Source organism: Kitasatospora sp. NPDC008115, from assembly GCF_042957205.1.
Taxonomy (GTDB): domain Bacteria; phylum Actinomycetota; class Actinomycetes; order Streptomycetales; family Streptomycetaceae; genus Kitasatospora.
In genome coordinates, this window is sequence record NZ_JBIBHU010000009.1 from 55,515 (window position 1) to 111,384 (window position 55,870).

Below are 55,870 nucleotides of genomic sequence, written 5' to 3' on the forward strand. Positions count from 1 at the left end.
GGTCCCGTTCGACCAGTGACATCCAGACCTCGCTGCGGTCGAGTTCAGAAGCGAGGCGGAGCTGGGTCCACTCCATCTCGGCGCGACGGAGCGCGATGAACTTGCCGAACGTGATGCCGCTGCTCCCCACGTTGCCCCCTGATGCCGTGTTGAAGCCACTACGGACCGCTACCGTACCGATGGCCGGGGCCAGGTGCAGCGCTTTCGGATCGGCGCACGTCGAGCGGGCTTGACATGAGGGCGCGGGTGATTCTGTGGGCTGGGGATGTGCACCATTCGGTGATCAGGAAACGCCGCTGCCGCGCGAACCCGGGGGTTCGCGCGGCAGCGGCGGCAGCCAAGACGTCAGACGTTGAAGCCGAGGGCGCGGAGCTGCTCGCGGCCGTCGTCGGTGATCTTGTCCGGGCCCCACGGCGGCATCCAGACCCAGTTGATGCGCAGGTCCTGGACGAGGCCGTCGGTGGCGGACTTGGCCTGGTCCTCGATGACGTCCGTCAGCGGGCAGGCCGCCGAGGTGAGGGTCATGTCGATGGTGGCCACGTCGGACTCGTCGATGTGGACGCCGTAGATCAGGCCGAGGTTGACGACGTCGATGCCCAGTTCGGGGTCGACGACGTCCATCAGGGCCTCGGTCAGGTCCTCGACGGAGACGGTGCCGGCGCTGGTGCCGACCGGGCCGGAGGCGGCCGTCTCCTCCGCGGGGGAGGTGGTTTCGTCGCTCATGTGGTGTCCTCAGTCGGTGACGGCGGGGTGCTCGGCGAGGGCCTTGGCGGTGGCGTCCTTCCAGGCCATCCAGCTGAGCAGGGCGCACTTGACCCGGGCCGGGTACTTGGAGACGCCGGCGAACGCGACGGCGTCCTCCAGCACCTCCTCGTCGCCCTCGGCCTGGCCCTTGCTCTGCATCAGCTCCAGGAAGGCCTCCTGGACCGCCTGCGCCTCGCCCACGGTCTTGCCGACGACCAGGTCGTTCAGCACCGAGGCGCTGGCCTGGCTGATCGAACAGCCCTGGGACTCGTAGGAGACGTCCGCGACGGTGGCTCCGTCGAGCTTCACCCGCAGGGTGATCTCGTCGCCGCACGTCGGGTTGACGTGGTGCACCTCGGCGTCACCGTCGCGCAGCCCCTTGCCGTGCGGGTTGCGGTAGTGGTCCAGGATGATGTCCTGGTACATCGAGTCGAGCTTCATGGTCGCGTTGCCCCGTCCCGTCAGCCGAAGAAGTTCCGGACGTGGTGCAGGCCGTCGATCAGCGCGTCCACCTCACCCGGCGTCGAGTACAGGTAGAACGACGCCCGCGTGGTCGCCGGAATTCCGTACCGCAGGCAGACCGGCCGCGCGCAGTGGTGGCCAACGCGCACCGCGATGCCCTGCTCGTCGAGCACCTGGCCCACGTCGTGCGGGTGGATGTCACCCAGCGTGAACGAGATCGCCGCGCCGCGGTCGACGGCCGTGCGCGGGCCGATGATCCGCAGGTCCGGGACCTCCAGCAGCCGCTCGACCGCGTACGCGGTGATGGCGTGCTCGTGGGCGGCGATCCGCTCCATGCCGATGCCGGACAGGTAGTCGACGGCCGCGCCGAGCCCGACCGCCTGGGCGATCGGCGGGGTGCCGGCCTCGAACTTGTGCGGCGCCGGGGCGTAGGTGGACGAGCCCATGGTGACGGTCTCGATCATCTCGCCGCCGCCGAGGAACGGCGGGAGGTCCTCCAGCAGCTCCTGGCGGCCCCAGAGCACGCCGATGCCGGTCGGGGCCAGCATCTTGTGGCCGGTGAAGGCGACGAAGTCGGCCTCCAGCGCCTGGACGTCCAGCACCATGTGCGGCGCGGCCTGCGAGGCGTCGATCACGACCAGCGCGCCGACGTCCTGCGCCTTGCGCACGATCGCCTCGACCGGGTTGACGGTGCCGAGCAGGTTGGAGACCAGGGTGAAGGAGACCACCTTGGTCTTCTCGGTGATCAGCTCGTCGATGTTGGAGAGGTCGAGCCGGCCCTCGTCGGTCAGCCCGAACCACTTCAGCTTCGCGCCGGTGCGCTGCGAGAGCAGCTGCCACGGGACGATGTTGGAGTGGTGCTCCATCTCCGTGATGACGATCTCGGACTCGGCGTCCACCCGGTACGGCTCGTCCGCCCAGGTCAGCATGTTGGCGACCAGGTTGAGCGACTCGGAGGCGTTCTTGGTGAAGACCACCTCGTCGCGGCTCGGCGCGTTGACGAACGCCGCGACCTTGTCCCGGGCGCCCTCGTACAGCGCCGTGGCCTCCTCGGCGAGCACGTGCACGCCGCGGTGGACGTTGGCGTTGTGCCGCTCGTAGTAGGCGTTCAGCGCGTCGAGCACCTGGCGGGGCTTCTGCGAGGTGGCCGCGTTGTCCAGGTAGACCAGCGGCTTGTCGTCGTGCAGCAGACGCTGGAGGACCGGGAAGTCCTTGCGGATCGCGTCGGTGTCGAGCAGGCCCGGCAGGACCGCCGACTCGTGCGTATGGGTCACTCGGACGCGCCACCCTTCACATAGGCCTCGTAGCCCTCCTCCTCCAGCTTGTCGGCCAGCTCGGCGCCGCCGGACTCGACGATGCGGCCGCCCGCGAAGACGTGGACCTGGTCGGGCTTGATGTACCGCAGGATGCGGGTGTAGTGGGTGACCAGGAGGGTGCCCACCTCACCGGTCGAACGAACGCGGTTGATGCCCTCGGAGACGACCCGCAGCGCGTCGACGTCCAGGCCGGAGTCGGTCTCGTCGAGGATCGCGATCTTCGGCTTGAGCAGCTCCAGCTGGAGGATCTCGTGGCGCTTCTTCTCGCCGCCGGAGAAGCCCTCGTTGACGTTGCGCTCGGCGAAGGCCGGGTCCATCTGGAGGGCGGCCATCGCCTCCTTGACCTCCTTCACCCACAGGCGCAGCTTGGGGGCCTCGCCGCGGACCGCGGTGGCGGCGGTGCGCAGGAAGTTGGAGACCGAGACACCGGGGACCTCGACCGGGTACTGCATGGCCAGGAAGACGCCGGCCCGGGCGCGCTCGTCGACGGACATCTCCAGGACGTCCTCGCCGTCCAGCAGGACGGTCCCGCCGGTGACGGTGTACTTGGGGTGGCCGGCGAGCGAGTAGGCCAGGGTGGACTTGCCGGAGCCGTTCGGACCCATGATGGCGTGGGTCTCGCCCTGCTTCACGGTCAGGTCGACGCCCTTCAGGATCTCCCGCGGGCCGTTCTCGGCCTCGACGGAGACGTGCAGGTCGCGGATTTCAAGGGTAGCCATGTGTACTCAGGACTCCTGGTTGACGGAGACGAGCACATCGTCCCCTTCGATCTTTACGGGGTAGACAGCGACCGGCTTGGTGGCGGGCAGGCCGGAGGGCTTGCCGGTGCGCAGGTCGAAGCTGGAGCCGTGCAGCCAGCACTCGATCATGCAGTCCTCGACCTCGCCCTCGGAGAGCGAGACGTTCGCGTGCGAGCAGATGTCGTTGATCGCGAACACCCCCTCGTCGGTGCGGACGACAGCGACCGGGACGCCGTTGAGGTCGACGCGCTTGGGCACGTCCTCAGCCAGTTCGCTCAGCGCGCAGGCGCGAAGGAAGCTCATGGGGGTCAGACCGCCGCTTCCAGCTCGGCCTCGATCTTCTCCATGAGCTGGTCCTGGATCTCGGCGACGCCGATCTGCTGGACCAGCTCGGCGAAGAAGCCGCGCACCACCAGGCGGCGGGCCTCGTCGGCCGGGATGCCGCGGGACTGCAGGTAGAAGAGCTGCTCGTCGTCGAAGCGGCCGGTGGCGGAGGCGTGGCCGGCGCCGACGATCTCGCCGGTCTCGATCTCCAGGTTCGGCACGGAGTCGACCCGGGCACCGTCGGTGAGCACCAGGTTGCGGTTGTGCTCGTAGGTGTCGGTGCCCTCGGCGGCGGCGCGGATCAGCACGTCGCCGATCCACACGGCGTGCGCGTCCTGGCCCTGCAGCGCGCCCTTGTAGACGACGTTGGAGCGGCAGTGCGGGGTGTCGTGGTCGATGACCAGCCGGTGCTCCAGGTGCTGGCCGGCGTCGGCGAAGTAGAGGCCGAACAGCTCGGCCTCGCCGCCGGGCGCGGCGTAGTTCACCCGCGGGTGGAGGCGGACCACATCGCCGCCGAAGGTGACGACGACGGACTTCAGCGAGGCGTCGCGGCCGATCAGCGCGGTCTGCTGGGCGGCGTGCACCGCGTCGCGGTCCCAGTCCTGGACGGAGACGAAGGTGAGCTTGGCACCGTCGCCGAGCAGCAGCTCGACGTTGGCGGCCCGGGTGCCGGTGCCGGTGTGGCCCAGCACCACGACGGCCTCGGCGAACGGCTTGACGTCGATGACGACGTGGGCGAAGCGGGTGCCGCCCTCGCCGTGCACGTCGATCCGCACCGGCTCGGTGAGCACCGTCTCCTTGGGGACGGTGACCACGAGCGCCTGCTCGAAGGCGCTGAACGCCTGCGCGGCGACCCGGTCGACCGGCTTGCCGGCCTTGCCGAGGCGGGCGTCGTCACGGCCGACGGTCTCGGCGGTGACGCCCTCGGGCAGGCTCAGCTCGACCTTGTCCTCGCCCTTCTCGGCCTCGACGGCGGTCCCGTCGTGCAGGCCGCCGAGGCGGTGCAGCGGCGTGAACCGCCAGTCCTCCTCGCGGCCGGTGGGCACCGGGAAGTCCGCGACGTCGAAGGACGGCTCGACCGCGACGCGGGCGTCGATCGGCTGCCGGACGCTGTCCCGGCCGGTTCCGGGGCCGGCCAGCTGGGCGCCGGCGCCGGCGGTGCCGACCTCGATCGAACCGGCGGTGGTGGAGCCGGTGGTGTTCCCGGTGACATTCAAAGGCGTGTCAGCCATGGCTGTTCGTTGTGCTCTCTTCCTCAAAAACGTTCGATGGACGGGCGGGGCGGTCGGCGGGTCAGCCGACGGACCCCTCCATCTGCAGCTCGATCAGCCGGTTCAGCTCCAGCGCGTACTCCATCGGCAGCTCGCGCGCGATGGGCTCGACGAAGCCGCGGACGATCATCGCCATGGCCTCGAACTCGGTCATGCCGCGGCTCATCAGGTAGAAGAGCTGGTCCTCGCTGACCTTGGAGACGGTGGCCTCGTGGCCCATGGACACGTCGTCCTCGCGGACGTCCACGTACGGGTAGGTGTCCGAGCGCGAGATCGTGTCGACCAGCAGCGCGTCGCAGAGCACGTTGGACTTGGCGCCCTTGGAGCCCTCGCCGATCTCGATCAGACCGCGGTACGAGGTGCGGCCGCCGCCCCGGGCCACCGACTTGGAGACGATGTTGGAGGAGGTGTTCGGCGCCATGTGGACCATCTTGGCGCCGGCGTCCTGGTGCTGACCCTCGCCGGCGAAGGCGATGGACAGGGTCTCGCCCTTGGCGTGCTCGCCCATCAGGTAGACGGCCGGGTACTTCATGGTGACCTTGGAGCCGATGTTGCCGTCGATCCACTCCATGGTCGCGCCCTCGTACGCCACGGCGCGCTTGGTGACCAGGTTGTAGACGTTGTTCGACCAGTTCTGGATGGTCGTGTAGCGGCAGCGGCCGCCCTTCTTGACGATGATCTCCACGACCGCCGAGTGCAGCGAGTCGGAGGAGTAGATCGGCGCGGTGCAGCCCTCGACGTAGTGGACGTAGGCGTCCTCGTCGACGATGATCAGCGTCCGCTCGAACTGGCCCATGTTCTCGGTGTTGATCCGGAAGTAGGCCTGGAGCGGGATGTCGACGTGCACGCCCTTCGGCACGTAGATGAAGGAGCCGCCGGACCAGACCGCCGTGTTCAGCGCGGCGAACTTGTTGTCACCGGCCGGGATGACGGTGCCGAAGTACTCCTTGAAGATCTCCGGGTGCTCGCGCAGCGCGGTGTCGGTGTCCAGGAAGATGACGCCCTGCTCCTCCAGGTCCTCGCGGATCTGGTGGTAGACGACCTCGGACTCGTACTGGGCGGCGACGCCGGCGACCAGGCGCTGCTTCTCCGCCTCCGGGATGCCGAGCTTGTCGTACGTCGCCTTGATGTCCGCCGGCAGGTCCTCCCAGGACTCGGCCTGCTTCTCGGTGGAGCGGACGAAGTACTTGATGTTGTCGAAGTCGATGCCGGACAGGTCGGAGCCCCAGGTCGGCATGGGCTTCTTCCCGAACAGCTTGAGGCCCTTGAGACGCAGGTTCAGCATCCACTCGGACTCGTTCTTCTTGGCCGAGATGTCGCGGACGACGTCCTCGTTCAGTCCGCGCTTGGCGGCGGCGCCGGCCACGTCCGAGTCGGCCCAGCCGTACTCGTAAGTGCCCAGGCCTTCGAGCTCGGGGTGCGAAACGGTGTCAGTCATGCGGGCTTCCTAACGCGCGGACGCTGAATCTTCGGTGGACGTACCGGCAGTCGGCGCGGCACCGGTGTCCCGGCCCGCGGCGGTGCGCAGGGCGGGCGACGATGCGGCACCGGGTGCCGGCACATAGGTGGTGCAGACCCCGTCGCCGTGGGCGATGGTGGCCAGCCGTTGCACATGGGTGCCCAGCAGCTGGGAGAAGACCTCGGTCTCCGCCTCGCAGAGCTGCGGGAACTGCTCGGCGATGTGCGCGACCGGGCAGTGGTGCTGGCAGAGCTGGGCGCCCGCCGGGGCCTTCGCCGCGGCCGACGGGACCCTCCGCACCGTGGCAGCGTACCCGTCGGCACTCAGCGCCTGGGCCAGTGCCTCGGTGCGCTCCGCCGCCCCGGTGGTGCGCAGGGCCTCCAGGTACTTCTCCGCCTGCCGGCCGAACCGGGCCCGGGCGAAGGCGGCGACCGCCTCCTCGCCGGCCTTGCCGCCGCCGACCGAGTCGGAGATCCAGCGCAGGGCGTCGGCGGCGAGCTGGTCGTACTCCTGGTAGAAGGCGTCCCGGCCGGCGTCGGTGAGGGCGAAGACCTTGGCCGGGCGGCCCCGGCCGCGGCTGCCGTAGACCTTCTGCTCCCGGGACTCGACCAGGCCGGCGGCGGTCAGGCCGTCCAGGTGACGGCGGACGGCGGCGGCGGTGAGGCCGAGCCGGCTCGCCAGGTCGGCGGCGGAGGAGGGGCCGTGGTCCAGGATGGAGCGGGCGACCCGGTCGCGGGTGGCGCGGTGGCCGTCCAGCAGCACCTCGGCCGCCGTCGCGGGCACGGCGCAGCCGGGGGCCGACTCGGCCTCCTGCTGCGTGGGGTGCTCGCGCATGTTTTTCACAACACCAGTGTTGCGTAATTACTTCCGCCGGGACAAGCCGTGATCCAGGCCTCACCCGTGTCATCTGTCACGCAGGTAAGCCTTACCTGACCTGCGGATGAAGTGATCAAGCCCAGTGTGCAAACGGCCTGTTGGGGCCTCTTAGACTCACCCGTATGCAATCCGAACCCGCGGTCCAGATCACCGGGCTGGTCAAGCGCTACGGGGACAAGCCCGCGGTGGACGGTCTCGACCTCAGCATCGCGCGCGGCACCGTCACGGCCGTCCTCGGCCCCAACGGCGCCGGGAAGACCACCACCATCGAGACCTGCGAGGGCTACCGCCGCCCCGACGCCGGCACGGTGCGCGTGCTCGGCCTGGACCCGGTCGCCCAGGGCGCCGGGCTGCGCCCCAGGATCGGTGTGATGCTGCAGTCCGGCGGCGTCTACGCGGGGGCCCGCGCCGTCGAGATGCTGCGGCACACCGCCAGACTGCACGCCCACCCGCTGGACGTAGACGCGCTGGTCGAGCGGCTCGGCCTCGGCTCCTGCGGCCGCACCACCTACCGCCGGCTCTCCGGCGGACAGCAGCAGCGGCTCGCCCTGGCGATGGCCGTGGTCGGCCGCCCCGAGCTGGTCTTCCTGGACGAGCCGACCGCGGGCCTGGACCCGCAGGCCCGCCGCGCCACCTGGGAGCTGGTCCGCGACCTGCGCCGGGACGGCGTCACCGTGGTGGTCACCACCCACCACATGGAGGAGGCCGAGCAGCTCGCCGACCGGGTCGCGATCGTCGACCGCGGCCGGGTGATCACCGAGGGCACCCCGGAGGAGCTCTGCCGCGGCGGCGCCGAGTCCACGGTGCGCTTCGACGGCCCGCCCGGCCTCGACCTCGCCACCCTGCTCAAGGAGCTGCCCGAGGGCGCCACCGCCGCCGAGACCACGCCGGGCGGCTACCGCATCGAGGCACCGGTCGACCCGCAGCTGCTGGCCACCGTCACCGCCTGGTGCGCGGCCGGCGGGGTGCTGCCCGAACGGCTCGCGGTGCAGCGCCGCAGCCTCGAAGACGTCTTCCTCGACCTGACCGGACGGGACCTGCGTTCATGACCACCACCGACTACGCCCCGAAGCCCGGTGCCGCGCCGGTCGGCCGGATGCTGCTCGCGCAGACCGCGTTCGAGACCCGGATGCTGCTGCGCAACGGCGAGCAGCTGCTGCTCACCGTGGTCATCCCGACGGTGCTGCTGGTGCTGTTCTCCGCCGTCGACATCGTCGCCGTCGAGGGGCCGGGCAAGCGGGTCGACTTCCTCGCCCCGGGGCTGCTCGCGCTCGCGGTGATGTCCACCGCGTTCACCGGCCAGGCCATCGCCACCGGCTTCGAGCGCCGCTACGGCGTGCTCAAGCGGCTGGGCGCCAGCCCGCTCCCCCGCTGGGCGCTGCTCACCGCGAAGACCGGCTGCGTCCTGGTCACCGAGGCGCTCCAGGTGGCGCTGCTGTCGGTGATCGCGCTGGCGCTCGGCTGGTCCCCGCAGGGCAACCCGCTCACCGTTGCCGCCCTCCTCGTCCTCGGCACCGCCGCCTTCTCCGGCCTCGGCCTGCTGATGGCCGGCACCCTGCGCGCCGAGGCCACCCTGGCCGCCGCCAACCTGGTCTTCATCCTGCTGCTGCTGGCCGGCGGGGTGATCGTCCCGCTCTCGAAGTTCCCCGGCGCCGTCCAGTCCGCCCTGGAGCTCCTCCCGATCGCCGCCCTCTCCGACGGTCTGCGCGCCGTCCTGCAGACCGGCGCCGGCACCCCCTGGGCCGACCTGGGCATCCTCGCCGTGTGGGCGGTCGCCGCCCTCGCCGCCGCCGCGCGCTTCTTCCGCTGGGAGTAGCCGCACCCGACGGCGACGGCCCCCGGCTCGGTGGATGAGCCGGGGGCCGTCGCCGTTGTGGCCGGGTGCTCCGGGTCAGCCCTCGGTGCCGTCGGTGCGACGGCGGCGGGCGAGCAGGAGGAGGGCGCCGCCGAGCACGACCACGCCGCCGCCGACGGCGGCGATGACCGGGGTGGCGTCGCTGCTACCGGTCTGGGCGAGCGCCGGGGCGACCGGGGTCTGGGTCGGCGTCGGGGTCGGCGTGGGCGTCGCCGTGCGGCTGGGGGTGGGGGTGGGCGTCGCCGTACGGGTCGGGGTGGGCGTCGGGGTCGGCGTCGCCGTACGGGTGGGCGTGGGGGTCGGGGTCGGCGTCGGGGTGAGCGTCGGCGTCGGCGTCGGCGTGGGAGTCGGCGTCGGCGTCGGGGTGGGCGTGGGGGTCGGCGTCGGCGTCGGGGTGGGAGTCGGCGTCGGCGTCGGGGTGGGCGTCGGGGTCGCGCAGACCGGGATCGTCCTGGTCTCGGTCTTGTTCCAGTCGTTGTTCTTGGGGTCCTCGGTGGTGGTCACCACGAGGGTGGCGCTGACCGGCTCGTTGTGCGCCTTCACCGGAAAGGTCTGGTGGAACTCCTTGCCGAACACCTGCTGGTCGAGCAGCTTCTCGCCGCCGACGGTCAGGCTGACGGCGTTCTTGATGTTCGCATCGGGGCTGTAGTTCGTCAGGTCGATCACGACCTTGTCGCAGGTCACCTGCCAGGTCGGCACGTGGGCCGAGGCGCTGGTCGCCAGCACCACCGGCAGCAGGGCCGCGGCCGCCGCCGTTCCCGCGATCGCCGCGCCGGTTCCGATCACTGTCTGCCGCCGCTGTCGCGCCATCTCGTTTGTCCCCTCCGAACGGTCTTGTGCAGCAGGCGCGTTGAGTGGAACAGCGGTGGCCCGCTACGACTGTCCGGGGGACTCTACCGGCACCCCCGTACCCCTCCACACCCCGCTGCGCGGCCGGAATTCCTCTATCCGTCCGCACCCGCATGTGCATCGGCAGCCCATCACACCCGCTGCCTCGGACGACACCGCTTCGGCCAACTTGAAATGAACTCTGTCACAGTGGCCGAAAAGCGCGACCCCCGGTGATCGTTCGCGATCACCGGGGGTGCCTGATCGGGCAGTTCGGACCGTTATCGGTCCGACGTCGCCCCGTGGCGGACTCAGACCTGGCCGGCCGCCTTGCGCCGACGCGCGACCAGGACCAGCGCGCCACCGGCGGCGATGACCACCGCGCCGCCGATCGCCAGCGGCACGACCGGGCCGGAACCGGTGTGGGCGAGGTCGCCGCCGGCGTTGGCCTGGGCCGACGGGCCGGCCGAGGCGCCCGCCACGACCGCCGCGCCGGACGCGGAGGCCGACGGGCTCGCCGAGGCGCCCGCGGACGGCTTGGCCGTACCCGACGCGGACGGGCTGCCCGAAACGCCCGGCGTCACGGACGGACCGGGGGTGCCCGGGGTGGCCGGCGGGGTGCTCGGCGTCCCGGTGGTGCCCGGGGTGGCCGGCGTCGACGGTGTGGTGGTGGCGGACGGCGTACCGGTCGGCACCACCACCGGCGGCGTGGTGGCCGGGGTGGTCGGCGGCGTGGTGGGCGGCACGGTGCCCGGCAGGCAGCCGGTGAAGGGGTAGTGGTGCGTCTCCGCACCGCCCTTGCCGGTCAGCGACTTGACGATGACCGAGCCGTTCACCGGGGCGGCCGAGCCGAGGTCGAACGCGGCGTTCGGCGCCAGCACGGTGCCGGACCAGGCGGCCTGGCTGCTCTTGACCACCTTGGTGGCGGTCGGGAAGTTCCAGAGCAGCTTGGAGCGGATGGCACCGCCGTGCGCGCTCTGCAGCTTGTCGTCCAGGACGTAGGCCTTCTTGCCCTCGTCCCACAGGTGGAAGCCGGTGGTCTTCGCGGCGGCCTGGTCGTACGACGAGCCGGTCACGGTGACCACGGTGACCGCGCCGGCCGGCACCTTCACGTAGATGTCGGTGGCGCCCTGAAGGGTGGCGGCGGGGACCGTGAAGCTGTTGAACTTCGCGTCGCCGCTGGTGAGGTAGAGCTCCTTGCCCTTGGCCTCGACCGTGGCGCCGGCGGTCTGCGGCAGCCCCGCCAGCGTGGTGGCGACGGAGCGGGCCTTGGCGAACTCGGCGGCGAAGTCGATCGGCGAGGCGCCCTGGGCGATGCTGCCCTGGTGGGCCTGGAGCACATCGGCCTCGGTCTTCGCGCCGTAGACGCCGTTGCCCTTCATCACCTGGGTGTTGTGCCCGGTCAGCTTGCCCGCCACGACCAGGGCGTTTCCGCCGGGCAGCGCCTTGACCTGGTCGGCGGTCAGTTCCTGGCCGACCGAGAAGCCGCCGGTGAAGTCGGCGTTGCCGCCGACCGCCACCGCACCCTCGGCGTCCGGCGTATGGGTGTCGTCGCCCTCGACGAACTCACCGTAGAGGTTGGCGACCCCGAGGCTCAGGCACTGGTTCGGGTCGGCTGCGTGGGCGGTGGCCGGGGCTACGAGCCCGGCCAGTACGAGTGATCCACCGAGCGCGAGCGCTGCGGCGGGGACGGATATGCGCATGTGCAGGATCTCCGCTTACGTGCGGGGGGTGGGAGGGGTCCACCTGAAAAAGGTATGGACCAACCCGCACTCTTTCGGCCAAATGGGTGAATGGTCAAGACCAATGACCGCGTTGCCCGAACAGTCCTTTTTGCGCCCTCTTTGCATCCAGTGGGTTTACCTCTAAGTCGACATGGGAAAGCTCCGTCGCTCAGTCGGAGCGACGGCGTCCGCCCCGCGCCAAGATCGCCTGTAAGGCCGCATACCATGGACGCCGTGCCTAACACCACCCCCTTCTCCCTGCTCGCCGAGCGCTGGCAGCCCTCCGCCGCCGTGGTCAAGCGCGCCGCGTTCGCCGCGCTGGTGATGAGCGTGGTGATCGTCGTCACCGGCGGTGCCGTCCGCCTCACCGCCTCCGGCCTCGGCTGCACCACCTGGCCGCGCTGCACCGACGAGAGCCTCACGCCGACCGCCGAGATGGGCTTCCACGGCGTCATCGAGTTCGCCAACCGGATGCTCACCTACGTACTGAGCGCCGCCGTCGGCTGGGCGATCCTCGCCGCCCGCTGCTCCCGGCCCTGGCGGCGCGGCCTGTCCAAGCTCGGCTGGGCCCAGTTCTGGCTCGTGATGAGCAACGCCGTGCTCGGCGGCATCACCGTGCTGACCGGCCTCAACCCCTACACGGTGGCGCTGCACCTGATCGCCGCGATGGCCCTGGTCTGGGTCGCGACCCTGATGTGGGAGCGCAGCAAGGAGGGCGACGGCCCGGCCCGCCCGCTGGTGGCCGAGCCGATCAGGAGGCTCAGCTACGTGCTGGTCGGCGCGATCGGCCTGCTGGTGGCCGCCGGCACCCTGGTCACCGGCGCCGGCCACCACCCCGGCACGCCCCGGGACAACAAGATGGTCCCGCGCATCCCGCTGGACTACGACCGCCTCGCCCAGGCCCACGCCGACCTGGCCTTCGTCTCGATCGGCCTCTCGATCGCGGTGATCTTCGTCTTCGCCGCCGTCAAGGCCCCGCCGGCCGCCAAGGCCCGGGCCCGCGAGCTGCTGGTCGGCCTGCTGCTCCAGGGCGTGATCGGCTTCGTCCAGTACTTCACCGACGTCCCCGAGCTCCTGGTCGGCCTCCACATGCTCGGCGCCACGCTGATCTGGATCGCCGCCCTGCGCATCCCCCTCGCCCTGCGCACCCGCGAGGACGCGGAGGCAAGCGCCGAGGCCCCCGCCCCCCGGGCGCCCCAGCCCGCCACGGCCTGACAAGAAGATCTCGGAAGCGACTCTGGCCCCACCTCCCAAGCGGTGGGGCCAGAGTCGCTACTGCTACTGCTGCGGCCGGCGGCGGCAGCCTGCTCAGTCCGCTCGCAGAATCCGCGACACGTAGATCCGCGGCGGCTCCTGCCCTTCGTCCACCGCGTACTCCATCAGTCCCAGATCCCGGCGCAGAGGCGCCGAGTGCATGCCCGGCCGTCCCGGGACCGGCATGCTCAGGTGGGGGAAGGGGTTCTCGCGCAGCTCGACGATCAACGCCACGACGGCCGAGAAGACGTCCGCCGGCGTGCCCGGGTCGCCGAGAAGCTCCTCGACGGCCGGGGAAAGGGTGATCGGGTCGTCGTCCGGGAACTCGGTGCAGTCGCTCACTGCGCCCCGAGACGGCGCAGGACTGCGGACGCGGGCGTACCAGGGGCGGCACCGGCCTGGACGGCGGCGTGAATGCGGTCGCCCTCCGGGTCTTGGTACAGCTCCGCGCGCAGCCACCAGCGCTTCAGCACGCCGCCGATCGTCTCGACGTCGGCTTCGCCCATTTCCCGGTAGAACTCCATCCGCTGCGCCGGGGGCAACGCGGCGGCGACGCCGTCCTGGGTTCGCGGGACGGGTTGCCGGCCGTCGTGGTGACCGTGCAGGGGCGCTGCGCTCATCGTTCCTCCGAAGGGTCTCGTGCGGGCGGGACTGATACCAGTCTCCCCTCCCGGAACCGGAGGGGTCAGCCGCCGAGTTGGATGCCGGCCATCCGCTTCCACTCGTACTCGCCGGTCTTCACGCGCAGGCCGAGCTCGCCCTCGAAGTCGTCGTGCAGGGTGATCCCGGCCAGCTCGGCGGCCCGGCGGCCCACCGCGAAGCTGGGCGCGACCTGGTCGCCCCAGGTGCCGTCGGCGCCGACCACCACGATCCGGGTGGCGACCGCGCCGACGTACTCCACGACGCCGTCGGCACTGCCGCCGTGCTGCTCGGCGAAGGCGGTGAGGTTCTTGGCGATGCGCTTGGCACGGCGCTCGGCGCGGGCGTCCGGCGCGGCGGGGGTGGCGGTCTCTGCGCTGCTCATGCCCGCATGCTACCCAGCGGTAGGGGTACTGGCGACGGGAGCGCCGTGTGCACCGGGCCACATACTGAGGGGGTGACCTTCGACGGCTGGCCGGCCGAGGCCCTCGACTTCTACGAGCACCTCGAAGCCGACAACTCCAAGACCTTCTGGCAGTCCCACAAGGACCGGTACGAGCACGCCGTACGGGAGCCCATGGAGCTGCTGCTCGCCGAGCTGGAACCCGAGTTCGGGCCGGGAAAGATCTTCCGCCCCAACCGCGACGTCCGGTTCAGCGCCGACAAGTCCCCGTACAAGACCCACATCGGCGCCCACCTGCGGGCCGGCGGCTACGTCCAGCTCTCCGCCGACGGCCTGGCCTGTGGCAACGGGCTGTACCAGCTCGCCGCCGACCAACTGGAGCGCTACCGCGCCGCGGTCGCCGAGGACGTCTCCGGCGCCGAACTGGAGCGGGTGGTCGCCCGGGTCCGCAAGGCCGGGCCCGAGGTGGTCGGCCGGGACTCCCTGAAGTCCGCCCCGCGCGGCTACCCCAAGGACCACCCGCGGATCGCCCTGCTCCGCCACAAGGGGCTGATCGCGTGGCAGGAGTGGGCCCCGGAGCCCTGGCTGGGCACCCGGGCCGCCTACGACCGGATCACCGGATTCCTGCGGGCCTCCCAGCCCCTCAAGGACTGGCTGGACGGCCACGTCGGCCCCTCCGAACTCCCGTCCCGCTGAGCGCCCGGAAAGGCCGGGCACCCGGAAGAGGAGGAAGGCCCCGGTCGGATCGACCGGGGCCTTCTCTTCAGCACATCTCTTCAGCGCGTCACTTCAGCGCGTCACTTCACGAACGGATCCACCGCGATCACCACGAACAGCAGCGTCAGGTAGGTGATCGACCAGTGGAACAGCCGCATCTCCTTGAGCTTGGCGCCCACCACCCCGGCCTTGGCCCGCCCGTACAGCGCGTGCGCCTCCTTGAGCCAGGCCGCGCCGAGCAGCACCGCCGACACCGGGTAGAGCCAGCTGGTCTCGGCCAGCGGCCACAGCAGCAGCGAGACCCCCACCATCACCCAGGAGTAGGCGACGATCTGCTTGGCGACCGCCAGGTTGCCCTTGATCACCGGCAGCATCGGCACCCCGGCCCGGGCGTAGTCCTCGCGGACCTTCATCGACAGCGGCCAGTAGTGCGGCGGCGTCCAGAAGAAGATCACCAGGAACAGCACCAGCGCCGACCAGGAGAGCGAGTTGGTGACGGCCGCCCAGCCGACGAAGACCGGCATGCAGCCGGCGATCCCGCCCCAGACGATGTTCTGCGCGGTGCGCCGCTTCAGCCCCAGCGTGTAGACGAACACGTAGAAGAGCAGGGCGCCGAGCGCCAGCGCCGAGGACAGCCAGTTGACCAGGACGCCCAGCCAGACCGTCGACAGCACGCCGAGCGCGATGCCGAACACCAGCGCCTCGCGCGGCGAGACCATGCCGGTGACGATCGGCCGGCGCTCGGTGCGGGACATCACCGCGTCGATGTCGCGGTCGATGTACATGTTGAGGGCGTTGGCGCCGCCCGCCGAGAGGTACCCGCCGAGGACCACCTTCAGCACCAGCAGCAGGTCCGGCACACCGCGTTCCGCGAGGAACATCACCGGCACCGTGGTGATCAGCAGCAGCTCGATGATCCGCGGTTTGGTCAGTGCGACGAAGGCGCCGACACGGGCCCCGAACGGCCGTTGCGCAGGCGTCGCCCCGGTGACCCCGGCGGGACGGGATTCGACGGCGGTCACTAACACCCCAACTGAAGATGAATCCTCACAGGCGGCCACCGGAACGTTGTCTCCCGAATCGTCCGCTCTGCGCGTACCACGCCACCTTAGACGCTCCATATCTCCCCACCGGCCCCGGGGTGCCCCGGCGAGGCGGAACGCACACCCCCGGGTGAACCCCCGCCGTCCCGACCTGGAACGTTGCCGTCGCGGCCCCCGCGGGGCCGCCGCTCCGCCCTGCCGCGGCCCGGAGAGGCGAACCGGACGGATCCGGGCGAGGGTGGACAAAGGGCCCGGCCGCCGCGGCGCACGGTCGTCCACGGACCGTCCGGGGAATGACGGCCAACATGCCTGAGTTGTCCCACCACGGAGGGTGAGCCCCGGCCCGGACGGTAGGCTCGCCCAAAGAAGCGGGATCTACCCTCCGTGACCGGCACCACCACAGCGTCCGGCCCCAGCGACGTGGCCGACCCGGTCCCTCACGGGGTCACTCTTCACCATGGAAGGAGCCCTGAGACAGGGTGAGCACGACGCCGAATGCATTCGAGTGGTCGGACCTCGACGAGCGGACCGTCGACACGGCCCGCGTCCTGGCGATGGACGCGGTACAGAAGGTCGGCAACGGGCACCCCGGGACCGCCATGTCCCTGGCCCCGGCCGCCTACCTGATCTTCCAGCGCTTCCTGCGCCACGACCCCACCGACCCCGCCTGGGTCGGCCGTGACCGGTTCGTCCTCTCCCCCGGTCACACCAGCCTGACGCTCTACACCCAGCTCTACTTCTCCGGCTACGGCCTGGAGCTCGACGACCTCAAGGCGTTCCGGGTGGCGGGCAGCCGCACCCCGGGCCACCCCGAGCACGGCCACACCGCCGGCGTCGAGACCACCACCGGCCCGCTCGGCCAGGGCATCGCCAACGCCGTGGGCATGGCGATGGCCGCCCGCTTCGAGCGCGGCCTGTTCGACCCGGACGCCCCGGCCGGCGAGTCGCCGTTCGACCACACCGTCTGGGCCGTCGTCTCCGACGGCGACCTGGAGGAGGGCATCTCCGCCGAGGCCTCCTCGCTGGCCGGCCACCAGAAGCTCGGCAACCTGGTCGCCCTGTACGACGACAACCACATCTCGATCGAGGGCGACACCGAGACCGCCTTCTCCGAGGACGTCCTCAAGCGCTACGAGGCGTACGGCTGGCACGTCCAGCGCGTCACGCCGAAGGCCAACGGCGACATCGACGTCGCCGCGCTCGCCGAGGCGCTGGCCGCCGCCAAGGCCGAGACCTCCCGCCCGTCGATGATCGCCATGCGCACGATCATCGCCTGGCCGGCCCCGGACGCCCAGAACACCGCCAAGGCCCACGGCTCCGCGCTCGGCGCCGCCGAGATCGCCGCCACCAAGAAGGTCCTGGGCTTCGACCCGGAGAAGACCTTCGAGGTCAGTGACCAGGTCATCGAACACGCCCGGCTGGTCGTCAAGCGCGGCAAGGCCGCCCGCGCCGAGTGGCAGCAGACCTTCGACGCCTGGCGCACCGCCAACCCGTCGCGGGCCGCCGAGTTCGACCGCATCGAGGCCGGCGAGCTGCCCGAGGGCTGGAAGAAGGCCGTCCCGGTCTTCGAGGCCGGCAAGGACGTCGCCACCCGCAAGGCCAGCGGCGAGACCCTCAAGGCCCTCGGCGCGGTGATCCCGGAGCTGTGGGGCGGCTCGGCCGACCTCGCCGAGTCCAACCTCACCACCATCGACGAGGACAGCTCCTTCCTCCCCGAGGGCAACCCGCTGAAGACGGCCGGCCCCTACGGCCGCACCATCCACTTCGGCATCCGCGAGCACGCCATGGGCTCCACCATGAACGGCATCGCGCTGCACGGGAGGACCCGCGTCTACGGCGGCACCTTCCTGGTCTTCGCCGACTACATGCGCCCGGCCGTCCGCCTGGCCGCCCTGATGAAGCTGCCGGTCACCTACGTGTGGACGCACGACTCCATCGGCCTCGGCGAGGACGGCCCGACCCACCAGCCGGTCGAGCACCTGGCCTCGCTGCGCGCCATCCCGGGCCTGTCCGTGGTCCGCCCGGCCGACGCCAACGAGACCGCCGTCGCCTGGCGCACGGTCGTCGAGCGGCAGACCACCCACCCCGGCCCGGTCGGCCTGGCGCTCACCCGCCAGAACGTCCCGACCTTCGACCGCGCGTCCTTCGGCAGCGCCGAGGGCACCGCGAAGGGCGGCTACGTCCTGGCCGAGGCCTCCACCGGCACCCCGCAGGTGATCCTGCTCGGCACCGGCTCCGAGGTCCAGCTGGCCGTCAAGGCCCGCGAGGTCCTGGAGGCCGAGGGCATCGCCACCCGGGTCGTCTCGCTGCCGTCCTTCGAGTGGTTCCAGGAGCAGGACCAGGCCTACCGCGACAGCGTGCTGCCGCCGTCGGTCAAGGCCCGCGTCTCGGTCGAGGCCGGCATCGCCCAGGGCTGGCGCGAGCTGGTCGGCGACCACGGCCGGATCGTCTCGCTGGAGCACTTCGGCGCCTCCGCCGACTACAAGGTGCTCTTCGAGGAGTTCGGCATCACCGCCGAGCGCGTGGTCGCCGAGGCCCACAACGCGCTGCGCTCGCTCGAGGCCGTCAACCGCTAGCGGCACCGGGCCGGGGCGCCGACCGCACACCGGCGCCCCGGCCCGCCCCCACACCACCCCACAGCACGAAGAAGTAAAGGGACGGAAGCACCATGACTGACGCACTGAAGCGCCTCAGCGACGAAGGCGTGGCGATCTGGCTGGACGACCTCAGCCGCAAGCGGCTGAACACCGGGAACCTCGCCGAGCTGGTGCAGCACAAGCACGTGGTGGGCGTGACCACCAACCCGACCATCTTCCAGAAGGCCATCGGCGGCGGCGACAGCTCCTACGACGGCCAGCTGCGCGACCTCGCCGTCCGCAAGGTCACCACCGACGAGGCCGTCCGCATGATCACCACCTCGGACGTGCGGGACGCCGCCGACGTGCTGCGCCCGGTCTACGACGCGTCCAACGGCCGCGACGGCCGGGTCTCCATCGAGGTCGACCCGCGGCTGGCCCACCAGACCGCCGCCACGGTGGCCGAGGCCAAGCAGCTGTGGTGGCTGGTCGACCGCCCGAACGTGTTCATCAAGATCCCCGCCACCAAGGCCGGCCTGCCCGCGATCGCCGAGGTCATCGGCAAGGGCATCAGCGTCAACGTCACGCTGATCTTCTCGCTGGAGCGCTACAAGGCGGTCATGGACGCCTACCTGACCGGCCTGGAGGCCGCCAAGGCCAAGGGCCTGGACCTCTCCCAGATCGAGTCGGTCGCCTCCTTCTTCGTCTCCCGCGTCGACACCGAGATCGACAAGCGCCTGGAGAAGATCGGCGGCGACGCCAAGGACCTCCGCTCCAAGGCCGCCCTGGCCAACGCCCGCCTCGCCTACCAGGCCTACGAGGAGGTCTTCGGCAGCGTCGACGGCAAGACCGCCGGCAGCGCCCGCTGGAAGGCCCTGGAGGCCGCCGGCGCCAAGCCGCAGCGCCCGCTCTGGGCGTCCACCGGCGTCAAGGACCCGGCCCTGCCGGACACCCTGTACGTCACCGAGCTGGTCGCGCCCGGCACCGTCAACACCATGCCCGAGGCCACCCTGGACGCCACCGACGACCACGGCGTGGTCACCGGCGCCACCATCGTCCCGAACTACGCCGACGCCAAGGCCGTGATGGACGCCATCGCCGCCGCCGGCGTGGACTACGACGACGTGGTCCAGGTGCTGGAGGACGAGGGCGTGGAGAAGTTCGAGCAGTCCTGGAAGGAGCTGCTCGACACCGTCACCGCCTCGCTCGCGTCGTTCGCCGGCGAGAAGTGACCCCCTGCTCACAGCGCACGAAAGCGGAGCCCATCAAGTGAGCACTGATTTCCCCGAGTTGGCACCGGATTCGGACGCGGACAACCTCCCGTCGGCCCCCGTCAACCCGCTTCGCGACCCCTCCGACCGGCGGCTCCCGCGCATCGCGGGGCCGTCCGGCCTGGTCATCTTCGGGGTCACCGGTGACCTGTCCCGCAAGAAGCTGATGCCGGCCATCTACGACCTGGCCAACCGCGGCCTGCTGCCGCCGGGGTTCTCGCTCGTCGGCTTCGCCCGCCGCGAGTGGAAGGACGAGGACTTCGCCCAGGAGGTCCACGACGCGGTCAAGGAGCACGCCCGCACCCCCTTCCGCGAGGAGGTGTGGCAGCAGCTCGCCAAGGGCATGCGCTTCGTCCACGGGACCTTCGACGACGACGACGCCTTCGACAAGCTCCGCGAGACCATCCAGGAGCTGGACAAGGCGCAGGGCACCGGCGGCAACTTCGCCTTCTACCTGTCCGTCCCGCCGAAGTTCTTCCCCACCGTCGTCCAGCAGCTCAAGAAGCACGGGCTGGCCGACCCCCCGAACGGCTCCTGGCGGCGCGCCGTCATCGAGAAGCCGTTCGGCCACGACCTGGAGTCCGCCCAGGAGCTGAACCGGATCGTCCACGAGGTCTTCCCCCGGGACGAGGTCTTCCGGATCGACCACTACCTGGGCAAGGAGACCGTCCAGAACATCCTGGCGCTCCGCTTCGCCAACCAGATGTTCGAGCCGATCTGGAACCGGTCGTACGTCGACCACGTGCAGATCACCATGGCCGAGGACATCGGGATCGGCGGCCGGGCCGGCTACTACGACGGCATCGGCTCGGCCCGTGACGTCATCCAGAACCACCTGCTCCAGCTGATGGCGCTCACCGCCATCGAGGAGCCGGCGTCCTTCCACCCGAAGGCGCTGGTGGCCGAGAAGCTCAAGGTGCTCAGCGCCGTCAAGCTCCCGGCCGACCTCGGCCGGCACACCGTGCGCGGCCAGTACACGGCCGGCTGGCAGGGCGGCGAGGAGGTCGGCGGCTACCTCGACGAGGACGGCATCAACCCGGACTCCAAGACCGACACCTACGCGGCCATCAAGCTGGAGATCAACAACCGCCGCTGGGCGGGTGTGCCGTTCTACCTGCGCACCGGCAAGCGGCTGGGCCGCCGGGTCACCGAGATCGCGGTGGTCTTCCAGCGCGCCCCGTACCTGCCGTTCGACTCCTACGCCACCGAGGAGCTGGGGCAGAACGCCCTGGTCATCCGGGTGCAGCCGGACGAGGGCGTCACCGTGCGGTTCGGCTCCAAGGTGCCGGGCACCTCCTTCGAGGTCCGGGACGTCACGATGGACTTCGCCTACGGCGAGTCCTTCACCGAGTCCTCCCCGGAGGCGTACGAGCGGCTCATCCTCGACGTGCTGCTCGGCGACGCCAACCTCTTCCCCCGTCACCAGGAGGTCGAGCTCTCCTGGCAGATCCTCGACCCGATCGAGAAGTACTGGGACACCCACGGCAAGCCCGCCGAGTACCCGGCCGGCACCTGGGGCCCGGCCGAGGCGGACGAGATGCTCGCACGAGACGGCAGGAGCTGGCGCCGGCCATGAAGATCGACCTCACGAACACCACGTCCAGCAAGATCAACGCGGCGCTCATGGAGGCCCGCAGGGGCAGCGGCGCCACCGCCGCCGGCATGGTGCTCACCCTGGTGATCGTGACCGACGAGGGCAGCGCCTACGACGCCCTCAAGGCGGCCAACGACGCCTCCCGCGAGCACCCCTCGCGCACTTTGGCGGTCATCAAGCGCGCCGGGCGCTCGCCCCGGGCCCGCGCCGAGACCCGCCTGGACGCCGAGGTCCTGGTCGGCTCCGACGCCGGCTCCGGCGAGACGGTCGTCCTGCGGATGCACGGCGAACTCGCCGCGCACGCCCAGTCGGTCGTCCTGCCGCTGCTGCTGCCGGACGCCCCGGTGGTGGTCTGGTGGCCGGACAACGCGCCGCTGCACCCGGCGCAGGACCCGCTGGGCGCGCTCGCCCAGCGCCGGATCACCGACGCGGTCACCGCCGAGTCCCCGGTCGGCCAGCTCGCCCAGCGGGCCCAGAGCTACACCCCGGGCGACACCGATCTGGCCTGGACCCGGGTCACCGGCTGGCGCTCGATGCTGGCCGCCGCGCTGGACCAGCGGCCGTCGACGATCACCTCCGCGGTGGTCGAGGGCGAGTCGTACAACCCCAGCGTCGAGCTGCTCGGCCTGTGGCTGCACACCCGGCTGCACGTGCCGGTCGAGCGGGTCGTCACCAACGGTCCGGGCATCACCGCGGTGCACCTGCGCACCAAGGAGGGGGACATCACCCTCGACCGCCCGGACGGCCTGATGGGCACGCTCTCCATGCCCGGCTCGCCGGACCGCCAGGTGGCGCTCAAGCGGCGCGAGACCTCGGAGCTGATCGCCGAGGAGCTGCGCCGGCTCGACCCGGACGACATCTACGCGGCCGCCGTGCGCACGCCGGTGGACCGGCTCAAGGAGCCGGACAACGCCGGGCAGGCGGCGAACGGGACGGCCGCCGAGGACGGCGAGCAGGCCACCGAGCCGGTCGCCGAGCAGGTAGCCGAGCCGGCTCCCGCCGCCAGGAAGGCCGCCGCCAAGCGCGGCGCCAGGAAGGCGGACGCATGACCGCGGCCACCCCCCAGCTGGTCGTCCACCGGGACAAGGAGCTGATGGCCCAGGCGGCCGCGGCCCGGCTGATCACCCGGATCGTGGACGCCCAGGCCGCCCGCGGCACCGCCTCGGTGGTGCTCACCGGCGGACGCAACGGCAACGCCCTGCTGGCCGCGATCGCCGCCTCGCCGGCGCGCGACGCGGTCGACTGGGCGCGGCTGGACCTCTGGTGGGGCGACGAGCGGTTCCTGCCCTCCGCCGACCCCGAGCGCAACGCCGTGCAGGCCCGCGCCGAGCTGCTGGACGCCGTCCCGCTCGACCCGGCGCGGGTGCACGAGATGCCCGCCTCGGACGGCGCCGACGGCTCGGACGTCGACGCCGCCGCGGCCCGCTACGCGCAGGAGCTGGCGGAGGCGGCCGGACCGGGCGACCGGACCGGCGTCCCGGCCTTCGACGTGCTGCTGCTCGGCGTCGGCCCGGACACCCATGTCGCCTCGCTCTTCCCGGAGCACCCCGGCGTGCGGGAGACCGAGCTGACGGTGATCGGCGTGCGCGGCGCGCCCAAGCCGCCGCCGACCCGGATCTCGCTCACCCTCCCGGCCATCCGCAGCGCCCGCGAGGTGTGGCTGCTGGCGGCCGGCGAGGACAAGGCGGGCGCGGTGGCGGTGGCCCTGTCCGGCCCGGGCGAGCTCCAGGCGCCCGCCTCCGGCGCGCACGGCACCGGCCGCACCCTGTGGCTGCTGGACCGCGCCGCGGCGTCCCGACTGCCGCCCCAGCTGTACCCCCCGGCCTCGGCCTGAGAAACGGTGAAGGGCGCCGTCCCCCGCGGGGGACGGCGCCCTTCACCGTTTCGCCTGTGCTCAGATCTCGCCGCGGAGCTTGGCCAGCGCCTCCGCGAGGATCGCCTCGCCGTCGGCGTCGGTGCGCCGCTCGCGGACGTACGCGAGGTGGGTCTTGTACGGCTCGTTGCGGGACGGCGCGGGCGGGTTGTGCTCGTCCTGGCCGGCCGGGAAGCCACAACGCGGACAGTCCCAGGTCTCCGGGATCACCGCTTCGGCCGCGAAGCTCGGCCGGGTCTCGTGCTTGTTCGCGCACCAGAAGGAGATCCGGTTGCGGGGGGCGGATTCGCCGCGCTCCGCCTCGCCCATCGGGCCGGCTCCGACCCTGCTGCCACGGATGGCGTTGCCACTTGCCACGGTCTGACTCCCTGCGTGCTGGTGCGCCGACGCGCGCGACGCGCGTCGGTGGCGAAAGTCGTCCTAGTGTAAGCAGGAGTTAAGCATGCGCCACCCACCGGCTCCGCCCCGGACCTTTCCAGGATAGGCCGCGGGGCGACGGGGCGTCAGAGGTATGTCATCCCTTGTACTTCATGACCAGACCGAGCACCACGAGGGACGCGAACCAGCCGAGGCCGACCACGACCGTGATGCGGTCCAGGTTGCGCTCGGCGACCGCCGAACCGCCACCGGTGGACATCGCGCCGCCACCGAACATGTCCGACAGGCCGCCGCCCTTCCCCTTGTGCAGCAGCACCAGGAGGATCATCAGCAGGCTGAAGACGATCAGGGCAATCGAGAACCCGAGAACCACGACGGGACCAACTCTCTCGTATCTTCGGCGAAGGGGCCGGACCACGTCGGGTGGTCCGGCCCCAAAGCCTACGTTGCTGCGGCGGCGTTAGCCTACTGCCTGCTCACGGTACCGCACGATCTTGACGAACTCGTCGGCGTCCAGCGAGGCTCCGCCGATCAGGCCGCCGTCGATGTCCGGCTTGGCCATCAGGCCGGCCGCGCTCGACGACTTCACCGAACCGCCGTAGAGCACCCGGACCTTGCCGGCCAGCTCGGCGCCGTACAGCTCGGCGATCCGCGCGCGGATCGCGGCGCAGACCTCCTGGGCGTCCTCGGGGGTCGCCACCTCGCCGGTGCCGATCGCCCAGACCGGCTCGTAGGCGACCACGATGGACTCGGCCTGCTCGGCCGGGACGTCCTGCAGCGCGCCGTCGAGCTGGGCCAGCGTGTGCTCGACGTGGGTGCCGGCCTTGCGGACCTCCAGCGGCTCGCCGATGCACAGGATCGGGGTGATCCCGCTGCGGTAGGCGGCCTTGACCTTGGCGTTGACGATCTCCTCGTTCTCGCCGTGGTACTGGCGGCGCTCCGAGTGGCCGATCACCGCGTAGGCGCACTTCAGCTTGGCCAGCATCGGGCCGGAGACCTCGCCGGTGTAGGCGCCGCCGTCGTGCTGCGAGATGTCCTGCGAGCCGTACTTGATCTTCAGCTTGTCGCCGTCGACCAGGGTCTGCACCGAGCGGAGGTCGGTGAAGGGCACCAGGACGGCCACCTCGACCGCCTGGTAGTCCTTGTCGGCCAGCGCGAAGGCCAGCTTCTGGGTGTGCTGGATGGCCTCAAGGTGGTTGAGGTTCATCTTCCAGTTGCCCGCCATCAGCGGGAGACGCTCAGTCATGCGTGATTCAGCCTTCCAGGGCGGTGAGACCGGGGAGCCGCTTGCCCTCCAGGTACTCCAGGCTCGCGCCACCGCCGGTCGAGATGTGCCCGAACTTCGTCTCGTCGAAGCCCAGGGTGCGGACGGCCGCGGCGGAGTCGCCGCCACCGACCACGGAGAACGCGTCACTGTCGAGCAGGCCCTGCGCCACGGCCGCGGTGCCGCCGGCGAAGTCCGGGTGCTCGAAGACGCCCATCGGGCCGTTCCAGAACACCGTCTTCGCGTCGGCCAGCTTCTCGGCGAACAGCTTGCGGCTCTCCGGGCCGATGTCCAGGCCCAGCTGGTCGGCCGGGATCGCGTCCACGGCGACGACCGAGTGGGCCGTGGGGGCCTTGGCCTTGAGGTCCGGGAAGCCCCCGGAGACCACGACGTCCGTCGGCAGGACGAACTCGACGCCCCGCTCCTTCGCCTCCGCCAGGTAGCCCTGGACGGTCGGGATCTGGTCCTCCTGCAGCAGCGAGGTGCCGACCTCGTGGCCCTGGGCCTTGAGGAAGGTGAAGACCATGCCGCCGCCGATCAGGATCCGGTCGGCCTTCTCCAGCAGGTTCTCGATCACGCCGACCTTGTCGGAGACCTTGGAGCCGCCGAGCACCACCACGTACGGGCGCTCGACGTCCTCCGTGAGGCGCTTGAGCACGCCCACCTCGGTGGCGATCAGGTCGCCGGCCGCGTGCGGCAGCAGCGCCGGCAGGTCGAACACCGAGGCGTGCTTGCGGTGCACCGCGCCGAAGCCGTCGCCCACGTAGAGGTCGGCCAGCGCGGCCAGCTCACCGGCGAAGGCCGCGCGCTCGGCGTCGTCCTTGCTGGTCTCACCCGCGTTGAAGCGCAGGTTCTCGAGCAGCGTGACCTCGCCGTCGGCCAGGGCGGCGACGGTGGCCTTCGCGCTCTCGCCCACGGTGTCGGTCGCGAAGGCGACCGGCCTGCCGAGGATCTCGCCGAGGCGGACGGCCACCGGCGCGAGGGAGAACTGCGGGTCCGGCGCGCCCTTGGGGCGGCCGAGGTGGGAGGCGACGACGACCTTCGCGCCGCGCTCGACGAGCTTGGCGATGGTCGGGGCGACGGCACGGATCCGGCCGTCGTCGGTGATCGTGCCGTCGGACAGCGGAACGTTGAGGTCCGCGCGGACGAACACGCGCCTACCGGCGACGTCCAGATCTTCGATGGTCTTCACGGTCTTCGGTCTCCTGGCGAGATGGTGGAGCAGGGGACGGCACAACGTTGTGCCGTCCATGGGGAGTTGAGGGTGCGCAGACGGAGGGCCCGGTCGGCTTCGCACATGCCTTCCGGGCCCTCCCCCCTACTTCACGTCAGCTCCCGCTGCGTCAGAGCCCGGCACCGACGAGGGTGGTCAGGTTGACGAGGCGGTTCGAGTAGCCCCACTCGTTGTCGTACCAGCCGAAGATCTTGACCTGGTTGCCCTGGGCCATGGTCATCAGCGAGTCGAAGATCGTGGAGAACGGCGAGTTCACGATGTCGGAGGAGACGATCGGGTCCTCGGTGTACTGCAGGATGCCCTTGAGGGTGGTCTCGGAGGCCTTCTTGAAGGCCTCGTTGACCTCGGCGACGGTGACGTCGCGCTCCAGGGTGACCACGAGGTCGGTGATCGAGCCGGTCGGGACCGGGACGCGCAGCGAGGTGCCGTCCAGCTTGCCCTTGAGCTCCGGCAGGACCAGCGCGGTGGCCTTGGCGGCACCGGTCGAGGTCGGGATGATGTTGAGGGCCGCGGCGCGGGCGCGACGCAGGTCCTTGTGCGGGAAGTCCAGGGTGACCTGGTCGTTGGTGTACGCGTGCACCGTGGTCATCAGACCCTTGACGATGCCGAAGTTCTCGTTCAGCACCTTGGCCAGCGGCGCCACACAGTTGGTGGTGCAGGAGGCGTTGGAGATGACGGTGTGCTTGTCACCGTCGTACTTCTCGTCGTTGACGCCCATGACGATGGTGATGTCCTCGTCGGTGGCGGGCGCGGAGATGATGACCTTCTTGGCGCCGGCCGCGACGTGCTTCTTCGCCGCCTCGGCCTTGGTGAAGATGCCGGTCGACTCGATGACGATGTCCACGCCCAGCTCGCCCCAGGGGAGGTTGGCCGGGTCGCGCTCGGCGATGACCTTGAAGGTCTTGCCGTTGACGGTGATGCTGTCGGCGGTGTGCGACACCTCGCCCGGGAAGGTGCCCAGGATCGAGTCGTACTTGAGCAGGTGCGCCAGGGTCTTGGTGTCGGTCAGGTCGTTGACACCGACGATCTCGATGTCCGCGCCCTGGGCCTGAACCGCACGGAAGAAGTTGCGGCCGATGCGGCCGAATCCGTTGATGCCTACCCGGATCGTCACGAACCGATCTCCTCGTTAGGTACGCCGGACGCTATGCCGACGGGGTGGAATTTTGGGATGTCCCCGACCGCCTATGACCCTACCCCTCCGAGGCCGGGTAGAGCACATCAGGCGCCCGCGCAACCCCTGGCGTGGCGCGTGTTCACAACAATTCCAGGTCGTCCGGCCTTGCCCTCCCGGGCAGTTGGTCCCGGCCCCGCGCGAGGGCCCCGGCGACACCCCGTCCCACCCTCCGGACACGGCTCCGCCGGTGCCCGCGGGAAGCGGACACCGGCGGAGGGAACGACACCGGGAGCGGCGTCGTCAGTTGAGCGCCATCTCGTCGGTCAGGTTGGCCTCGGTGCTCGGCAGGCCGAGCTCGGAGGCGCGCTTGTCGGCCATCGCCAGCAGCCGGCGGATCCGCCCGGCCACCGCGTCCTTGGTCAGCGGCGGGTCGGCGAGCGCGCCCAGTTCCTCCAGCGAGGCCTGCTTGTGCTGCATCCGCAGCTGGCCGGCGGCGGCCAGGTGCTCGGGCACCTCGTCGCCGAGGATCTCCAGCGCGCGCTGCACCCGGGCGCCGGCCGCCACCGCGGCCCGGGCCGAGCGGCGCAGGTTGGCGTCGTCGAAGTTGGCCAGCCGGTTGGCGGTGGCCCGCACCTCGCGGCGCATCCGGCGCTCCTCCCAGGCCAGCACCGACTCGTGCGCGCCGAGCCGGGTGAGCAGCGCGCCGATCGCGTCGCCGTCGCGGATCACCACCCGGTCGACCCCGCGCACCTCGCGGGCCTTGGCCGGGATGCCGAGCCGGCGGGCGGCGCCGACCAGGGCGAGGGCCGCCTCCGAGCCGGGGCAGGTGATCTCCAGCGAGGACGAGCGGCCGGGTTCGGTGAGCGAGCCGTGCGCCAGGAACGCCCCGCGCCAGGCCGCCTCGGCGTCGCAGGTGGCGCCGGAGACCACGGCCGGGGGCAGACCGCGGATCGGGCGGCCGCGGCCGTCCACGAGGCCGGTCTGGCGCGCGAGCAGCTCGCCGTCCTTGACCACCCGGACCACGTACCGGCTGCCGCGCCGCAGGCCGCCGGGGGCCATCACGACCAGGTCCGAGGAGTGTCCGAAGATCTCCAGCAGATCCTTGCGCAGACGCCGCGCGGCGGCTCCGGTGTCGAGCTCCGCCTCGATCACGATCCGGCCGCTCACGATGTGCAGCCCGCCCGCGAACCGCAGGATCGCCGACACCTCCGCCTTGCGGCAGCAGGCCCGGGTGACCGGGAGCCGGCTGATCTCGTCCTTCACCGCTGGAGTCATCGCCATGGCCCGATCCTTCCATGTGTCCGGAAAATCCGGTCGTACGCCGCCGCCAAGAGCTCAGGGTCGTGTCGCGGCGTGCCGTCGGTACGGGCGACCCGGCCGAGCACCAGGGCTGCTCCCATCCGCTCGGCGGCCTTTTCCAGTCCGGCCAGGTCCGCCTGGCCGAAGGCGCCGCCGGTGACGGCGCGCTCGTCCACCAGGATCGCATCCACCGCGAGGTCGGGTGCGTGGTCGGCGATGACCTCCAGGTGACGCTGCGGGGTGAAGCCCTCGGTCTCGCCGGGCTGCGGGGCCAGGTTCAGGGTGAGCAGCCGGCGGGCGCGGGTCTCCACCAGCGCCTTGGCCAGCTCGGGCACCAGCAGGTGCGGCAGCACGCTGGTGAACCAGGAGCCGGGGCCGAGCACCACCCAGTCCGCCTCCCGGACGGCGGTGACCGCCTCCGGCACGGCGGGCGGCTCGTCCGGCAGCAGCCGGACGGACTGCACGGTGCCGGAGGTGACCGCCACGTTGGCCTGGCCGCGGACGGCGGCCAGCTCGGCCGGGAAGGCCGGGTCGTGGCCGCGCACCACCGCCTCGATGTCCAGCGGCACCGCCGACATCGGCAGCACCCGGCCCTGCACGTTGAGCAGCCGGCCGACCCAGTCCAGGGCGGCGACCGGGTCGCCGAGCTTCTCCCAGAGCGCCACGATCAGCAGGTTGCCGACGGCGTGGCCGCCCAGCTCGCCGGTGCCGGTGAAGCGCTGCTGGATCACCTCGGACCAGGTGCGGCCCCAGTCGTCGTCGCCGCAGAGCGCGGCGAGCGCCTTGCGCAGGTCGCCGGGGGGCAGCACCCCGAGCTCCTCGCGGAGCCGCCCGCTGGAGCCGCCGTCGTCGGCGACGGTGACCACGGCGGTGAGGTCGGAGGTGAGCCGGCGCAGCGCGGACAGCGAGGCGGACAGGCCCTGGCCGCCGCCGAGCGCGGTGATCCGCGGGGCCTGGTTGCTCCGGGCCGCCTGGCTGGTCCGGGGGGCCGGGTGGGGACGGGAGGGGCCGGTGCGGGCCGCCCCGGAGCGGGGCCGGCCGGTCCCGGTGGACCGGGCCGGGGCCCCACTCCGGTCGGCGGTCCTGTTCTGGAACTGCCGCCCGGGCACGTATCCCGTCACACCTACCTCGCGTTCCTGTCGCCCGCCGCCGGCCTCCGCCGGCGGCCCGGCAGGGCGCGGCGGCTACTCCCGTCCCATGTCACGGTGGACGAGCACCGTTTCCACTCCGTCGGCGATGAGACGCTTCGTCAGGCGCTCGGACATCGCGACACTGCGGTGCTTGCCACCGGTGCAGCCTACGGCAAGGGTCATGTAACGCTTCCCCTCGCGGCGATAGCCCTCGGTGACGATGCGCAGCAGCTCGGCGTAGCCGTTGAGGAACTCGTTGGCTCCGGGCTGCTGGAACACGTAGTCGGCGACGTCCGCGTCGGTGCCGGTGCGGGCCCGCAGTTCGGGCACCCAGTGCGGGTTGGGCAGGAAGCGGCAGTCCACCACGAGGTCGGCGTCGACCGGCAGGCCGTACTTGAAGCCGAAGGACATCACGGTGGCCCGCAGCTCGGGCTCGTCGTGGTCGGCGAACTGGGCGTCGAGCTTGGCGCGCAGCTGGTGGACGTTGAGGTTGGAGGTGTCGATCACCAGGTCGGCCTCGCCGCGCAGCTCGCGCAGCAGGTCGCGCTCCTGGGCGATGCCGTCGACGATCCGGCCGTCGGCCTGCAGCGGGTGCGGGCGGCGCACGCTCTCGAAGCGGCGCACCAGCGCCTCGTCGGAGGAGTCCAGGAAGACGACGCGCAGCCGCACGCCGCGCTTCTCCAACTCGTCCAGCGAGGTCAGCAGGTCGTCGAAGAACTGCCGGCCGCGGACGTCCACCACGGCGCCGATCCGGGCGACGTTGCCCTGCGAGCGGGCGCCGAGGTCGACCATGGTGGGGATCAGGGCCGGCGGCAGGTTGTCCACCACGAACCAGCCCAGGTCCTCCAGGCACTTGGCGGCGGTGGAGCGGCCCGCTCCGGACATGCCGGAGATGATCACCAGCTCCGGGGTGTTCTCGCCGCCGGCCTCGGGCCTGGCGGTCCCCCCGTAATCGGACACGGTCACTTCGGTTCCCCGCTCTCGGTGGTTCTGCTGTGGAGAACGCGCGTCACGCGGGCATGCTTCCCCGTGCCACTCGGACGAGTGGCACGGGGGCACGCCGGCTGACGGGCGGCGTCGGCCGTCATTGCGTCTCCTGGATGGGTGCGGTCTCGGGCTCGGGCGCCGAGGGCGCCGGCTCGTCGGCGCCGTCCTCGATGATCTCGCCCGTGGCGGTGTTCACGGCGGGTGCGGCAGGTGTACGGGACGACAACGCCGCCGCAACGGTCTCCGCCGTCCGCCGGCCGATGCCGGGGACGGCGCAGAGTTCGTCGACGGTGGCCGCCCGGAGCTTCTTCAGCGAGCCGAAGTGCTTGAGCAGCGCTTGACGGCGAGTCTCGCCGAGCCCGGGGACGGAGTCCAGTTCTCCGGCGGTGAGTCGCTTGGAACGCTTGCCCCGCTGGTAGGTGATGGCGAAGCGGTGGGCCTCGTCGCGGACCCGCTGGAGCAGGTAGAGGCCCTCGCTGCTGCGCGGGAGCACGACCGGGTCGTCCTCGCCGGGCAGCCAGACCTCCTCCAGGCGCTTGGCCAGGCCGCACAGGGCGACGTCGTCGATGCCGAGTTCGTCCAGGGCCCGCCGGGCGGCGGCGACCTGGGGCTGTCCGCCGTCGACGACGAGCAGTTGGGGCGGGTAGGCGAAGCGCTTGGGGCGGCCGTCCTCGCCGCGGTGGCCGTCCGCGTCCGGGCCGTCGGCGTCGGTGCCCTCCGGCTCCTCGGGGACGGCCCACTCGCCGGTCTGCTCGCGCTCCTGGAGGTAGCGGCGAAAGCGGCGGCTGATCACCTCGTGCATCGAGCGGACGTCGTCCTGGCCCTCGAAGCCCTTGATCTGGAAACGGCGGTACTCGCTCTTGCGGGCCAGGCCGTCCTCGAAGACGACCATGGAGGCGACCACGTCCTCGCCCTGGAGGTGGGAGATGTCGAAGCACTCGATGCGCAGCGGGACGCTGTCGAGTTCGAGGGCGTCGGCGATCTCCTGGAGGGCGCGGCTGCGGGTGGTGAGGTCGGAGGCGCGCTTGGTCTTGTGCAGGGCGAGCGCCTGTTGGGCGTTGCGCTGCACGGTGGCCATCAGGTCCTTCTTGTCGCCGCGCTGCGGGATGCGCAGGTCGACCTGGGCGCCGCGCAGGCCGCTCAGCCAGTCGCGGACCGGCTCGACGGGGTCGGGCAGGGCGGGGACCAGCACCTCGCGGGGGACGGACTCGCTGCCGCCGCCGTAGAGCTGCTGGAGGGCGTGCTCGACCAGCCCGGCGGTGTCGACGTCCTCGACCTTGTCGGTGACCCAGCCGCGCTGGCCGCGGACCCGGCCGCCGCGGACGTGGAAGATCTGGACGGCGGCCTCCAGTTCGTCCTCGGCGACGGCGAGCAGGTCGGCGTCGGTGGCGTCGGCGAGGACGATGGCGTTCTTCTCCATGGCCCGCTTGAGCGCGCCGATGTCGTCGCGCAGCCGGGCCGCCTTCTCGTACTCCAGGCCGGCGGCGGCCTCCCGCATCTCGGTCTCCAGCCGGCGCAGGTAGTTGCCGGTGCGGCCGGCCATGAAGTCGCAGAAGTCCTCGGCGAGGGCGCGGTGCTCCTCGGCCGAGACCCGGCCGACGCAGGGCGCGGCGCACTTGCCGATGTAGCCGAGCAGGCAGGGGCGGCCGACCTGGCGGGCGCGCTTGAAGACGCCGTTGGAGCAGGTGCGGATGGGGAAGACGCGCAGCAGCAGGTCGACGGTCTCGCGGATCGCCCAGGCGTGGCCGTAGGGGCCGAAGTAGCGCACGCCCTTCTTGTGGGCGCCGCGCATCACCTGGACCCGCGGGTACTCCTCGTTGAGGGTGACGGCGAGTTCCGGATAGCTCTTGTCGTCGCGGTACTTGACGTTGAACCGGGGGTCGAACTCCTTGATCCAGGAGTACTCCAGCTGGAGCGCCTCGACCTCGGTGGCGACGACGGTCCACTCCACCGAGGCGGCGGTGGTGACCATGGTCGCGGTGCGCGGGTGCAGCCCGGCGAGGTCCTGGAAGTAGGAGGAGAGCCGGGGGCGCAGGCTCTTGGCCTTGCCGACGTAGATGACCCGCCCGTGGGCGTCTCGGAACTTGTAGACACCGGGCGAGGCGGGGATCGCACCCGGCGCCGGGCGGTAGGTGGACGGGTCAGCCATGGGTCCACCGTACCGACTCGGGCCGGGGGCGCGTGCGGGAGATCAACTGCTTCAGCGCGGGGTCACCTTGAGGTTGCCGCCCTCGACCGCGACCGTGTACTCGGGCAGCGGGGACTTGGCCGGGCCGTCCAGCACGGCGCCGTCGGTGATGCCGAACAGGCTGCTGTGACAGGGGCACTGGATCTGCTGGTTCTTGACCTGGTCGACGATGCAGCCGGCGTGGGTGCACTTGGCGCTGAACGCCTTGAACTGGCCCTCGGCGGGCTGGGTGACGACGATCTTCTTCTCGCGGTAGACGGTGCCGCCGCCGACCGGCACGGCGGACGCGGGGCCGACGTCGACCGGGGACTTGGCGGCGGATCCGGAGTCGGCGGAGGAGGACGAGGAGCAGCCGGAGAGGGCGACGGTACCGCCGGCGGCGAGGACGGCCGCGGCTCCGCAGAGCAGGGTGCGGCGGGTGGGGGCGGGGCTGTCGGGGGCCTCGGGCATGGCGTTCGCTCCTGGTCTCGCGGGGGCTCGCGGCTGCGGGCCGCCGGGAAGTCTATGCGGCCTCACGGCGACCGCCCCCGGTGAGTCCGGGGGCGGTCGCCGTCGGGCGCGGGCTACTTCTTGGCGGCCACCGCCCGCTTGCGCGGAGCCGCGGTCCTGGCGGGCGCCTTGGCCGTCTTGGCGGCCGTCGCCTTGGCCGCCGCCCTGGCCGGCTTCTTGACCGGGGCGTCGGCGAAGTCGCCCGGCAGGATGTCGCGCAGGAACTTGCCGGTGTGGCTCTCCGGGACGGCCGCGATCTCCTCGGGGGTGCCCTCGGCGACCACGGTGCCGCCGCCGGAGCCGCCCTCGGGGCCCATGTCGACGATCCAGTCGGCGGTCTTGATGACATCGAGGTTGTGCTCGATGACGATCACCGTATTGCCCTTGTCCACCAGGCCGGTGAGCACCTTGATCAGCTTGCTGATGTCCTCGAAGTGCAGACCGGTGGTGGGCTCGTCCAGCACGTAGACGGTCCGGCCGGTGGAGCGCTTCTGCAGCTCGGAGGCGAGCTTGACGCGCTGGGCCTCGCCGCCGGAGAGGGTCGGCGCGGACTGGCCGAGCCGGACGTAGCCGAGGCCGACGTCGTTGAGCGTCCGCAGGTGGCGGGCGATCGCCGGGACGGCCTCGAAGAAGCCGAGGGCCTCCTCGATCGGCATGTCCAGCACCTCGGCGATGGACTTGCCCTTGTAGTGGACCTCCAGCGTCTCCCGGTTGTACCGGGCGCCGTGGCAGACCTCGCACGGCACGTAGACGTCCGGCAGGAAGTTCATCTCGATCTTGATGGTGCCGTCGCCGGAGCAGTTCTCGCAGCGGCCGCCCTTGACGTTGAACGAGAACCGGCCGGGCAGGTAGCCGCGGACCTTGGCCTCCTGGGTCTCCGCGAACAGCCGCCGGACGTGGTCGAACACGCCGGTGTAGGTGGCCGGGTTGGAGCGCGGGGTGCGGCCGATCGGCGACTGGTCGACGTGCACCACCTTGTCCACCAGGTCGGTGCCGGTGATCCGGGTGTGCCGGCCGGGCACCGTGCGGGCGCCGTTCAGCTCCCGGGCGAGGTGGGTGTAGAGGATGTCGTTGACCAGGGTGGACTTGCCCGAGCCGGAGACACCGGTGATCGCGGTGAAGGTGCCGAGCGGGAAGCCGACCGTGACGTCCTTGAGGTTGTGCTCGCGGGCGCCGTGCACGGTGAGCTGGCGCTTCCTGTCCCGCCCGCGCCGGGTGTCCGGGATCGGGATGGAGCGCTTGCCGGAGAGGTACTGGCCGGTCAGCGACTCCTTGTTGCCGAGCAGCTGCTTCAGCGAGCCGGAGTGCACCACCTTGCCGCCGTGCTCGCCGGCGCCGGGGCCAATGTCGACCACCCAGTCGGCCATCTTGATGGTGTCCTCGTCGTGCTCGACGACGATCAGCGTGTTGCCGATGTCGCGCAGCCGCACGAGGGTCTCGATCAGCCGGTGGTTGTCGCGCTGGTGCAGGCCGATGGACGGCTCGTCCAGCACGTAGAGCACGCCGACCAGGCCGGAGCCGATCTGGGTGGCGAGCCGGATGCGCTGGGCCTCGCCGCCGGAGAGGGTGCCGGCCGCGCGGTCCAGCGAGAGGTAGTCCAGGCCGACGTCGACCAGGAAGCGCAGCCGCTCGTTGACCTCCTTGAGGACCCGCTCGGCGATCTGCTTGTCCCGGGCGTTGAGCTTCATCGCGCCGAGGAAGTCCGAGCAGTCGCTGATCGACATCGAGGAGACGTCGGCGATCGAGCGGCCCTCGACGGTGACCGCGAGCACCACCGGCTTGAGCCTGGTGCCCCGGCAGGTCGGGCAGGGCACCTCGCGCATGTAGCCCTCGAAGCGCTCGCGGCTGGAGTCGCTCTCGGCCTCCTGGTGGCGGCGCTGGATGAACGGCACCGCGCCCTCGAAGCCGGTGCTGTAGGAGCGGTCGCGCCCGTACCGGTTGCGGTAGCGGACCTGCACCTGGTGCTTGTGGCCGTGCAGCAGCGCCTTCTTGGCCCGGGCCGGCAGCCCGGCCCAGGGGATGTCGGTGCGGAAGCCCAGCTCCCCGGCCAGGGCGTCGATCAGCCGCTGGAAGTACTCCTTGGTGTGGCCGCCGGACCACGGGTGGATGGCGCCCTCGTCCAGCGAGCGCTCCTCGTCGGGCACCACCAGCTCCGGGTCCACCTCCATCCGGTTGCCGAGGCCGGAGCAGTCCGGGCAGGCGCCGAACGGCGAGTTGAAGGAGAACGAGCGCGGCTCCAGCTCCTCGAACGACACGTCGTCGTACGGGCAGTAGAGGTGCTCGGAGTACATCCGCTCGCGCTCGGGGTCGTCCTCGGGGAGGTCGACGAAGTCGAGCACGACCATGCCGCCGCTCAGCCGCAGGGCGGTCTCCACCGAGTCGGTCAGGCGGCGCTTGGCGCTCTCCTTGACGGTGAGGCGGTCGATCACCACCTCGACGGTGTGCTTCTCCTGCTTCTTCAGCTTGGGCGGCTCGGCGAGCTGGACCGTCTCGCCGTCCACCCGGGCGCGGGCGTAGCCCTTGGACTGGAGGTCGGCGAAGAGGTCGACGAACTCGCCCTTGCGCTCGCGGACCACCGGGCTGAGCACCTGGAAACGGGTGCCCTCGGCGAGTTCGAGCACCTTGTCGACGATGGCCTGCGGGGACTGCTTGGCGATCGGGCGGGAGCAGTGCGGGCAGTGCGGCTTGCCGATCCGGGCGAACAGCAGGCGGAGGTAGTCGTAGACCTCGGTGATGGTGCCGACGGTCGACCGCGGGTTGCGGTTGGTGGACTTCTGGTCGATCGAGACGGCCGGGGAGAGGCCCTCGATGAAGTCCACGTCGGGCTTGTCCATCTGGCCGAGGAACTGGCGGGCGTAGGACGACAGCGACTCGACGTAGCGGCGCTGGCCCTCGGCGAAGATGGTGTCGAAGGCGAGCGAGGACTTGCCGGAGCCGGAGAGGCCCGTGAAGACGATGAGGGAGTCGCGGGGCAGGTCGAGCGAGACGTTCTTGAGGTTGTGCTCGCGAGCACCGCGGACGATGAGGCGGTCGGCCACTGCTTCTGGCGCCTTTCTCCGGGGCGAGAGGGCTGGGAATCGAAAGGTGTACTTCTTCCAGGATGCGGCAGCCAGCCTACTAGCTCACGCGTTCGATTAACGACCATGTCCAGCCGGGTCCACCCGAACGAGTGAGGACGGTCCGCGAAGCCTTGACGCGCGGTCCGAAAAGCCCCTGCTCAGGAGCGAGCAACGGCGGTAGCGTCGTCCCCGGCGTCACCCCTTCAACGAGCGGAGCCCCACGCGGGCAACGCGCCGACCCTCCTGGAAGGCCGATCCGATGACCGACCCGCAGTCCGCCACCACCGCCGCCACCACCGCCGCCGCCCGCGCCGCGCACTACCTCGCGCTGGTCGAGGAGAGCACCCGCCACCTGCTGCACAGCGCCGCCGAGCTCAAGCCCGACGCGGTCGCCGAGCCCTCCGCGCTGCCCGGCTGGACCCGCGGCCACGTCCTGGCCCACCTCGCCCGCAACGCCGACTCCCTGGTCAACCTGCTGGACGGCGCCCGCACCGGCACCGACATCCCGCAGTACGCGAGCCCGGACGCCCGCAACCAGGACATCGAGGAGGGCGCGCCCCGCCCGGCGGACGTCCAGCTCGCCGACCTGCGCGCCACCGACGAGCGGTTCACCGCGGCCGCCGCCCTGCTGCCCGCCGAGGCCTGGGCCGCCGAGGTCCGGCACAGCAGCGGCCTGGTCTTCCCGGCCTCCGACATCCCCTGGAAGCGCATGGCGGAGGTCGAGTACCACCACGTCGACCTGGGCGCCGGCTACACCCCCGCGCACTGGCCGGCCGAGTTCGCGTCCGCCGAGTTCCGCCGCCTCGGCGGCAAGCTGGCCGGCGCCGACCTGCCCGCCGTCGAACTGCTCGCCGAGGACACCGCCGAGCGCGCCGTGATCGGCACCGGCACCCCCGCCCTGACCGTCGAGGGCCCGGTCCGCGCCCTGCTCGCCTGGCTCTCGGGCCGCGCCGACGGCGACGGCCTGCGCCGCACCGCCGGCACCTCGCTGCCCGTCCTGCCCCCGCTGGGCTGAGCGGCCCGCGGGCACGGTTGTGCGCGAGGATGACCGTGAACACGTAGACCGGCGAGGGAAGGACCGGACGGATGACGTACCACGGAGCGGTCAAGGTCGGCGGGCCGCCGGACGTGCGCGAGCTGGCGCACCTGATCATCACCAAGGTGGCGGTCGGCCCGTACGACAACAACGCCTACCTGTTGCGCTGCCGGGACACCGACGAGCAGCTGCTGATCGACGCGGCGGCGGACGCGCCGGTGCTGCTGGAGACGGTCGGCGAGAGCCTGGCCACCGTGGTCACCACCCACCGGCACCGTGACCACTGGAACGCGCTGGAGGAGGTGGTCGCCGCCACCGGAGCGCGCACCGCGGCCGGCGAGCACGACGCGGAGGGCATCGACGTCCCCACCGCGCTGCCGCTCGCGGACGGCGACACCCTCGCGGTGGGCCGCTGCGCGCTGACCGTCCGGCACCTGGTCGGCCACACCCCCGGGGCGATCGTGCTGGTCTACGACGACCCGCAGGGCCACCCGCACGTGTTCACCGGCGACTGCCTCTTCCCGGGCGGGGTCGGCAACACCTGGGGCGACCGGGAGGCCTTCGCGAGCCTCTTCCGGGACGTCAACGAGAAGATCTTCGACGCCCTGCCGGACGAGGCCTGGGTCTATCCCGGCCACGGCAACGACACCACCCTCGGTGCCGAGCGCCCGCACCTGTCCGAGTGGCGCGAGCGCGGCTGGTAGCCGCCGGACGCGAAAGGGGCGGGCCCGCGACCGTTGCTCGGTCGCGGGCCCGCGTTCGTCGGACGTCCTCGTCGGACGTCCTCCGTCAGGCGTCCAGCTTCTGCTGCTCGTCCGGCTCGGCCAGGGCGGCCTTCTTGGAGGCCATCAGGCTGGTCACGGTGGTGATGGCGAGGACCACCACGATGAAGCCCAGCGAGAACGGGATGCCGATCTCCGGCACGTGCACGCCCTGCTCGTGCAGCGCGTGCAGCACCAGCTTCACGCCGATGAAGCCCAGGATCACCGACAGGCCGTACGAGAGGTGGACCAGCTTCTTCAGCAGGCCGCCGATCAGGAAGTACAGCTGGCGCAGGCCCATCAGGGCGAACGCGTTGGCGGTGAAGACGATGTACGGGTCCTGGGTCAGGCCGAAGATCGCCGGGATCGAGTCCAGCGCGAACAGGACGTCGGTGGTGCCGATCGCCAGCATGACGATCAGCATCGGGGTCATCAGCCGGCGGCCGTTCTCCCGGATGAAGAGCTTGGTGCCGTGGTACTTGTCGGTCGACGGGAAGCGCTTCTCGATCGACTTGAGGAGGCGGTTCTCCTCGAACTCCTCTTCCTCCTCGTCGGCCCGCGCCTCCTTGATCAGCTTCCACGCCGTCCAGATGAGGAAGCCGCCGAAGATGAAGAAGACCCAGGAGAACTGGGCGACCAGCGCGGCACCGCCGGCGATGAAGACCGCGCGCAGCACCAGGGCGATGATCACACCGAACATCAGCACGCGCTGCTGGTAGATCCTGGGCACCGCGAACTTGCCCATGATCAGGATGAACACGAAGAGGTTGTCGACGCTGAGCGACTTCTCGGTGATGTAGCCGGCGAAGAACTCACCCGCCGGCGTCGCGCCGGAGTGCCACCAGAGGAAACCGCCGAAGATCGCCGCCAGCACGATCCAGACGGTGGTCCAGATGCCGGCTTCCTTGATCGACACCTCGTGCGGCTTGCGGCCGCCGATGAAGAAATCGGCGGTGATCAGGGCCAACAGCACCACGATGGTGCCGACCCAGAGGCTTACGGAAACGTCCACTACTGCTCCTCCGGCAGGTAGGCGAGACAGTCATCGTCACTGCCGGAGGTCTCTTCCGCCCGTCGGGCGCGCTGCGGCGCGTCCGCGGACCAGCGCCCCGGGGCACCGCGACGGGTGCCCGTGATGACGGGGACGACTGCGTGGGAATACTCCCCTCCGCTGCAAGAAGGGTAACAGCATCCCAAAACAAAGGTAAAGAAGGTAAAGGCCCGTCAGTTCCGCGGGCCGCGAGACCGCCCTCCCGGGCCCCCGGGGGCCGCTACAGGAAGGGCTCGATGGCCGGCAGCAGGTCCTGGAAGGTCCGGCCCTTGGCCGGGGCGCCGATCGCCTGCATCTCCCAGCCGCCGCTGCCGTCCCGGAACACCTTCGCCATGATCTGGCCGGTGTGCGGGCCGCCGCCGGTCAGCTCGTAGCGGGCCAGCTCCAGCCCGGTCGACTCGTCGACCAGCCGGCAGTGGGCGTTCTGCACCTCGGCGAAGGACTGCCCGGTGTACGAGCTGACCGTGAACACCACCTGGGTGATCTGCGGCGGCACGTGCGCCAGGTCCACCAGGATCGATTCGTCGTCCTCCCCCGCCCCGGCGCCGCCCACCAGGTTGTCCCCGGTGTGCCGCACGGAGCCGTCGGAGCTCTCCAGGTGCTGGAAGAACACCACGTCGGAGGGGGTCCGGTCGGCGTAGAGCAGCGCCGAGGCGTCCAGGTCGATCTGTCGCGTCCGACTGCCGAACAGGCCCCGCCGGGGCGCCGCCCGCCAGCCGAGGCCCATCCGGACCACGGTCAGCGTCTCCCCCGGCCCCTTCTGCAGACTGACCCGCTGGCCCTTGGCAAGGTTCACCGACACGGCGCATGCCCTCTCTGCCCGGCCGCGCGGGAGGCCCGCGCCGGCACCACGGTGGAACACCCCGTTGCCGTCCCCCGGCTGAGGCCCCCTCTTTCCGGCCGCCCTGTCCCCGAGCGGCTCGCAATCCAGCCTAGGCCCTGCGGTGGAACGCTCTGCCCGCCCTGTACCCGTTTGTGGCAGCCCTGAGACACCGCCGGGCTTGACCGGGAACGGAACCGGCCACGCGCCCGGCGGGGGTGCTCTCCGGGGCCCGCTACGCGATACCGGCCTCGCGCATCTGGCGCAGCTCCTTCTTCAGCTCCTTGACCTCGTCGCGCAGCCGGGCCGCCACCTCGAACTGCAGGTCCACCGCGGCGGCGTGCATCCGGTCCGTCATCGACTGGATCAGCTCGGCCAGCTCGGCCGCCGGCAGCGACTTCGCCGGCTTGCGCTCGGCGCCGAGCGCCGGCACCGGCGCCTTGCCGCCCTTCGCGCCGCCCGCGCCCCGGTAGCCGGAGGACAGCAGCTCGCCGGTGTCCACGTCCTCGCGGGCGAGGGTGTCCAGGATGTCGCCGATCTTCTTGCGCAGCGGCTGCGGGTCGATCCCGTGCTTCTTGTTGTACGCCTGCTGGACGGCCCGGCGGCGGTTGGTCTCGTCGATGGCCTTCTCCATCGCCGGGGTGATCCGGTCCGCGTACATGTGGACCTCGCCGGAGACGTTGCGGGCCGCGCGGCCGATGGTCTGGATCAGCGAGGTGCCGGAGCGCAGGAAGCCCTCCTTGTCCGCGTCCAGGATCGCCACCAGCGAGACCTCCGGGAGGTCCAGGCCCTCGCGGAGCAGGTTGATGCCGACCAGCACGTCGTACTCGCCCGCCCGCAGCTCGCGCAGCAGCTCCACGCGGCGCAGCGTGTCGATGTCGCTGTGCAGGTACCGCACCCGGATGTCCAGGCCGAGCATGTAGTCGGTGAGGTCCTCGGCCATCTTCTTGGTGAGCGTGGTGACCAGGACGCGCTCGTCCTTCTCCACCCGCTTGCGGACCTCGTGGACCAGGTCGTCGATCTGGCCCTCGGTCGGCTTGACGATCACCTCGGGGTCGATCAGGCCGGTCGGGCGGATGATCTGCTCGACCTGGCCGTCGCCCCGCGACAGCTCGTACGCGCCGGGGGTCGCCGACAGGTAGACGGTCTGGTCGACCCGCTCCAGGAACTCCTCCCACTTCAGCGGGCGGTTGTCCATCGCGGACGGCAGCCGGAAGCCGTGCTCGACCAGGGTGCGCTTGCGCGAGGCGTCGCCCTCGTACATCGCGCCGATCTGCGGGACGGTGACGTGCGACTCGTCGATGACCAGGAGGAAGTCCTCCGGGAAGTAGTCGAGCAGGGTGTTCGGCGCGGAGCCGGGCTCGCGGCCGTCGAAGTGCATGGAGTAGTTCTCCACGCCGGAGCAGGTGCCGATCTGGCGGAGCATCTCCAGGTCGTAGGTGGTGCGCATGCGCAGCCGCTGGGCCTCCAGCAGCTTGCCCTGCTTCTCCATCCGGGCGAGGGTCTCCTCCAGCTCCTTCTCGATGCCGTTGACCGCGCGCTCCATCCGCTCCGGGCCCGCCACGTAGTGCGAGGCCGGGAAGACGTAAACCGAGTCGTCCTGGCTGATGATCTCGCCGGTGAGCGGGTGCAGCGTGTACAGCGCCTCGATCTCGTCGCCGAACATCTCGATCCGGACGGCGAGCTCCTCGTAGACCGGGAAGATCTCGATGGTGTCGCCGCGCACCCGGAAGGTGCCGCGGGTGAAGGCGAGGTCGTTGCGGGTGTACTGGATGTCGACGAAGCGCCGGAGCAGGACGTCCCGGTCGATCTCCTCCCCGACCTTCAGCCGCACCATCCGGTCCACGTACTCCTGCGGCGTGCCGAGGCCGTAGATGCAGGAGACGGACGCGACCACGACCACGTCGCGCCGGGTGAGCAGCGAGTTGGTCGCCGAGTGGCGCAGCCGCTCGACCTCCTCGTTGATCGAGGAGTCCTTCTCGATGTAGGTGTCCGTCTGCGGGACGTACGCCTCGGGCTGGTAGTAGTCGTAGTACGAGACGAAGTACTCGACCGCGTTGTTCGGCAGCAGCTCGCGGAACTCGTTCGCCAGCTGCGCGGCCAGCGTCTTGTTCGGCGCCATCACCAGGGTGGGCCGCTGCAGCTTCTCGATCATCCAGGCCGTGGTGGCCGACTTGCCGGTACCGGTGGCACCGAGCAGGACGACGTCCTTCTCCCCGCCCCGGATCCGCCGCTCCAGCTCCGCGATCGCCGCCGGCTGGTCACCGTTGGGCTGGTAGGAACTGACGACCTCGAAGGGCGCCACTGACCGCTCAATACTCGTGATGGGTCGCACGCCTCCACGGTACGGCCCACCACCGACAACCGAGGACTACCCGGCGCTGTCGCGGGCGAGGGCGACGAGGCGGGAGACGGCGCGGAGGTACTTCTTGCGGTAGCCGCCGCGGAGCATCTCCTCGGGGAAGACCTGGTCGAAGGGGAGGCCGGAGGCGGTGATGGGGAGTTCGCGGTCGTACATGCGGTCGGCGAGGACGACCAGGCGCAGGGCGGTGGACTGGTCGTCGACCTGGTGCACGCCGCGCAGGCAGACGGCGGTGACGTCGTCCAGCATGGCGCCGTAGCGGCTGGGGTGGACGGCGGAGAGGTGGGCGAGGAGGGTGTCGAAGTCGTCGAGGGAGGCGCCCGGGGTGCGGGCGGCGACGGCGTCGACCTCGGTGGCCTGGTAGGGCGGCGGGGCGTCCGGCAGGCCGCGGTGGCGGTAGTCCTGGCCGTCGATCCGCATCGGGCGGAAGTGCGCGGACAGGCCCTGGATCTCGCGCAGGAAGTCGGCGGCGGCGAAGCGGCCCTCGCCGAGCTTCTCGGGCAGGGTGTTGGAGGTGGCGCAGAGCTTGACGCCGTTCTCCACCAGGCGGCCGAGCAGGGTGGAGACCAGGACGGTGTCGCCCGGGTCGTCGAGCTCGAACTCGTCGATGCACAGCAGCCGGTGCCCGGAGAGGGTCTGCACGGCCTGCTGGAAGCCGAGCGCGCCGACCAGGTTGGTCAGCTCGACGAAGGTGCCGAAGGCCTTGGGGCCGGGGGCGGCGTGCCAGAGCGAGGCGAGCAGGTGGGTCTTGCCGACGCCGTAGCCGCCGTCCAGGTAGATGCCCGCCGGGCCGGCCGGGGCCGGGGCGCTGCGGCGGAACCAGCTGCGCCTGGGCGCGGAGCCGTTGCCGCTGTTGAGCGTGCCCGCGAACTGCTCCAGGACCTGCACGGCCTCGTACTGGCTGGGCTGGGCCGGGTCCGGGAGGTACGTCCCGAAGCTCACGACGGAGAAGCGCGGCGGCGGCACCATCTCGGCGACCAGGCGCTCGGCGGGGACGACGGGACGCCGGGAGGTGAGGGCTATCGGCTCGGTCGCGGTGGCGGGGTGGGAAGCTGCGGGCACGGTGCTAAAGGGTACGCCTGGTCGGGACGGCCCCGGGACGGGCACCCGGTGGAAGACTGGGGGCATGCAACAGCTGATCAGCCCCGTGGCGGAGACCTTCGACGATCCGAGTTCGCTGGAGGCGCTGGCCGCCGTCTACGCGTACCCCGGGCAGGTGGACGGGGGGCGGCCGTGGCTGCGGGCCAACATGGTGGCGGGGCTGGACGGCGGGGCCCGGCTGGACGGGCTGTCCGAGGGGCTGTCCGGCGACGCCGACAAGCGGATCTTCGGGGTGCTGCGGGCGCTGTCGGACGTGGTGCTGGTGGGTGCCGAGACGGTGCGGGCGGAGGGGTACCGGCCGGCCCGGGCACGGGCCGACTTCGCCGAGGCGCGCCGGGCGGCCGGGCAGGCGCCGGCGCCCGCGATCGCCATCGTCAGCCGCTCGCTGGGGCTGGACCTCGCGGCGCCGCTGTTCACCGAGCCGCTGGTGCGCACCGTGGTGATCACCACCGAGGACGCGCCGGTGCGCAGCCTGGCGGCGGTGACCGAGGTGGCCGACGTGATCGCGGTCGGCCGGGGCACGGTGGACCTGCGGGCGGCGGTCGCGGCGCTGGCCGGGCGCGGCTGGACGCGGATGCTCACCGAGGGCGGGCCCAGGCTGCTGGGGCAGCTGGCCGCCGAGGACCTGCTGGACGAGCTGTGCCTGTCGCTGGCGCCGCTGCTCACCGGCGGCGACGCGCCGCGCGTCCTCCATGATGCGCAATTGCCGGACGTGCAGCGGATGCGGCTGGTCTCATTGATCGAGCAGGAAGGATTCCTCTTCACCCGCTACCTGCGTCCGCCCGTCTCATGACCTCCGGATCGTGATCCCGCTCCCGGTCGGGGCTTCCTCCGCGTGGCCCGTGTGCCGGGTGGGGAGCGTGCGGAAAGCTTCCGCCGGGCAGTATGGGATGCGAAGCCGGAGCCCGGGGGCCGGCGACTGGAAGGGACTCACGTGTTCAAGACGGTACTGATGATCGAAAAGGCTCTCTCCGACGACGACGTGGCGCTGGTCACCACGCTCCACAGCGAGGAGAAGGTGTCCTTCGTCGTCCTGATGCAGCCGCGTGGCAGGCAGGACGAGCTGCTGCGGGCGCTCGACGACGTCGCCCTCGGCCACCTGGACAAGGCGGTGCGCGAGCACGACGAGTCCGAGAGCGGGCCGACGGTCGCCACCGAGTCGCTGGAGCACAGCCTGCGCCACCTGCGCGAGGCCGGTGCCGACGCGGTCGGCGAGCTGGTCGAGGAGAAGCCGCTGGACCGGCTGCGCGCCGTGGTCGAGGAACACCGGGCGGACGAGGTGGTGGTGCTCACCTCGCCGCACTTCGTGGAGGAGTTCTTCCACCGCGACTGGGCGTCCCAGGCCCGCCACAAGGTGGGCGTCCCGGTGCTGCGGCTGTTCGCCAGCGACTCCTGACGAAACCCCGACGTGGTGCAGAATCGTCCTTGCGGTCCGGCCGCGAGGACGATTCGCACGTCGTCCGCCCTCCCCTGATCCCCGCCCGTACGGAGCCCCGCCTTGAACGACGCCGCGCACGACCTGCACGCCCCGCACTTCATCGGCATCGGCGGCGCCGGGATGTCCGGTCTGGCGAAGATCCTCGCGGTGCGGGGGGCCGGCGTCTCCGGCAGCGACGCCAAGGAGTCCGAGACCGTCCGCGCGCTGCGCGCCCTCGGCGCCGCCGTGCACATCGGGCACGCCGCCGAGAACGTGCCGGACGGCGCGAGCAGCATCGTCGTCTCCAGCGCCATCCGCGCCGACAACCCGGAGCTGGCCGCCGCCCGCGAGCGCGGCATCCCGGTCGTGCACCGCTCCGACGCGCTGGCCGCGCTGATGGGCGGGCGGCGGGCGCTGGCCGTGGCCGGCACCCACGGCAAGACCACCACCACCAGCATGCTCGCCGTCGCCCTCGGCGAGCTGGGCCTGGACCCGTCCTACGCGATCGGCGGCGACCTCGACGCGCCCGGCTCCAACGCCCAGCACGGCACCGGCGAGATCTTCGTCGCCGAGGCCGACGAGAGCGACCGCAGCTTCCACAAGTACGCGCCCGAGGTGGCGATCGTGCTCAACGTGGAGCTGGACCACCACGCCAACTACGCCTCGATCGACGAGATCCACGAGTCCTTCGAGACCTTCGTCGGCCGGATCGTGCCCGGCGGCACGCTGGTCGTCTCCGCCGACCACGACGGCGCCCGCGAGCTGACCTCCCGGGTGGCCGGCCGCGCGGACCTGAACGTGGTCACCGTCGGCGCCGCCGAGGACGCCGACCTGCGGGTGCTGTCGGTCGTCGCGCGCGGCATGACCAGCGAGGTCACCGTGCTGGTGGACGGCGCCGAGCTGACCTTCACCGTCTCGGTGCCCGGCCGGCACTACGCCCACAACGCGGTCGCCGCGCTGGCCGCCGGCGTCGCGCTGGGCGTCCCGGCCGCCGACCTGGCCAAGGCGCTCGGCGCCTACACCGGCGTGCGCCGCCGGCTCCAGCTCAAGGGCGAGGCGGGCGGCGTCCAGGTGATCGACTCCTACGCCCACCACCCGACCGAGATGACCGCCGACCTGGAGGCGATCCGGGAGGCCACCGAGGGCCGCGTCCTGGTGGTCTTCCAGCCGCACCTGTTCAGCCGCACCCAGCAGCTCGCCGAGGAGATGGGCGCCGCGCTGGCGCTGGCCGACGCGTCCGTGGTGCTCGACATCTACCCGGCCCGCGAGGACCCGATCCCCGGGGTCACCAGCGAGCTGATCATCGACGCCGCCCGCCGGGCCGGCGCCGAGGTCACCCCCGAGCACGACTTCGCCGCCGCCCCCGCGGTGCTGGCCGGCCTGGCCCGCCCGGGCGACCTGCTGCTCACCATGGGCGCGGGCGACGTCACCAACCTGGGGCCGGCCATTCTGGAACACTTGGAGCGGGGCCTGGAGCACCTCGCCGGTGTTGCCACCAACGTCTGAGTCCGCCGACCGGGAGCCGTCATGAGCTACGAGATCGAGAAGACCGACGCCGAGTGGCGCGCCCAGCTCGCCCCCGAGGAGTACCACGTCCTCCGGGAGGCCGGCACCGAGCGCCCCTTCACCGGCGAGTACACCGACACCAGGACCGTCGGCGTCTACGCCTGCCGGGCCTGCGGCGCCGAGCTGTTCAGCTCGGAGACCAAGTTCGACAGCCACTGCGGCTGGCCGTCCTACTACGCGCCGCTCGCCGGGGACCGCGTCCAGTACATCGAGGACACCTCGCTCGGCATGCGCCGGGTCGAGGTCCGCTGCGCCCGCTGCGGCGGCCACCTCGGCCACGTCTTCGAGGGCGAGGGCTACGGCACGCCGACCGACCAGCGGTACTGCATCAACTCGGTCTCGCTCACGCTGAAGCCGGCGGAGTGACGAGGAGCTGAACCGGGAGGGCCCGGGCACCCGAGGGTGCCCGGGCCCTGCGTCATCCGGGGACCGGGGTGAAGCGGACCGGGAGGCGGACCAGGGCGCGGTGGAAGGGGCCGGGGCGCCAGTGCAGGGTGTCGGCGGGTTCGGCGAGTTCGAGGTCGCCGATCCGGCTGGTCAGCTGCTCGATCGCGGTGATCGCGATCAGCAGGGCCGGGTCCCGGGCCGGGCAGGCGTGCGGGCCGGCCGCCCAGGCCAGGTGGGCGGATCCGCCGCTGCGCAGCCCCGCGGTGTCCGCGCCGTCGGCGGTGGCGGCGGGCGGGGCAGCCTGGGAGTTGGCGGCCGCGTAGGAGACCAGGACCAGCGAGCCGGCCGGGATCACGCGGCCGTGGAAGGCGACGTCCACGCGCGGGTAGTGGGCGGAGAGGTTGGCCAGCGGCGGCTCGTGCCAGAGCACCTCGTCGATCGCCTGGTGCGCCGTCATCGCGCCGCCGAACAGCGAGCCGGCGTAGCGGGCGTCGGTGAGCAGGCGCAGCAGGGCGTTGCCGATGAGGTTGGTGGTCGGCTCGTTGCCGGCGATCATGGTGAGGGTGATCTGCCGGACCACCTCGTCGTTGTCCAGCCCCGCCGGGTGGGTGAGGAACCACGAGGTGAGGTCGTGCCGGGGGCGTTCGCGGCGCTCGGCGACCATCCCGGTGACCACCTCGACGAGGTCCGTGTACGCGGCGACCGTGTGCCGGGCGGACTCGATCGAGCCGACGATGCCGGCCACCAGCCGCTCCCGGTGCTCGTCGGGCACGCCGAACCCGGTGGTGAGCACGTGGACGGGCAGCCGGCGGGCGTAGTCGGCGATGAGATCGGCGGAGCCGTTCTCCCCGAAGGCGTCGATCAGCCGGTGGGCGACCTCGGCGACCCGGCGTTGCAGCTGGTGCGGTTCCAGCAGCGCCAGGCCGTCGGTGATCACCTGCCGGTAGCGGGCGTGCGTCGCGCCGTCGCTGAACAGCGCGGTGGGCCGGTAGCCGAGCACCGGCAGCAGCGGGGAGTCCGGCGGGACGGTCCGCTGCCAGGCGCGGGAGTCCTTGGAGAAGGTGTCGGTGTCGCGCAGCAGGTCGAGGGCGGCCTGGTAGTCGGTGACCAGCAGGGCCCCGACGCCGGGCGCGATCTCCACCTCGGCGACCGGGCCCTGGCGGCGCAGCCGCGCGTAGACGGCCTGCGGGTCGGCGGCGAAGGCCGGGCCGTGCAGGGCGGCCGGCGGGTGCGTGGAGGGGGTGGTCATGGCTGCTCCGGGGCCGGGGAGGAGGCGGGCAGGCCGTGCAGGACGTGCTCGGTGAGCGCGATCAGGGCGTCCAGGCTGGAGCCGCGCTCGCGGGCGTCGCAGAGCACCAGCGGGGTGCTGGCGTGCAGGTCGAGGTGGCTGCGCAGCACCGGGGCCGGGTGGACGGGCGAGTCGGGGAAGCGGTTGACGGCGACCGCGTAGGGCAGCCCCTGCTCCTCGACCATGTCCATGATCTCGAAGGAGTCGGCGAGCCGGCGGGTGTCCGCCAGGACCAGGGCGCCGATGGCGCCGCGGGCGATGTCCTGCCAGAGCGGGAAGAACCGCCGCTGGCCGGGGGTGCCGAACATGTAGAGCACCAGCTCGCCGGGCAGGGTGAGCCGGCCGAAGTCGACGGCGACCGTGGTGGTGGTCTTGCCGGGCAGGCCGGCGACGTCGTCGACGGGGGCGCCGGTCTCGGTCATCGCCTCTTCGGTGTGCAGGGTCGGGATCTCCGAGAGGGTGCGGATGAAGGTGGTCTTGCCGACGCCGAAGGGACCGGCGACCACCAGCTTCATCAGGGTCTGTTCGGGGTCGGGCAGGTAGCCCACCCGGTCCGGCCGACCCTGGCCGGGCGGGTTACCGGAGAGTGCGGAGTCCAACGAGGAGCCTCTCGACGAGGGAGCGGTCGGTCTGCTGGGCGCGGGGGATCGGCGCGCGGGCGTGCAGGCAGCCCGCCTCGACCAGGTCGGCCGCGAGGAAGACCGTGGCGCTGACCGGCAGCCGCAGGTGCGCGGCCGCCTCCACCACGGTGAGCGCGCCGGGTCGTAAGAGGTCCCAGAGCCGTCGGTGCTCCGCCTCCAGCTCCGCGAGCGCCGACGGCTGCCCGTCGCCGGTCACGAAGAGCACGGTGAGCCGTTCGAAGCCGTCGCCGCCGGGGCGGGTCCGGCCGCCGGTGGCCAGGTAGGCGGGCACCATCCGCCTGCGGGGGGTCGGGGTCATGACCGCGCGGGGGCGTCCTGCCGCCTGGCCGGGCTCGCCAGTGCCCGGCCCAGGGCGGCCACCTGGACCTGCATCTGGTAGGCGACGTTGCCGAGTTGGGCGTCGGGGGTGGTGAACACCGCGAGCGAGGTGTTCTCGCCGGCCGGGACGACGACGGCGAAGCCCAGCTCGGACTCCACCACGGTCTGCGCCAGCCGGGGCTGCTCGGCGTCGGTGAAGGCGGTGGTGAACGCCCGGGCGGCGGCGTGCACGGTGGCGGTCATCGCGGCGACCCGCTCGGCGGAGGCGCGGGCCAGGCCGTCCGAGGCGGCCTCGACCAGGCCGTCGCCGGTGGCGACCACCGCGTGCACGACACCGGGGAGTTCCAGGAGCGGGGTCAGCACCCAGGCGATGCCGTCGGTGCCGGACGGGCTGGGGGTGGTGTGGGTGGGGCTGGGCGTGCTGCTCACGGCGCGGCTCCTCAGGGGGTCTGGGTGGTGCGGCGGCCGGTCGCGTCCGCGGGGCCGGCGCCGGTGCGGGCGGCGTCGGGGCGGGGCGGGGCCGCCCGGTCGGCGCCGGTGGGGCCGGTCGCCGCGGGGGACGGGGGGTGGGGGCTGGGGGTGGGGCCGGCCGGGTCGGCGGCCTCGGTACGGGCGGCCTCGGCCTCGGTCACGGTCGCGGTCTCGGCCTCTGCCTCGGCGACGGCCGCGCGGCCGGAGCCGGTGCCGTGCTGGAGCGCCTGCCAGCGGGCGGCGGCCTGCTCGGGCGTGCGCACCGGCCGGGCGGCGGAGGCCGGCGCGGGGGCGGCCTGGGGCTGCGGGTTCGGCGCCAGCGGCCGGCGCCGGCGGCGGCTGGGCAGCCCGGTGCCGTCGTCCGCCGGGCCGGGCCCGTCCGGTACCGCGCGCACCGGCGGGACGGCGTGCACCGGCGGGGTGTCCGGCTCGTCCGGCCCGCTCGACGCGCCCGGCCCGTCCGGCACCGGCGGCACGACCCGGATCGCCGGGGCGCCCTCGCGGCCGCGGCCGCCGGCCTGGCCGGAGGCGGACGACGCGGCGGGCGCGGACCCGGCGCGCAGCGGCAGCGGGGTGAGCACCGAGAGCGGCTGCTCCTCGTCCACCACGGTCAGCAGCCCGGCCGGGATCCGGACCAGCGCGCGCATGCCCCCGTACGGGGACGGCTCGACGTGGCAGGAGAAGCCGTACTGCCGGGCCAGCTTGCCGACCACCGCGAAGCCGGTCCTGGGCGGGTTGCCCAGCTCGGTGAGCAGCACCTCGGGCGGGCCGGCCAGCAGCCGGCGGGCCCGGCGCAGCTGGTCCTCCTCCATGCCGATGCCGCTGTCGTCGACGATCACCAGCGCGCTGCGGCCGCCCTGCTGGACGGTGACCGGGACGTCCGTCTCCGGGTGCGAGTACGCGGTGGCGTTGGCGAGCAGCTCGGCGACCGCGATGGCCACCGGCTCGGCGGCCCGGGCGACCACCGCGAGCCGGTCCTCGCGCAGGTGGTTGGCGACCTTGATGCGGGCGTAGCCGGGCACCCGGGAGAGCGCGCCGACCACCACCTCGGCGAGCGGCGAGTCGGTGCGGGCCAGGCCCGGCCAGGCCTCGCAGAGCACGGCGACGGTCTGGATCCGGCGCAGCGCGACCTCGTTGCGGAAGTCGACCTCCAGCAGCCGGGGGTCGTCGTTGTCGTGCTGGAGCTGCTGGACCAGGCTCTGGATCTGGTAGAGCAGGGTCTGGATCTTGGAGGTGGCGCCGCGCATCGCGGAGCGGGCGGCGGCGTCGACCCGCTCCCGCTCGTCGGTGACGGCGGCCGAGGCGGCGTCCAGGACGCGCTGCAGGGCATGGACGGCGTCCTGGCCGACGGCGACGGCGTCCAGCGGTCCGGCGATCGGCACATTGGGGTGGCTCAGCCGCAGGGCGGCGGCGGCCACCCGCTCGCTGGCGAGGTGGCCGATCTCGGCGAGCAGGGCGGCGGTGCGCTGTCCGGCCTCGGCGGCCGCCCGCTCGGCCGTCTCGGCGCGCTGCCCGTCGTCGGCCGCGCGCCGCTCGGCCTCGCCGACCGCCCGCTCGGCCTCGGCGGCCCGCCGGCCGTCCTCGGTCGCCCGCTGCTCCGCGGCGTGCGCCTCGGCCCGGGCGTCGCGGGCCTGCTGCTCGGCCCGGCCGGCCCTGCCCTCGGCGACCCGGGCGCGCTCCTCGGCCAGGCCGCCGGCGGCCTCGGCGGAGGCGGCCCGGGCGAGCGCGCGGGAGCGGCCGCGGGCCAGCCACCCGGCCGCGACGAGCGCGGCCAGCGCGATCAGCGCCAGGGCCGCTACCAGCAGCTGCGTCATCGACGTCCTCGGAGTTTCCTTGTACGAAGAGCGGGATCGGGGCGGGGCGGTACGGAGGGCGGGTGCGGCTCAGGCCGTGCGCGGGCGGGGCGCGCGCCGTTCGGCGTCCTCGTCCAGCTCCCGGGCGACCAGGGCCACCTGGCTCATCGCCTCCAGGACGCCCGGCACCCCGGTGCCGTCCAGGTGCCGGTACTCGGCGGCGACGGTGAGCACCAGCCGCTCGGGCAGGCCGAGTTCGGGGTACCGCTGCTCGGCGATGATCCGGCGGGCCGCGTCCAGGGCGGGCAGTCCGGCCCGGTGCAGGGCGTGGGCGCGCTCGCGGACGTACCCGAGGTAGGCGATGTGCTCCCGGACGCCGGCGCGGTCGAGCACCGGGCCGTGGCCGGGGACGATGACCTCGGCGCCGGTGTCCAGGATCCGTTCGCAGGCGGCGACGATGTTCTCCAGCGGACCGGCCCAGTGCGAGGGGTGGTCGCCGGGCTGCTCGGCGGTCGAGCCGAAGATCACGTCACCGGCGAACACCGCGCGCTGGTGCGGGAGGTGGACGATGAGGTCGCCGCCGGTGTGGGCCGAGGGCAGGCCGGTGATCTGCACCGGGTACTCCCCCACCCGCAGCTCCAGCTCGCCCTGGAAGACGGTGTCCGGGTGGACGGGCTCGGTCTGCGACCAGTCGAACCGTCCGAAGTGGCGGCGCAGGTAGCCGCCGAGCGGCGAGTCCGGGTCGCTGCCGGTGACCAGGCCGTGGGTCTGCCGGGGCGTCGGCTCCCAGTGGATGTGCTCCAGCGCCTCGCGGGTGGCGATCACCTCGGCGTCCGGCAGCACGCCCGCGCCCCAGAGGTGGTCGCCGTTGGCGTGGGTGACGACGATCCGGTCGACGGTGACGTCCCCCGGCAGCCGCTTGCGGCTCTCGGCGAGGAACTCGGCGGCGAGCGAGGGGTCGTAGGGCGTGTCGATCCACAGCGCCGTCCGCGGTCCGGCGAGCAGTCCGCAGTTGGCCAGGCCCCAGCCGCGCTTCGGCGGGAGCCAGACGTACAGGTCCTCGGCAATCGCGCTCACGTTCGCACGGTCGATCGTCATGGCCGCGATTATGCCGATGATGTGACGGTAGTGGAGCAAAAGCCCGGCGATTCCGGCCACTTGCTGCCCCGGAGTCTCCCGGACTGTCCCGTTTGCCCCTGTCCGCGGCGGCCGAATCCTGCCCTGGAGTGCTCAGCCCGCGGGCAGGACGCGGCAGACCTCGACGGTCACGTCCACGGTGTCCAGGCCGATCACCCGGCCCTCGACCGCGACGAACCCCTTCTCCCCCGAGCGGAACAGCGCCGCCAGCGGGGACTTCCGGCCGGCCGCCGCCAGGGCCTCCACCGCCATCGCCGAACCGAACGCGAACACCCCGCAGAGCACCACGCAGGGCGCCTGCCGGGTGGTCCGGGTGACGAACACGAAGCCGTGGTCGCGGACCAGTTCGTCGGCCGCGTTGTACTGCGCCTCGAAGGCCATCCCGCCCCAGCGGGCCCGGGCCGCCTGCGGGTGCTCCAGCCGGAAGTCCGGGAAGCCCGCCGCCAGCACGCCCGCCGAGTAGGCGTTGACGCTCGGCCCGCCGATCGAGAAGGTCGGCATCCTCGGGTCCTGCGCGCCGGCGGTGACCAGTTCTATGGCGGCCTTGCGGTTGATCTTCCGCAGCAGGTCGGTGAGCTGGGCGATCGCCCGGGCCTCGGCCATCGGCATGAAGAGCACGTTGCGCGGCCCCCGACTGGTGAGCCGGCAGCCGTCCTTGGCGTAGGCGAACTCGGCGACCTCGATGCTCGGGGTGACGATCTGCACCCGGGCGTACGGCCCGAGCAGCACGCGCAGGAAGCCGTAGCGCAGGAAGAGGCGGGTGCGGGCGATCGAGCGGGCGGCGAGAAAGCCGATCACGGCCGGGACGAACCCGACCAGGATCTGGAGCAGGATCTCCATAGCATCCCCCGCGCGGAAGACTCGGGCACGAACAGACTGCGCGGATGTGATGCCCCGTGAGGCGCCGGGAACTCCCGCGCCCGCGTCCCTTCCGGCTCCCGCGCCGGTGAACGCTCCGAATTCACCCGTCCGGCGGAGCGGCCTTCACCCTCCGTCACCGCCCGGGGGTCCTGGGGCGCTCAGACGTCCAGGCGCTTGATGAACTTCCGCTCGCTCGCGCAGCGCTCGTAGCCCAGCCAGGCGTTGATGGCGAGCATCGGCGCGTTGGTGGCGTCGTTGGAGGTGTAGGCGTACCGCAGGCCGGCGGCCCGGGCCCGGCTCAGCGACTCCAGCTTGGCGAGCTTGCTCAGTCCCCGCCCGCGGAACTCCCGGCGGCAGGCGGTGAACGCCGACCAGTAGCGGTCCGCGCCGTCGGTGGTGGCGAAGCTGAACGCGGCCGGCCGGCCGTCGACCACGGCGACCACGGTCAGCCCGTGGTCGTGGTCGGGGCGGTTCCACTCACCCGCCAGCCACTCGTCGTACTCGGTGGCGTCCAGCACGATCTCGCCCGGCTCGTCCAGCGCCGCGTCCGCCTCCACCTCGAAGACCGGGCGCGGGTCGGCGCCGAAGTCGCTCGCCGGGCGAAGTTCGACGCCGGCCGGCAGCGGCGGGGCGGGCGGCAGCGGGGCGGTGAGATCCCGGGCCGCGAAGTGGGCGGTGCGGCCCGCGGTGAAGCCGCGCGCCTCGGCGAAGGCGAGCGAGCCGGGCTCGTCGTCCACCCAGCCGTGCAGCTCGACCACGCCGTGCCCGGCCAGGTGCCGTTCGGCGGCGGCCAGCAGGGCGGTGAACGCCCCGCGCCGCCGGTACCCCGGCAGCACGCTGCCGTTGGCGTGGCCGACGCCGGTGGTCGTGGTGCCGACGACCACCCCGCAGCGGACCGCGCCGACCACCCGGCCGTCCAGTTCGGCGACCAGGACGCGGTAGTGGGCGCCCTTCGGCTGCCGGGCCGCGCGGAAGACGAACATCTCGGGTGTCTGCACCAGGTGCTCGCGCCCGGCGCGGTGGGCCGCCGCGACGGCCTCGGCGTCCTCAGGGCGGAAGTCACGAATCGTCAAAGGTGTCATAGGGGCGTCACAGTAGCCCGACGGACGGCCCGTCCGCCCCCGGTTTTCTCCGCCGCCACCGACCCCACCTGCGACGATGCACCCCACCCCGGGTCACGGATCGCTCATTGACGCGACGCCAAGCTCAAGTAATGCTCTGAGATGACCGGACCAGGCTTGGCAGCCGCGGCGCCCGGGGACATGCTCACCAGCACGGCCCGGCGGCCCCGGCGACGAGGCCCGGCCGACCGAAGGCCTTCCCACCGGCCCTCCGAAGGGGGCGCACCGATGACCTCCCCTGCCCTGCACGCCGAACCGACGCACCTGCCCGCACCGACGACGGGCACCGTGCGCACCACCACCACCACCGCCACCGTTCCCGCCTCCGGCACCACCCCCGCCTCCGGCACCGCGCGCCGGCTCGGCGTCGGCCTCGGCTGGCGCAGCGAGATCGACACCGTGGTCGAACGCCAGCCCGGCCTGGACTGGGTCGAGGTGGTCGCCGAGAACATCTGCGCCGGCCACCTCCCGGAGTCCCTGCGGATCCTGCTCGACCGCGGCCTGACCGTCGTCCCGCACGGCGTCGGCCTCGGCCTCGGCGGCGCCGACCGGCCCGACCCGGGCCGCCTGGCCCGGCTCGCCGAGACCGCCGGGGCGCTCGGCTCCCCGCTGGTCACCGAGCACCTGGCGTTCGTCCGGGCCGGCGGCCTGGAGGCCGGCCACCTGCTGCCGGTGCCGCGCTCGCGCGACGCCCTGCGGGTGATCGCCGAGAACGTCCGGATCGCCCAGGACCAGCTGCCGGTGCCGCTGGCGCTGGAGAACATCGCCGCCCAGCTGGCCTGGCCGGACGACGAGCTGACCGAGGGGCAGTTCCTCGCCGAACTGGTCGAGCGCACCGGCGTGCGGCTGCTGATCGACGTCGCCAACCTGCACACCAACCGGGTCAACCTCGGCGTCGACCCGGCCGCCGAGCTGGACCGGCTGCCGCTGGAGGCGCTCGCCTACGTGCACGTCGCCGGCGGCACCCTGGTCGACGGCGTCTGGCACGACACCCACGCCCACCCGGTCACCGAACCGGTGCTGGAGGTGCTGGCCGAGCTGTGCGCGCGGGTCGCCCCGCCCGGGGTGCTGCTGGAGCGCGACGCCGCCTTCCCGCCGCCCGCCGAGCTGGCCGCCGAACTCGACGCCATCCGGCGGGTCCTGGACGGCGGCCGGACGCCCGAGGGCGGCGGTGCGCGATGACCCTCTCCGCCCCGGACACCGACGCCGCCCGCGCCCGGCTGGCCGCCCGGCAGACCGAACTGCTGGCCGCCCTGACCGCCGGCGGCCCGGTGCCGCCCGGCTTCGACCCCGCCCAGGTGCGCGCGCAGGCCGCCGGCCTGGCCGCCAAGCGGCGCGACACCGCCGCCAAGGTCGCCCCGGAACTGCCCCGCCTGCTCGGCGCGCAGTACGGCCCGCTGTTCCTCGCCTACGCCCGCAGCCACCCGCAGACCGGCGGCTACCGTGCCGACGCCCGGGCCTTCGCCGGCTGGGCGCTCGCCGGGGGCGGGGAGCTGGACCCCGCCGCCCGCCGGTCGCTGGCCCAGTGGCTCGATCCGGCCCCGGAACGGCCGCCGGGCCCGCTGGCCCGCCTGAGGCGCGCCCTACGGCCCGGCCGCGACGCCTGAAGCGGCGTCCGGCCGCAC

The 55,870-nt window shown here is 72.2% G+C and carries 53 protein-coding genes and 1 pseudogene (1 of these 54 running past the window's edge); 16 read left to right on the forward strand and 38 right to left on the reverse strand.

The window, feature by feature from the left end; genetic code table 11:
• The 9 genes from ACFZBX_RS13860 to ACFZBX_RS13900 form a co-directional block, all read right to left on the reverse strand.
• Positions 1–130 carry the 5' portion of a helix-turn-helix domain-containing protein gene (locus tag ACFZBX_RS13860; RefSeq protein WP_391533818.1) on the reverse strand. It extends 1,187 nt beyond the left edge of the window, so only the first 130 of its 1,317 coding nucleotides appear in the window; it begins with the start codon at positions 128–130; its stop codon lies beyond the left edge, outside the window.
• A 215-nt stretch (positions 131–345) separates the two neighbouring features.
• Entirely contained in the window at positions 346–723 is a 378-nt protein-coding gene (locus ACFZBX_RS13865; protein ID WP_391533820.1) for a metal-sulfur cluster assembly factor, read from the reverse strand.
• A gap of 9 nt (positions 724–732) precedes the next feature.
• Positions 733–1,185 (reverse strand): Fe-S cluster assembly sulfur transfer protein SufU, encoded by a 453-nt coding sequence (sufU, locus tag ACFZBX_RS13870; RefSeq protein WP_344324910.1) that lies wholly within the window; start codon positions 1,183–1,185, stop codon positions 733–735.
• Between the two features lie 20 nt (positions 1,186–1,205).
• Entirely contained in the window at positions 1,206–2,453 is a 1,248-nt protein-coding gene (locus ACFZBX_RS13875) for a cysteine desulfurase (RefSeq protein ID WP_380763922.1), read from the reverse strand.
• 23 nt (positions 2,454–2,476) lie between these two features.
• Positions 2,477–3,241, reverse strand: a complete 765-nt coding sequence (gene sufC, locus ACFZBX_RS13880) for a Fe-S cluster assembly ATPase SufC (protein ID WP_380763917.1) — start codon at positions 3,239–3,241, stop codon at positions 2,477–2,479.
• 6 nt (positions 3,242–3,247) lie between these two features.
• Positions 3,248–3,565: a bifunctional 3-phenylpropionate/cinnamic acid dioxygenase ferredoxin subunit gene (locus ACFZBX_RS13885; protein ID WP_344324904.1), complete on the reverse strand. Its 318-nt coding sequence runs from the start codon at positions 3,563–3,565 to the stop codon at positions 3,248–3,250.
• A gap of 5 nt (positions 3,566–3,570) precedes the next feature.
• Entirely contained in the window at positions 3,571–4,818 is a 1,248-nt protein-coding gene (sufD, locus tag ACFZBX_RS13890; RefSeq protein ID WP_391533821.1) for a Fe-S cluster assembly protein SufD, read from the reverse strand.
• A 61-nt stretch (positions 4,819–4,879) separates the two neighbouring features.
• On the reverse strand, positions 4,880–6,295 hold the full coding sequence (sufB, locus tag ACFZBX_RS13895; RefSeq protein WP_350552691.1) for a Fe-S cluster assembly protein SufB: 1,416 nt from the start codon (positions 6,293–6,295) through the stop codon (positions 4,880–4,882).
• 9 nt (positions 6,296–6,304) lie between these two features.
• Positions 6,305–7,150 carry a helix-turn-helix transcriptional regulator gene (locus ACFZBX_RS13900; RefSeq protein WP_391533824.1) on the reverse strand — a complete coding sequence of 282 codons (846 nt, stop codon included), beginning with the start codon at positions 7,148–7,150 and terminating at the stop codon, positions 6,305–6,307.
• Between the two features lie 164 nt (positions 7,151–7,314).
• Between ACFZBX_RS13900 and ACFZBX_RS13905 the strand changes: the two genes are divergently transcribed.
• A complete protein-coding gene (locus ACFZBX_RS13905) occupies positions 7,315–8,241 on the forward strand; it encodes an ABC transporter ATP-binding protein (RefSeq protein ID WP_391533825.1) in 927 nt (308 codons plus the stop codon).
• Complete coding sequence (locus ACFZBX_RS13910) at positions 8,238–9,008, forward strand: ABC transporter permease (protein WP_391533826.1); 771 nt, start codon at positions 8,238–8,240, stop codon at positions 9,006–9,008. The genes ACFZBX_RS13905 and ACFZBX_RS13910 overlap by 4 nt, the downstream gene beginning before the upstream one ends.
• Before the next feature lie 75 nt (positions 9,009–9,083).
• On the opposite strand, the gene ACFZBX_RS13915 is transcribed toward ACFZBX_RS13910, so the two are convergent.
• Complete coding sequence (locus tag ACFZBX_RS13915; protein ID WP_391533828.1) at positions 9,084–9,857, reverse strand: LAETG motif-containing sortase-dependent surface protein; 774 nt, start codon at positions 9,855–9,857, stop codon at positions 9,084–9,086.
• A 329-nt stretch (positions 9,858–10,186) separates the two neighbouring features.
• Positions 10,187–11,578: a choice-of-anchor A family protein gene (locus ACFZBX_RS13920; RefSeq protein ID WP_391533830.1), complete on the reverse strand. Its 1,392-nt coding sequence runs from the start codon at positions 11,576–11,578 to the stop codon at positions 10,187–10,189.
• 246 nt (positions 11,579–11,824) lie between these two features.
• Here ACFZBX_RS13920 and ACFZBX_RS13925 point away from each other — a divergent pair, with 246 nt between their 5' ends.
• A complete protein-coding gene (locus tag ACFZBX_RS13925) occupies positions 11,825–12,814 on the forward strand; it encodes a heme A synthase (RefSeq protein ID WP_391533832.1) in 990 nt (329 codons plus the stop codon).
• 93 nt (positions 12,815–12,907) lie between these two features.
• Here ACFZBX_RS13925 and ACFZBX_RS13930 read toward each other — a convergent pair whose 3' ends face one another.
• From ACFZBX_RS13930 to ACFZBX_RS13940, 3 genes are all read right to left on the reverse strand, one after another.
• Positions 12,908–13,195: a hypothetical protein gene (locus ACFZBX_RS13930; protein ID WP_391533833.1), complete on the reverse strand. Its 288-nt coding sequence runs from the start codon at positions 13,193–13,195 to the stop codon at positions 12,908–12,910.
• On the reverse strand, positions 13,192–13,473 hold the full coding sequence (locus ACFZBX_RS13935) for a hypothetical protein (protein ID WP_391533834.1): 282 nt from the start codon (positions 13,471–13,473) through the stop codon (positions 13,192–13,194). The genes ACFZBX_RS13930 and ACFZBX_RS13935 overlap by 4 nt, the downstream gene beginning before the upstream one ends.
• Positions 13,474–13,538: 65 nt before the next feature.
• Positions 13,539–13,877 (reverse strand): hypothetical protein, encoded by a 339-nt coding sequence (locus tag ACFZBX_RS13940; protein ID WP_391533835.1) that lies wholly within the window; start codon positions 13,875–13,877, stop codon positions 13,539–13,541.
• Between the two features lie 72 nt (positions 13,878–13,949).
• Here ACFZBX_RS13940 and ACFZBX_RS13945 point away from each other — a divergent pair, with 72 nt between their 5' ends.
• Positions 13,950–14,591: a DUF2461 domain-containing protein gene (locus ACFZBX_RS13945; protein WP_391533836.1), complete on the forward strand. Its 642-nt coding sequence runs from the start codon at positions 13,950–13,952 to the stop codon at positions 14,589–14,591.
• A gap of 101 nt (positions 14,592–14,692) precedes the next feature.
• Here ACFZBX_RS13945 and ACFZBX_RS13950 read toward each other — a convergent pair whose 3' ends face one another.
• Positions 14,693–15,634: a heme o synthase gene (locus ACFZBX_RS13950; protein ID WP_391533838.1), complete on the reverse strand. Its 942-nt coding sequence runs from the start codon at positions 15,632–15,634 to the stop codon at positions 14,693–14,695.
• A 500-nt stretch (positions 15,635–16,134) separates the two neighbouring features.
• Here ACFZBX_RS13950 and tkt point away from each other — a divergent pair, with 500 nt between their 5' ends.
• From tkt to pgl, 5 genes are all read left to right on the forward strand, one after another.
• Positions 16,135–18,231, forward strand: coding sequence for a transketolase (gene tkt / locus ACFZBX_RS13955; RefSeq protein WP_391533840.1), 2,097 nt, complete (start codon positions 16,135–16,137; stop codon positions 18,229–18,231).
• 92 nt (positions 18,232–18,323) lie between these two features.
• A complete protein-coding gene (gene tal / locus ACFZBX_RS13960; protein WP_391533841.1) occupies positions 18,324–19,463 on the forward strand; it encodes a transaldolase in 1,140 nt (379 codons plus the stop codon).
• Positions 19,464–19,521: 58 nt separating this feature from the next.
• Positions 19,522–21,078, forward strand: coding sequence for a glucose-6-phosphate dehydrogenase (zwf, locus tag ACFZBX_RS13965; protein WP_391534082.1), 1,557 nt, complete (start codon positions 19,522–19,524; stop codon positions 21,076–21,078).
• Positions 21,075–22,145 (forward strand): glucose-6-phosphate dehydrogenase assembly protein OpcA, encoded by a 1,071-nt coding sequence (opcA, locus tag ACFZBX_RS13970; protein WP_391533842.1) that lies wholly within the window; start codon positions 21,075–21,077, stop codon positions 22,143–22,145. The genes zwf and opcA overlap by 4 nt, the downstream gene beginning before the upstream one ends.
• Positions 22,142–22,930, forward strand: a complete 789-nt coding sequence (pgl, locus tag ACFZBX_RS13975; RefSeq protein WP_391533843.1) for a 6-phosphogluconolactonase — start codon at positions 22,142–22,144, stop codon at positions 22,928–22,930. Before opcA ends, pgl begins: the two co-directional genes overlap by 4 nt.
• A 60-nt stretch (positions 22,931–22,990) precedes the next feature.
• Here pgl and ACFZBX_RS13980 read toward each other — a convergent pair whose 3' ends face one another.
• The 11 genes from ACFZBX_RS13980 to uvrA all read right to left on the reverse strand — a co-directional run bounded on the left by ACFZBX_RS13980 (position 22,991) and on the right by uvrA (position 36,093).
• The gene (locus ACFZBX_RS13980) at positions 22,991–23,278 is read right to left on the reverse strand and encodes an RNA polymerase-binding protein RbpA (protein WP_243436955.1); all 288 of its coding nucleotides are present in this window, start codon (positions 23,276–23,278) and stop codon (positions 22,991–22,993) included.
• 205 nt (positions 23,279–23,483) lie between these two features.
• Positions 23,484–23,720, reverse strand: a complete 237-nt coding sequence (secG, locus tag ACFZBX_RS13985) for a preprotein translocase subunit SecG (RefSeq protein ID WP_391533844.1) — start codon at positions 23,718–23,720, stop codon at positions 23,484–23,486.
• Between the two features lie 87 nt (positions 23,721–23,807).
• Positions 23,808–24,593, reverse strand: coding sequence for a triose-phosphate isomerase (tpiA, locus tag ACFZBX_RS13990; RefSeq protein ID WP_391533846.1), 786 nt, complete (start codon positions 24,591–24,593; stop codon positions 23,808–23,810).
• 7 nt (positions 24,594–24,600) lie between these two features.
• The gene (locus ACFZBX_RS13995) at positions 24,601–25,803 is read right to left on the reverse strand and encodes a phosphoglycerate kinase (RefSeq protein ID WP_391533848.1); all 1,203 of its coding nucleotides are present in this window, start codon (positions 25,801–25,803) and stop codon (positions 24,601–24,603) included.
• A 151-nt stretch (positions 25,804–25,954) separates the two neighbouring features.
• On the reverse strand, positions 25,955–26,959 hold the full coding sequence (gene gap, locus ACFZBX_RS14000; protein WP_391533850.1) for a type I glyceraldehyde-3-phosphate dehydrogenase: 1,005 nt from the start codon (positions 26,957–26,959) through the stop codon (positions 25,955–25,957).
• Between the two features lie 303 nt (positions 26,960–27,262).
• Positions 27,263–28,243, reverse strand: coding sequence for a DNA-binding protein WhiA (whiA, locus tag ACFZBX_RS14005; protein ID WP_209411690.1), 981 nt, complete (start codon positions 28,241–28,243; stop codon positions 27,263–27,265).
• Entirely contained in the window at positions 28,234–29,382 is a 1,149-nt protein-coding gene (yvcK, locus tag ACFZBX_RS14010; RefSeq protein WP_391533852.1) for a uridine diphosphate-N-acetylglucosamine-binding protein YvcK, read from the reverse strand. Before yvcK ends, whiA begins: the two co-directional genes overlap by 10 nt.
• Before the next feature lie 63 nt (positions 29,383–29,445).
• Complete coding sequence (gene rapZ / locus ACFZBX_RS14015) at positions 29,446–30,357, reverse strand: RNase adapter RapZ (RefSeq protein ID WP_344324851.1); 912 nt, start codon at positions 30,355–30,357, stop codon at positions 29,446–29,448.
• A gap of 118 nt (positions 30,358–30,475) precedes the next feature.
• Positions 30,476–32,527, reverse strand: a complete 2,052-nt coding sequence (gene uvrC / locus ACFZBX_RS14020; protein ID WP_391533854.1) for an excinuclease ABC subunit UvrC — start codon at positions 32,525–32,527, stop codon at positions 30,476–30,478.
• Positions 32,528–32,578: 51 nt separating this feature from the next.
• Entirely contained in the window at positions 32,579–33,016 is a 438-nt protein-coding gene (locus ACFZBX_RS14025; RefSeq protein WP_391533855.1) for a Rieske (2Fe-2S) protein, read from the reverse strand.
• A 113-nt stretch (positions 33,017–33,129) separates the two neighbouring features.
• On the reverse strand, positions 33,130–36,093 hold the full coding sequence (uvrA, locus tag ACFZBX_RS14030) for an excinuclease ABC subunit UvrA (protein ID WP_391533857.1): 2,964 nt from the start codon (positions 36,091–36,093) through the stop codon (positions 33,130–33,132).
• Between the two features lie 280 nt (positions 36,094–36,373).
• Between uvrA and ACFZBX_RS14035 the strand changes: the two genes are divergently transcribed.
• Both ACFZBX_RS14035 and ACFZBX_RS14040 read left to right on the forward strand, forming a co-directional pair.
• On the forward strand, positions 36,374–37,129 hold the full coding sequence (locus tag ACFZBX_RS14035; protein ID WP_391533859.1) for a maleylpyruvate isomerase family mycothiol-dependent enzyme: 756 nt from the start codon (positions 36,374–36,376) through the stop codon (positions 37,127–37,129).
• A gap of 71 nt (positions 37,130–37,200) precedes the next feature.
• Entirely contained in the window at positions 37,201–37,854 is a 654-nt protein-coding gene (locus ACFZBX_RS14040) for an MBL fold metallo-hydrolase (protein ID WP_391533860.1), read from the forward strand.
• Positions 37,855–37,939: 85 nt separating this feature from the next.
• Here ACFZBX_RS14040 and ACFZBX_RS14045 read toward each other — a convergent pair whose 3' ends face one another.
• From ACFZBX_RS14045 to zapE, 4 genes are all read right to left on the reverse strand, one after another.
• Positions 37,940–38,923: a TerC family protein gene (locus tag ACFZBX_RS14045; protein WP_391533861.1), complete on the reverse strand. Its 984-nt coding sequence runs from the start codon at positions 38,921–38,923 to the stop codon at positions 37,940–37,942.
• Positions 38,924–39,182: 259 nt separating this feature from the next.
• Positions 39,183–39,764, reverse strand: coding sequence for a TerD family protein (locus ACFZBX_RS14050; protein ID WP_391533863.1), 582 nt, complete (start codon positions 39,762–39,764; stop codon positions 39,183–39,185).
• Between the two features lie 253 nt (positions 39,765–40,017).
• The gene (uvrB, locus tag ACFZBX_RS14055) at positions 40,018–42,117 is read right to left on the reverse strand and encodes an excinuclease ABC subunit UvrB (RefSeq protein ID WP_391533865.1); all 2,100 of its coding nucleotides are present in this window, start codon (positions 42,115–42,117) and stop codon (positions 40,018–40,020) included.
• 36 nt (positions 42,118–42,153) lie between these two features.
• Complete coding sequence (gene zapE, locus ACFZBX_RS14060; protein WP_391533867.1) at positions 42,154–43,272, reverse strand: cell division protein ZapE; 1,119 nt, start codon at positions 43,270–43,272, stop codon at positions 42,154–42,156.
• Between zapE and ACFZBX_RS14065 the strand changes: the two genes are divergently transcribed.
• From ACFZBX_RS14065 to msrB, 4 genes are all read left to right on the forward strand, one after another.
• Entirely contained in the window at positions 43,271–44,038 is a 768-nt protein-coding gene (locus ACFZBX_RS14065) for a pyrimidine reductase family protein (protein WP_391533869.1), read from the forward strand. The two genes, zapE and ACFZBX_RS14065, sit on opposite strands and share 2 nt — an antisense overlap.
• Before the next feature lie 141 nt (positions 44,039–44,179).
• On the forward strand, positions 44,180–44,641 hold the full coding sequence (locus ACFZBX_RS14070; protein WP_391533871.1) for an indole-3-glycerol phosphate synthase: 462 nt from the start codon (positions 44,180–44,182) through the stop codon (positions 44,639–44,641).
• A gap of 102 nt (positions 44,642–44,743) precedes the next feature.
• Complete coding sequence (gene murC / locus ACFZBX_RS14075) at positions 44,744–46,168, forward strand: UDP-N-acetylmuramate--L-alanine ligase (protein WP_391533873.1); 1,425 nt, start codon at positions 44,744–44,746, stop codon at positions 46,166–46,168.
• Positions 46,169–46,189: 21 nt separating this feature from the next.
• Positions 46,190–46,594: a peptide-methionine (R)-S-oxide reductase MsrB gene (gene msrB, locus ACFZBX_RS14080; RefSeq protein WP_391533875.1), complete on the forward strand. Its 405-nt coding sequence runs from the start codon at positions 46,190–46,192 to the stop codon at positions 46,592–46,594.
• 52 nt (positions 46,595–46,646) lie between these two features.
• Here msrB and ACFZBX_RS14085 read toward each other — a convergent pair whose 3' ends face one another.
• The 8 genes from ACFZBX_RS14085 to ACFZBX_RS14120 all read right to left on the reverse strand — a co-directional run bounded on the left by ACFZBX_RS14085 (position 46,647) and on the right by ACFZBX_RS14120 (position 54,206).
• On the reverse strand, positions 46,647–47,864 hold the full coding sequence (locus ACFZBX_RS14085) for a cytochrome P450 (RefSeq protein WP_391533876.1): 1,218 nt from the start codon (positions 47,862–47,864) through the stop codon (positions 46,647–46,649).
• Complete coding sequence (locus tag ACFZBX_RS14090) at positions 47,861–48,502, reverse strand: ATP/GTP-binding protein (protein WP_380760944.1); 642 nt, start codon at positions 48,500–48,502, stop codon at positions 47,861–47,863. The genes ACFZBX_RS14085 and ACFZBX_RS14090 overlap by 4 nt, the downstream gene beginning before the upstream one ends.
• The gene (locus ACFZBX_RS14095) at positions 48,480–48,842 is read right to left on the reverse strand and encodes a DUF742 domain-containing protein (protein ID WP_391533877.1); all 363 of its coding nucleotides are present in this window, start codon (positions 48,840–48,842) and stop codon (positions 48,480–48,482) included. Before ACFZBX_RS14095 ends, ACFZBX_RS14090 begins: the two co-directional genes overlap by 23 nt.
• A complete protein-coding gene (locus tag ACFZBX_RS14100; RefSeq protein ID WP_391533879.1) occupies positions 48,839–49,291 on the reverse strand; it encodes a roadblock/LC7 domain-containing protein in 453 nt (150 codons plus the stop codon). Before ACFZBX_RS14100 ends, ACFZBX_RS14095 begins: the two co-directional genes overlap by 4 nt.
• 11 nt (positions 49,292–49,302) lie before the next feature.
• The gene (locus ACFZBX_RS14105) at positions 49,303–51,147 is read right to left on the reverse strand and encodes an ATP-binding protein (protein WP_391533881.1); all 1,845 of its coding nucleotides are present in this window, start codon (positions 51,145–51,147) and stop codon (positions 49,303–49,305) included.
• A 69-nt stretch (positions 51,148–51,216) separates the two neighbouring features.
• The gene (locus ACFZBX_RS14110) at positions 51,217–52,224 is read right to left on the reverse strand and encodes an MBL fold metallo-hydrolase (RefSeq protein WP_391533883.1); all 1,008 of its coding nucleotides are present in this window, start codon (positions 52,222–52,224) and stop codon (positions 51,217–51,219) included.
• 132 nt (positions 52,225–52,356) lie between these two features.
• A complete protein-coding gene (locus ACFZBX_RS14115) occupies positions 52,357–53,103 on the reverse strand; it encodes a hypothetical protein (RefSeq protein ID WP_391533885.1) in 747 nt (248 codons plus the stop codon).
• Between the two features lie 179 nt (positions 53,104–53,282).
• Positions 53,283–54,206, reverse strand: a complete 924-nt coding sequence (locus tag ACFZBX_RS14120; RefSeq protein ID WP_391533887.1) for a GNAT family N-acetyltransferase — start codon at positions 54,204–54,206, stop codon at positions 53,283–53,285.
• A 180-nt stretch (positions 54,207–54,386) separates the two neighbouring features.
• On the opposite strand from ACFZBX_RS14120, the pseudogene ACFZBX_RS14125 reads away from it, so the two are divergent.
• Positions 54,387–55,852: pseudogene (locus ACFZBX_RS14125) on the forward strand (DUF692 domain-containing protein).
• Positions 55,853–55,870: the final 18 nt, after the last annotated feature.

Bases quoted from the DNA above. Each gene is read 5' to 3' on its own strand.
- sufC (WP_380763917.1), bottom strand. From the start codon at position 3,241: ATGGCTACCCTTGAAATCCGCGACCTGCACGTCTCCGTCGAGGCCGAG.
- uvrC (WP_391533854.1), bottom strand. From the start codon at position 32,527: ATGGCTGACCCGTCCACCTACCGCCCGGCGCCGGGTGCGATCCCCGCC.
- ACFZBX_RS13915 (WP_391533828.1), bottom strand. From the start codon at position 9,857: ATGGCGCGACAGCGGCGGCAGACAGTGATCGGAACCGGCGCGGCGATC.
- ACFZBX_RS13940 (WP_391533835.1), bottom strand. From the start codon at position 13,877: ATGAGCAGCGCAGAGACCGCCACCCCCGCCGCGCCGGACGCCCGCGCC.
- ACFZBX_RS14110 (WP_391533883.1), bottom strand. From the start codon at position 52,224: ATGACGATCGACCGTGCGAACGTGAGCGCGATTGCCGAGGACCTGTAC.
- opcA (WP_391533842.1), top strand. From the start codon at position 21,075: ATGAAGATCGACCTCACGAACACCACGTCCAGCAAGATCAACGCGGCG.
- tpiA (WP_391533846.1), bottom strand. From the start codon at position 24,593: ATGACTGAGCGTCTCCCGCTGATGGCGGGCAACTGGAAGATGAACCTC.
- ACFZBX_RS14105 (WP_391533881.1), bottom strand. From the start codon at position 51,147: ATGACGCAGCTGCTGGTAGCGGCCCTGGCGCTGATCGCGCTGGCCGCG.
- ACFZBX_RS13885 (WP_344324904.1), bottom strand. From the start codon at position 3,565: ATGAGCTTCCTTCGCGCCTGCGCGCTGAGCGAACTGGCTGAGGACGTG.
- ACFZBX_RS13865 (WP_391533820.1), bottom strand. From the start codon at position 723: ATGAGCGACGAAACCACCTCCCCCGCGGAGGAGACGGCCGCCTCCGGC.
- ACFZBX_RS14035 (WP_391533859.1), top strand. From the start codon at position 36,374: ATGACCGACCCGCAGTCCGCCACCACCGCCGCCACCACCGCCGCCGCC.
- ACFZBX_RS14065 (WP_391533869.1), top strand. From the start codon at position 43,271: ATGCAACAGCTGATCAGCCCCGTGGCGGAGACCTTCGACGATCCGAGT.
- ACFZBX_RS14025 (WP_391533855.1), bottom strand. From the start codon at position 33,016: ATGCCCGAGGCCCCCGACAGCCCCGCCCCCACCCGCCGCACCCTGCTC.
- whiA (WP_209411690.1), bottom strand. From the start codon at position 28,243: ATGGCGATGACTCCAGCGGTGAAGGACGAGATCAGCCGGCTCCCGGTC.
- zapE (WP_391533867.1), bottom strand. From the start codon at position 43,272: ATGCCCCCAGTCTTCCACCGGGTGCCCGTCCCGGGGCCGTCCCGACCA.
- msrB (WP_391533875.1), top strand. From the start codon at position 46,190: ATGAGCTACGAGATCGAGAAGACCGACGCCGAGTGGCGCGCCCAGCTC.
- ACFZBX_RS13980 (WP_243436955.1), bottom strand. From the start codon at position 23,278: ATGGGCGAGGCGGAGCGCGGCGAATCCGCCCCCCGCAACCGGATCTCC.
- sufD (WP_391533821.1), bottom strand. From the start codon at position 4,818: ATGGCTGACACGCCTTTGAATGTCACCGGGAACACCACCGGCTCCACC.
- ACFZBX_RS14115 (WP_391533885.1), bottom strand. From the start codon at position 53,103: ATGGAGATCCTGCTCCAGATCCTGGTCGGGTTCGTCCCGGCCGTGATC.
- ACFZBX_RS14095 (WP_391533877.1), bottom strand. From the start codon at position 48,842: ATGACCCCGACCCCCCGCAGGCGGATGGTGCCCGCCTACCTGGCCACC.
- ACFZBX_RS13905 (WP_391533825.1), top strand. From the start codon at position 7,315: ATGCAATCCGAACCCGCGGTCCAGATCACCGGGCTGGTCAAGCGCTAC.
- ACFZBX_RS13920 (WP_391533830.1), bottom strand. From the start codon at position 11,578: ATGCGCATATCCGTCCCCGCCGCAGCGCTCGCGCTCGGTGGATCACTC.
- ACFZBX_RS14040 (WP_391533860.1), top strand. From the start codon at position 37,201: ATGACGTACCACGGAGCGGTCAAGGTCGGCGGGCCGCCGGACGTGCGC.
- tal (WP_391533841.1), top strand. From the start codon at position 18,324: ATGACTGACGCACTGAAGCGCCTCAGCGACGAAGGCGTGGCGATCTGG.
- sufU (WP_344324910.1), bottom strand. From the start codon at position 1,185: ATGAAGCTCGACTCGATGTACCAGGACATCATCCTGGACCACTACCGC.
- ACFZBX_RS13935 (WP_391533834.1), bottom strand. From the start codon at position 13,473: ATGAGCGCAGCGCCCCTGCACGGTCACCACGACGGCCGGCAACCCGTC.
- ACFZBX_RS14085 (WP_391533876.1), bottom strand. From the start codon at position 47,864: ATGACCACCCCCTCCACGCACCCGCCGGCCGCCCTGCACGGCCCGGCC.
- pgl (WP_391533843.1), top strand. From the start codon at position 22,142: ATGACCGCGGCCACCCCCCAGCTGGTCGTCCACCGGGACAAGGAGCTG.
- ACFZBX_RS13925 (WP_391533832.1), top strand. From the start codon at position 11,825: ATGGACGCCGTGCCTAACACCACCCCCTTCTCCCTGCTCGCCGAGCGC.
- ACFZBX_RS13910 (WP_391533826.1), top strand. From the start codon at position 8,238: ATGACCACCACCGACTACGCCCCGAAGCCCGGTGCCGCGCCGGTCGGC.
- ACFZBX_RS14120 (WP_391533887.1), bottom strand. From the start codon at position 54,206: ATGACACCTTTGACGATTCGTGACTTCCGCCCTGAGGACGCCGAGGCC.
- sufB (WP_350552691.1), bottom strand. From the start codon at position 6,295: ATGACTGACACCGTTTCGCACCCCGAGCTCGAAGGCCTGGGCACTTAC.
- ACFZBX_RS13900 (WP_391533824.1), bottom strand. From the start codon at position 7,150: ATGCGCGAGCACCCCACGCAGCAGGAGGCCGAGTCGGCCCCCGGCTGC.